This is a genomic window from Methylophaga sulfidovorans, assembly GCF_900114205.1.
Lineage (GTDB): Bacteria > Pseudomonadota > Gammaproteobacteria > Nitrosococcales > Methylophagaceae > Methylophaga > Methylophaga sulfidovorans.
Genome location: NZ_FOSH01000015.1, coordinates 1 through 57,671 on the forward strand (window position 1 = coordinate 1; position 57,671 = coordinate 57,671).

The 57,671-nt window shown below is 43.6% G+C and carries 53 protein-coding genes and 1 pseudogene; 32 read left to right on the forward strand and 22 right to left on the reverse strand.

Annotated elements, in window-relative coordinates:
* Positions 1-338, forward strand: a pseudogene (locus BM232_RS11785) (hypothetical protein); the annotation flags it as partial.
* Between the two features lie 38 nt (positions 339-376).
* Here the strand turns inward: BM232_RS11785 and BM232_RS11790 are convergent.
* The 5 genes from BM232_RS11790 to BM232_RS11810 form a co-directional block, all read right to left on the reverse strand.
* Positions 377-754 (reverse strand): DUF6632 domain-containing protein, encoded by a 378-nt coding sequence (locus BM232_RS11790; RefSeq protein ID WP_091714963.1) that lies wholly within the window; start codon positions 752-754, stop codon positions 377-379.
* An 84-nt stretch (positions 755-838) separates the two neighbouring features.
* Positions 839-1,459 (reverse strand): hypothetical protein, encoded by a 621-nt coding sequence (locus tag BM232_RS11795; RefSeq protein ID WP_091714965.1) that lies wholly within the window; start codon positions 1,457-1,459, stop codon positions 839-841.
* A gap of 467 nt (positions 1,460-1,926) precedes the next feature.
* Positions 1,927-3,099 carry an AI-2E family transporter gene (locus tag BM232_RS11800; RefSeq protein ID WP_091714967.1) on the reverse strand — a complete coding sequence of 391 codons (1,173 nt, stop codon included), beginning with the start codon at positions 3,097-3,099 and terminating at the stop codon, positions 1,927-1,929.
* Between the two features lie 626 nt (positions 3,100-3,725).
* On the reverse strand, positions 3,726-4,637 hold the full coding sequence (locus tag BM232_RS11805; protein WP_091714969.1) for an MBL fold metallo-hydrolase: 912 nt from the start codon (positions 4,635-4,637) through the stop codon (positions 3,726-3,728).
* A gap of 420 nt (positions 4,638-5,057) precedes the next feature.
* The gene (locus tag BM232_RS11810; protein ID WP_091714971.1) at positions 5,058-6,026 is read right to left on the reverse strand and encodes a bifunctional methionine sulfoxide reductase B/A protein; all 969 of its coding nucleotides are present in this window, start codon (positions 6,024-6,026) and stop codon (positions 5,058-5,060) included.
* A 271-nt stretch (positions 6,027-6,297) separates the two neighbouring features.
* On the opposite strand from BM232_RS11810, the gene BM232_RS11815 reads away from it, so the two are divergent.
* Positions 6,298-7,662: an ATP-binding protein gene (locus tag BM232_RS11815; protein ID WP_091714972.1), complete on the forward strand. Its 1,365-nt coding sequence runs from the start codon at positions 6,298-6,300 to the stop codon at positions 7,660-7,662.
* Positions 7,655-8,347: a response regulator transcription factor gene (locus tag BM232_RS11820; RefSeq protein ID WP_091714973.1), complete on the forward strand. Its 693-nt coding sequence runs from the start codon at positions 7,655-7,657 to the stop codon at positions 8,345-8,347. Before BM232_RS11815 ends, BM232_RS11820 begins: the two co-directional genes overlap by 8 nt.
* Positions 8,348-8,548: 201 nt before the next feature.
* Here BM232_RS11820 and BM232_RS11825 read toward each other — a convergent pair whose 3' ends face one another.
* Both BM232_RS11825 and BM232_RS11830 read right to left on the reverse strand, forming a co-directional pair.
* Positions 8,549-9,373 carry an alpha/beta fold hydrolase gene (locus tag BM232_RS11825; RefSeq protein WP_091714974.1) on the reverse strand — a complete coding sequence of 275 codons (825 nt, stop codon included), beginning with the start codon at positions 9,371-9,373 and terminating at the stop codon, positions 8,549-8,551.
* A gap of 164 nt (positions 9,374-9,537) precedes the next feature.
* Positions 9,538-11,019 (reverse strand): hypothetical protein, encoded by a 1,482-nt coding sequence (locus BM232_RS11830; RefSeq protein WP_245752934.1) that lies wholly within the window; start codon positions 11,017-11,019, stop codon positions 9,538-9,540.
* Between the two features lie 270 nt (positions 11,020-11,289).
* Between BM232_RS11830 and recC the strand changes: the two genes are divergently transcribed.
* The 5 genes from recC (at position 11,290) to BM232_RS11855 (ending at position 21,196) form a co-directional block, all read left to right on the forward strand.
* Entirely contained in the window at positions 11,290-14,517 is a 3,228-nt protein-coding gene (gene recC, locus BM232_RS11835; protein ID WP_091714975.1) for an exodeoxyribonuclease V subunit gamma, read from the forward strand.
* The gene (recB, locus tag BM232_RS11840; protein ID WP_091714977.1) at positions 14,514-17,999 is read left to right on the forward strand and encodes an exodeoxyribonuclease V subunit beta; all 3,486 of its coding nucleotides are present in this window, start codon (positions 14,514-14,516) and stop codon (positions 17,997-17,999) included. The genes recC and recB overlap by 4 nt, the downstream gene beginning before the upstream one ends.
* Positions 17,992-19,740 (forward strand): exodeoxyribonuclease V subunit alpha, encoded by a 1,749-nt coding sequence (recD, locus tag BM232_RS11845; protein ID WP_091714980.1) that lies wholly within the window; start codon positions 17,992-17,994, stop codon positions 19,738-19,740. Before recB ends, recD begins: the two co-directional genes overlap by 8 nt.
* 323 nt (positions 19,741-20,063) lie before the next feature.
* On the forward strand, positions 20,064-20,615 hold the full coding sequence (locus BM232_RS11850) for a hypothetical protein (RefSeq protein WP_091714983.1): 552 nt from the start codon (positions 20,064-20,066) through the stop codon (positions 20,613-20,615).
* Positions 20,616-20,653: 38 nt separating this feature from the next.
* Complete coding sequence (locus BM232_RS11855; RefSeq protein WP_091714985.1) at positions 20,654-21,196, forward strand: cytochrome b; 543 nt, start codon at positions 20,654-20,656, stop codon at positions 21,194-21,196.
* Between the two features lie 61 nt (positions 21,197-21,257).
* Here the strand turns inward: BM232_RS11855 and BM232_RS11860 are convergent, their stop codons facing one another.
* The 3 genes from BM232_RS11860 to BM232_RS11870 all read right to left on the reverse strand — a co-directional run bounded on the left by BM232_RS11860 (position 21,258) and on the right by BM232_RS11870 (position 23,774).
* Entirely contained in the window at positions 21,258-21,929 is a 672-nt protein-coding gene (locus tag BM232_RS11860; RefSeq protein ID WP_091714988.1) for an urease accessory protein UreH domain-containing protein, read from the reverse strand.
* Between the two features lie 64 nt (positions 21,930-21,993).
* Positions 21,994-22,626, reverse strand: coding sequence for an ANTAR domain-containing response regulator (locus BM232_RS11865; protein WP_091714991.1), 633 nt, complete (start codon positions 22,624-22,626; stop codon positions 21,994-21,996).
* On the reverse strand, positions 22,623-23,774 hold the full coding sequence (locus tag BM232_RS11870) for a transporter substrate-binding domain-containing protein (RefSeq protein WP_177207323.1): 1,152 nt from the start codon (positions 23,772-23,774) through the stop codon (positions 22,623-22,625). The genes BM232_RS11865 and BM232_RS11870 overlap by 4 nt, the downstream gene beginning before the upstream one ends.
* A gap of 515 nt (positions 23,775-24,289) precedes the next feature.
* On the opposite strand from BM232_RS11870, the gene BM232_RS11875 reads away from it, so the two are divergent.
* The 14 genes from BM232_RS11875 to BM232_RS11940 all read left to right on the forward strand — a co-directional run bounded on the left by BM232_RS11875 (position 24,290) and on the right by BM232_RS11940 (position 38,362).
* Positions 24,290-25,522, forward strand: coding sequence for a transporter substrate-binding domain-containing protein (locus BM232_RS11875; protein ID WP_091714996.1), 1,233 nt, complete (start codon positions 24,290-24,292; stop codon positions 25,520-25,522).
* Between the two features lie 62 nt (positions 25,523-25,584).
* The gene (urtB, locus tag BM232_RS11880; RefSeq protein ID WP_091714998.1) at positions 25,585-26,478 is read left to right on the forward strand and encodes an urea ABC transporter permease subunit UrtB; all 894 of its coding nucleotides are present in this window, start codon (positions 25,585-25,587) and stop codon (positions 26,476-26,478) included.
* The gene (urtC, locus tag BM232_RS11885) at positions 26,478-27,584 is read left to right on the forward strand and encodes an urea ABC transporter permease subunit UrtC (protein WP_245752937.1); all 1,107 of its coding nucleotides are present in this window, start codon (positions 26,478-26,480) and stop codon (positions 27,582-27,584) included. The genes urtB and urtC overlap by 1 nt, the downstream gene beginning before the upstream one ends.
* Positions 27,584-28,339, forward strand: coding sequence for an urea ABC transporter ATP-binding protein UrtD (urtD, locus tag BM232_RS11890; RefSeq protein WP_091715001.1), 756 nt, complete (start codon positions 27,584-27,586; stop codon positions 28,337-28,339). The genes urtC and urtD overlap by 1 nt, the downstream gene beginning before the upstream one ends.
* Positions 28,339-29,034: an urea ABC transporter ATP-binding subunit UrtE gene (urtE, locus tag BM232_RS11895; RefSeq protein WP_091715003.1), complete on the forward strand. Its 696-nt coding sequence runs from the start codon at positions 28,339-28,341 to the stop codon at positions 29,032-29,034. The genes urtD and urtE overlap by 1 nt, the downstream gene beginning before the upstream one ends.
* A gap of 21 nt (positions 29,035-29,055) precedes the next feature.
* Positions 29,056-29,502: an urease accessory protein UreE gene (gene ureE, locus BM232_RS11900; protein WP_091715005.1), complete on the forward strand. Its 447-nt coding sequence runs from the start codon at positions 29,056-29,058 to the stop codon at positions 29,500-29,502.
* Positions 29,499-30,206: an urease accessory protein UreF gene (locus BM232_RS11905; protein ID WP_143092289.1), complete on the forward strand. Its 708-nt coding sequence runs from the start codon at positions 29,499-29,501 to the stop codon at positions 30,204-30,206. Before ureE ends, BM232_RS11905 begins: the two co-directional genes overlap by 4 nt.
* Before the next feature lie 17 nt (positions 30,207-30,223).
* Positions 30,224-30,919: an urease subunit beta gene (locus tag BM232_RS11910; protein WP_091715009.1), complete on the forward strand. Its 696-nt coding sequence runs from the start codon at positions 30,224-30,226 to the stop codon at positions 30,917-30,919.
* Positions 30,920-30,921: 2 nt separating this feature from the next.
* Complete coding sequence (gene ureC, locus BM232_RS11915; RefSeq protein ID WP_091715011.1) at positions 30,922-32,634, forward strand: urease subunit alpha; 1,713 nt, start codon at positions 30,922-30,924, stop codon at positions 32,632-32,634.
* Positions 32,631-33,278: an urease accessory protein UreG gene (gene ureG / locus BM232_RS11920; RefSeq protein ID WP_091715013.1), complete on the forward strand. Its 648-nt coding sequence runs from the start codon at positions 32,631-32,633 to the stop codon at positions 33,276-33,278. The genes ureC and ureG overlap by 4 nt, the downstream gene beginning before the upstream one ends.
* A gap of 8 nt (positions 33,279-33,286) precedes the next feature.
* The gene (locus BM232_RS11925) at positions 33,287-34,201 is read left to right on the forward strand and encodes an urease accessory protein UreD (protein WP_091715016.1); all 915 of its coding nucleotides are present in this window, start codon (positions 33,287-33,289) and stop codon (positions 34,199-34,201) included.
* Positions 34,202-34,484: 283 nt separating this feature from the next.
* A complete protein-coding gene (locus BM232_RS11930) occupies positions 34,485-35,192 on the forward strand; it encodes a tetratricopeptide repeat protein (RefSeq protein WP_177207324.1) in 708 nt (235 codons plus the stop codon).
* 77 nt (positions 35,193-35,269) lie between these two features.
* Positions 35,270-37,978 (forward strand): cation-transporting P-type ATPase, encoded by a 2,709-nt coding sequence (locus BM232_RS11935; protein WP_425435549.1) that lies wholly within the window; start codon positions 35,270-35,272, stop codon positions 37,976-37,978.
* A gap of 45 nt (positions 37,979-38,023) precedes the next feature.
* A complete protein-coding gene (locus BM232_RS11940; RefSeq protein ID WP_091715023.1) occupies positions 38,024-38,362 on the forward strand; it encodes a hypothetical protein in 339 nt (112 codons plus the stop codon).
* Positions 38,363-38,776: 414 nt separating this feature from the next.
* Here the strand turns inward: BM232_RS11940 and BM232_RS11945 are convergent, their stop codons facing one another.
* On the reverse strand, positions 38,777-39,400 hold the full coding sequence (locus BM232_RS11945; protein WP_091715026.1) for an arylesterase: 624 nt from the start codon (positions 39,398-39,400) through the stop codon (positions 38,777-38,779).
* 23 nt (positions 39,401-39,423) lie between these two features.
* On the opposite strand from BM232_RS11945, the gene BM232_RS11950 reads away from it, so the two are divergent.
* Entirely contained in the window at positions 39,424-40,104 is a 681-nt protein-coding gene (locus BM232_RS11950) for an ABC transporter ATP-binding protein (protein ID WP_091715028.1), read from the forward strand.
* Positions 40,104-42,563, forward strand: coding sequence for an ABC transporter permease (locus tag BM232_RS11955; RefSeq protein WP_091715031.1), 2,460 nt, complete (start codon positions 40,104-40,106; stop codon positions 42,561-42,563). Before BM232_RS11950 ends, BM232_RS11955 begins: the two co-directional genes overlap by 1 nt.
* A gap of 246 nt (positions 42,564-42,809) precedes the next feature.
* Here BM232_RS11955 and BM232_RS11960 read toward each other — a convergent pair whose 3' ends face one another.
* From BM232_RS11960 to BM232_RS11985, 5 genes are all read right to left on the reverse strand, one after another.
* Positions 42,810-43,307, reverse strand: a complete 498-nt coding sequence (locus BM232_RS11960) for a GNAT family N-acetyltransferase (RefSeq protein ID WP_017053840.1) — start codon at positions 43,305-43,307, stop codon at positions 42,810-42,812.
* Complete coding sequence (locus BM232_RS11965; RefSeq protein WP_017420534.1) at positions 43,304-43,576, reverse strand: type II toxin-antitoxin system TacA family antitoxin; 273 nt, start codon at positions 43,574-43,576, stop codon at positions 43,304-43,306. The genes BM232_RS11960 and BM232_RS11965 overlap by 4 nt, the downstream gene beginning before the upstream one ends.
* Before the next feature lie 998 nt (positions 43,577-44,574).
* Positions 44,575-45,837, reverse strand: coding sequence for a diguanylate cyclase (locus BM232_RS11975; RefSeq protein ID WP_091715034.1), 1,263 nt, complete (start codon positions 45,835-45,837; stop codon positions 44,575-44,577).
* A 31-nt stretch (positions 45,838-45,868) separates the two neighbouring features.
* Positions 45,869-46,246 carry a transporter substrate-binding domain-containing protein gene (locus tag BM232_RS11980; RefSeq protein WP_177207325.1) on the reverse strand — a complete coding sequence of 126 codons (378 nt, stop codon included), beginning with the start codon at positions 46,244-46,246 and terminating at the stop codon, positions 45,869-45,871.
* A gap of 45 nt (positions 46,247-46,291) precedes the next feature.
* Positions 46,292-46,684, reverse strand: a complete 393-nt coding sequence (locus tag BM232_RS11985) for a type 2 periplasmic-binding domain-containing protein (RefSeq protein WP_091715039.1) — start codon at positions 46,682-46,684, stop codon at positions 46,292-46,294.
* Positions 46,685-46,886: 202 nt separating this feature from the next.
* Here BM232_RS11985 and BM232_RS11990 point away from each other — a divergent pair, with 202 nt between their 5' ends.
* Positions 46,887-47,576, forward strand: coding sequence for a VIT1/CCC1 transporter family protein (locus tag BM232_RS11990; RefSeq protein WP_091715042.1), 690 nt, complete (start codon positions 46,887-46,889; stop codon positions 47,574-47,576).
* A gap of 113 nt (positions 47,577-47,689) precedes the next feature.
* A complete protein-coding gene (locus tag BM232_RS11995) occupies positions 47,690-48,592 on the forward strand; it encodes a mechanosensitive ion channel family protein (protein ID WP_091715045.1) in 903 nt (300 codons plus the stop codon).
* Between the two features lie 118 nt (positions 48,593-48,710).
* On the opposite strand, the gene pdxR is transcribed toward BM232_RS11995, so the two are convergent.
* Positions 48,711-50,153: a MocR-like pyridoxine biosynthesis transcription factor PdxR gene (pdxR, locus tag BM232_RS12000; protein WP_218153343.1), complete on the reverse strand. Its 1,443-nt coding sequence runs from the start codon at positions 50,151-50,153 to the stop codon at positions 48,711-48,713.
* Positions 50,154-50,333: 180 nt separating this feature from the next.
* Between pdxR and BM232_RS12005 the strand changes: the two genes are divergently transcribed.
* The 4 genes from BM232_RS12005 to BM232_RS12020 all read left to right on the forward strand — a co-directional run bounded on the left by BM232_RS12005 (position 50,334) and on the right by BM232_RS12020 (position 52,719).
* Positions 50,334-50,801 carry a GNAT family N-acetyltransferase gene (locus BM232_RS12005; RefSeq protein ID WP_091715050.1) on the forward strand — a complete coding sequence of 156 codons (468 nt, stop codon included), beginning with the start codon at positions 50,334-50,336 and terminating at the stop codon, positions 50,799-50,801.
* A 223-nt stretch (positions 50,802-51,024) separates the two neighbouring features.
* Positions 51,025-51,648, forward strand: a complete 624-nt coding sequence (locus tag BM232_RS12010; RefSeq protein ID WP_091715053.1) for a MarC family protein — start codon at positions 51,025-51,027, stop codon at positions 51,646-51,648.
* Between the two features lie 9 nt (positions 51,649-51,657).
* Positions 51,658-52,053, forward strand: a complete 396-nt coding sequence (locus BM232_RS12015) for a VOC family protein (RefSeq protein ID WP_091715055.1) — start codon at positions 51,658-51,660, stop codon at positions 52,051-52,053.
* Between the two features lie 201 nt (positions 52,054-52,254).
* A complete protein-coding gene (locus BM232_RS12020) occupies positions 52,255-52,719 on the forward strand; it encodes a hypothetical protein (RefSeq protein WP_091715057.1) in 465 nt (154 codons plus the stop codon).
* Positions 52,720-52,730: 11 nt separating this feature from the next.
* Here BM232_RS12020 and BM232_RS12025 read toward each other — a convergent pair whose 3' ends face one another.
* Positions 52,731-53,384: a class I SAM-dependent methyltransferase gene (locus BM232_RS12025; RefSeq protein ID WP_091715059.1), complete on the reverse strand. Its 654-nt coding sequence runs from the start codon at positions 53,382-53,384 to the stop codon at positions 52,731-52,733.
* 249 nt (positions 53,385-53,633) lie between these two features.
* Complete coding sequence (locus BM232_RS12030) at positions 53,634-53,888, reverse strand: hypothetical protein (RefSeq protein ID WP_091715062.1); 255 nt, start codon at positions 53,886-53,888, stop codon at positions 53,634-53,636.
* A gap of 275 nt (positions 53,889-54,163) precedes the next feature.
* Between BM232_RS12030 and BM232_RS12035 the strand changes: the two genes are divergently transcribed.
* The gene (locus BM232_RS12035) at positions 54,164-54,532 is read left to right on the forward strand and encodes a YidH family protein (RefSeq protein ID WP_091715065.1); all 369 of its coding nucleotides are present in this window, start codon (positions 54,164-54,166) and stop codon (positions 54,530-54,532) included.
* Positions 54,532-55,029 (forward strand): hypothetical protein, encoded by a 498-nt coding sequence (locus BM232_RS12040; RefSeq protein WP_218153344.1) that lies wholly within the window; start codon positions 54,532-54,534, stop codon positions 55,027-55,029. Before BM232_RS12035 ends, BM232_RS12040 begins: the two co-directional genes overlap by 1 nt.
* 115 nt (positions 55,030-55,144) lie before the next feature.
* On the opposite strand, the gene BM232_RS12045 is transcribed toward BM232_RS12040, so the two are convergent.
* The 3 genes from BM232_RS12045 to BM232_RS15235 all read right to left on the reverse strand — a co-directional run bounded on the left by BM232_RS12045 (position 55,145) and on the right by BM232_RS15235 (position 57,410).
* Complete coding sequence (locus BM232_RS12045) at positions 55,145-55,609, reverse strand: pyridoxamine 5'-phosphate oxidase family protein (RefSeq protein WP_091715067.1); 465 nt, start codon at positions 55,607-55,609, stop codon at positions 55,145-55,147.
* Positions 55,610-55,711: 102 nt separating this feature from the next.
* Complete coding sequence (locus tag BM232_RS12050; protein WP_218153345.1) at positions 55,712-57,334, reverse strand: thiamine pyrophosphate-dependent enzyme; 1,623 nt, start codon at positions 57,332-57,334, stop codon at positions 55,712-55,714.
* On the reverse strand, positions 57,279-57,410 hold the full coding sequence (locus tag BM232_RS15235) for a thiamine pyrophosphate-binding protein (RefSeq protein ID WP_281248301.1): 132 nt from the start codon (positions 57,408-57,410) through the stop codon (positions 57,279-57,281). Before BM232_RS15235 ends, BM232_RS12050 begins: the two co-directional genes overlap by 56 nt.
* Positions 57,411-57,671: the final 261 nt, after the last annotated feature.

Here is a 57,671-nt window from a genome sequence, read left to right on the forward strand (position 1 = left end):
GCATGCAAATAGAAGAAGGTTTTAGAGATATGAAAAGCCACCGATTTGGACAGGGATTTGAATACAATAAAACGACACATAAAGAGAGATTATCTGTGTTAATCCTGCTGACAACGATTGCCCACTGGATACTGATGGTGATTGGATTAGCTGCCCGGCAAACACAGCATCATCGTCAATATCAAGCTAATAGTTTGAAAACGGATTCGGTTTTATCATTACCTTTTATTGGTTTTAGAGTCATTGCTGATAAATATGCGAAATTGAAGATAAGAGAATTTATGAAGTCTGTCAGGGCACTTCATTTATCAAGTGCTTACTTGTTTGAAACGCTATAATTTTTGTGGGGATCGTACAGGCTCTGACCCCATTGGTTCTACTCAACTTTGGGCATTAAATACCAGAGGACAAAAGCCACTAAGAACAACGCTGGAATATCTCCCAGCATATTCGCGTGTTCAGTTTCATCAACGATGGCTTGTAAAAGCATGATCCCAGCATGAACAATGCTCGACCAAACGGTAAACCAGATAAGACTGGCGTTTGCCATAGGATCTTTTGCTGCGCGAATCAAAAATATCCCTAGCGTCATGTAGATACCCATAATCATCTGCTCATATTCTGGCTGTGCCGGTGTCCAACCCCAGCCAGATGGCCAGATAAACATCATCATTGCAGGTACGCCGACTATGAAAATGACGCCAAATAAATAAAGAGCTATCTTTAGATACTTTAGTTTCTCTTCGTTCTGCATGTTCACTCTCCGCTTGATATTATTGACTGCTAACGCCTAAAGCAGCGGACCGAAAAGCCGCTAGGCTTTTTGTGTCCGCTGCCTTTACTTGTTAGCACTTTCGCTGCTCTTGATTAAGGAAAGCATGCTCTCTTTTACCTTTACTTTTGTGCTTCCTGTTGTTGTATTTAGCGAAAGATACAAATTTTCAAATTTACCATCCATGTGCTCACGAACATACTTAGCTAGATCTCGTTCAAAATGCGGCACATGCATGAGGTTTATTTGCTGGCCGTAAGATAATACTTTTGGCAGCGTTTCACTGTGCTGGTTGAAACGTGCAACCCAGATTGCGGTTTTAGCACCCTCACCAAACCATGATAAAGACAAGATGTTTGCGGGCTTATTGCCTTTGGATACAACAGTAAGACCGATACATGGCTCATTTTGATACCCCGGAATTAAATTCATATCTAGGCGGCAATCTAATATTTCTTTATCTTGGTTAATTTGTCGAAAGGCAAGCCAAAGAGAAAGCAAAACCGCCGAACATGTAGCAAAAGCACCCACCCAAGTGCCCAGTACTGACAATACGGGAATTATGTTTCTCTCATACTCATCTTGCGACACGGAGAACCCAACCTCAATTCCCCAAACAAAGGCCAGCAATAACCCCAAGCAAGAAACAAGGCCGATAAATAAGTATATGAATCCGTGCGTCTTCATTTGCTCCCTGTAGTGCTAACAGTGTCTTTTATGAAGCTGATGGCTTCATAATAAATATTAAAGAAGTCGCTCTATAATTCGTGTTTAGATTTCTCCAGTATCTGTTTATTAATAAAAACGCGATTAATTTTTTTGGAAAATAGAGCCAGAATGGTGAGCTTGGCTGGAAAAATAGAGCCAACTTTTTAGTCTTCATGAAACCTGCCATTTTTTCTGAATTAAATTTAACTCTGACTTATTTTGTGTTTTCTGGCAATAGCTTAAGTACAAATTCACTAGCGTTTGTTTGTGAAGCCAAAGAAAGGGAAGGGAGAGGCATTATTGTGGGGCATAAAAAAGGGCATCCAGTTCTATGCCCGATATTGTGAATTATCTCAAAAATCAATAGGCTCAGAGAGTTTGATTTTGTTTCTTTATTTCAAGTTTCTCTTTCCTGACACTATCTCTATTTATCCTCTAGTAACACATCAGGTTTCTGTCTCGGAATTTTCTGGATGAAAATTTTCACTACCGCGTGCCGAAAGAAAATTACCGAATGCCTGCAAGCTGGGGATATGTTCACAAAAGGTGCGAACAGCGACCAATAACGATACGGCTACCAGCATACCCACAATCGACCACAGCCAGGCCCATAATGCGACCGAGAGAAAAATCACTACGGGATTCATCTCTAACCGTCGCCCTACGAAATAGGGTGTGGCAAGTTGTCCTTCAACAACAGTTAGGATTAAATAAGCCAGGGCCGGCAACAGCGCAACACCGGTATGGTCAAAGGTAAGCAAACCCACTAAGGCTGTGATCGCAACTCCGACAATAGCGCCAAGATATGGCACAAAATTAAAGGCGAAAGCTAACACACCAAATAAGGTCGGATTTGGCATGCCCAGCAGCCACATTGATACACCAATCGCTACACCAAGTGCAGCGTTAATAAGGGTAATAGTGAACAAATAATTCGACAACTTGCGTTCGATGTCATAGCTGATTCTGATCGCGTTACGCTTGTCTTTGAAGGTCGGCATGATATGAACAAGTTTTTCGTAAAACATATCACCGGAGGCCAACAGAAAGAACAGCAACACTAGGGTGAACAACACTTGCGCCAGAAGTTCAGGCACCGAGGTGGCGAGTTTTACAAGTACTCCTGGTTCGCGAGTTGAGACCTTCTGGACTTTCTCTCCTTCATTTTCTACGGAGGTGATCTGCTCGATCTGTTTACCGGCATCTATGACTGCTTTTGCCGATTTGTTGGCACCGCGCAATTTCTGCTCTAATTTAAAGCCAATGGTGGGCGCTTCTTTAATCCAACTCTGTACGGGATCAGCGAGCGTACTCAAACCTAAACCTATTAGCATGATCAGTCCACTTACAATAATCATCGAGGAGATGGCAGATGGTAGCTTGCGCCGCTCAAGGAAACGCCGCACAGGACTAAACACCAGTGCTAATAACACGCCAAGCGCTACCGGCACGAGAAAATCGCGAGCGTGAGCAATAGTGGCCAGAATGAGCAGTAAAAATATACCCACTACCGCCCAGTGAGAACTCGACTTAAATATAGTTCTGGTAGGGGTGTCGTTTGGCAGCAACACGCGGCTGGCATCTGACTCAGTGTGGTTATTTTTTATCTTGTCTGACATGTAAGCTTTGCCTCTAATTAAAATCAATGGGGTGAGCAAAACTAACTAGGCCAGAAGGTTTGATATTTTGTCTAGATTTCATACAACTTTTTTTCTGTTCAATATTTATATTTTTACATGATATGTAGAATGCCAGACTTTTAAACTTATTTGGAAAAAAGAGACTCAACGATATTGTTTATTAAGTGCTTTGTTTTGTCTGAGTTGCATATCAAGCGACAGACCGCTTGAACTTTTAGTAGGCTGGGTTGAGGTACGAAACCCAACAGATAGTTTCTTGTTTTAACATCAAATGTTGTTGCGAGGCGTTCATTTAATTGGATTCATGACATCCCTGTCACTCACCCTACGGGCGCCTCTGGCGTCCAAATTCGTTGCAGACGAATTTGTGCATGCCCAAAATAAACGAACCAAACAAAAGGGCACCCGATATTGCCTTTGATCCAAAAATTAACCTTGTTTGATGGCGTGGTCGACAATTCCCTTCGGTCAGACACTCGACCACTTAACCCATCAACCAAAGCTAATTTTTAGCGGCAATAGACGGGGGAAGGGAAGCTTTTCAAATCCCCATTTGTACTGATAAGTTCAACTTAGTTGTAATGGTTTTTTAAGATACAAAAGTGTTAACGAAAATTAATTTGTTTACCCACCCCGATTTTCATCAAGTCATGCCCCATGCGCAGCTCACCTTGGTAATCAGCTTTTATCTGGTCAATGACTGTCTCATCTTCAACGCCAAACAATAAGACATGCGTCAAGACGGTTGCTCTTGGTTTACTTTCCTGTAAGAGTCGACTCATTTGTTGTGGTGTAGTGTGGTATTCCAACACTTTTTGTAACCGTGGGTTTCTTGTTAATAAGCCTTCGTCTGCTGCAGCTATCTCATGAATGAGTAAATCAGCACCCTTTGCATATTTGACGACATTATCTGCATAAGTTGTATCCCCTGAAATAACGATGCTTTCTTCGTCGTAGTCGATTCGATAGCCAAATGCAGGAACAACAGGGTAGTGATCAACTAAAAATGCTGTAATGGTAATACCATCTTCGTCATAGACGATTTGATCGTGGCTGATATCCTGACTTTGCAGATAAAAGCTTGCTGTATCTAAATGGGTATTTTTATGTCGATAGCTATAATCGGCTTGATACGCTTTTTGTAGATGTTGAGCAAAATCATTGGTTCCTGTTGGGCCAATTAAAGATATTGGTTTTGGTCGTTGCCAGATCCAGCTGGTTAACCATACATCACTGAATCCTGAAATATGATCCGAATGTAAGTGTGTGAAAAAAACATGGTCAATTTTATTAAGGGCTATACCGGCTTGTTGCAATCGTATTGTTGTGCCACGGCCTGCATCAAATAAGAAATAACGTCCTTTGACTTCAATTAAGGTGGCTGGGCCAAACCGTTCAGCGTCAGGGCGGGGCGTTCCCGTACCTAATAAGGTGACTTCCATATAGGCCAGGCTGGCTTGTGACCACAATAACAAACAGAGACTGATGAGGCGTACAAATAGAGGTAGTTGGGTCATATGATGTCTTTTTACGCTGTGAGAGGAGTTGATTATACTCAGTGCGAGTAGTGACTTTAAAATATAAAATAGCCTGCCGCAATTTATGCATACTGGCTATGACATCCTTTTAGAATGTACTCAAAATAGTCTGGAGCCATACTGATTTGATACGTATGGTGAATCAGCTTGTCATTCAATATCGTAACAGCCTCTTTCCCTATAGCTTTAATTAATTATTTTTGTGACAATTTCAAGAATTCGGTTCTATTTGAGGGCCAGTACTGCTGTTCAGCATTATCAAAATACGTTCCTGGTATTTTGGTTATTTAATAGCGATGAAAAAATAAACTTCATAAATGATAAACAGTGAAAGCGTGATAAGAAGGATAAAAAAAGGGCATTCAGATTGAATGCCCGAGATTCATTTTATCGCTAAAGCTACTTTTTCAACTTCCAATCCTTACGGATCCAATGACAGGTATAGCCATTAGGGTAATGCTGTAAATAGTCTTGATGTTCTGGTTCAGCTTCGTAAAAGGGGCCGGCTTTGGTGACTTCGGTGGTGATAGGGCCGGGTAGAATGCCACTGGCATTCAGTTCTTTTATTAACTCATCGGCTACTTTGGCTTGCTCACTATTTTCAACAAAAATGGCCGAGCGGTAACTGTCACCAATATCATTTCCCTGGCGGTTCTTAGTGGTCGAATCATGCACCATAAAGAAAAACTCAAGAATGTCACGGTAGCTGGTTTGTGAAGAATCAAATACGACTTCAATTGCTTCCGCATGTCCGGTATCACCTTGTTTCACGTCTTTATAAGTCACATCGGGAACATGGCCGCCAGTGTAGCCAACGCGGGTATTAATCACCCCAGGTTGATGACGGAACAGTTCTTCCATTCCCCAGAAGCAGCCACCGGCTAAGATGGCGGTTTCGATGGTGTCAGTTTCCGTCGATTCATCATTATCAAATAAAGGCAGAAAGTCACCATAACCTTCACTAGCTAACTGGTCCTTGGGAATAAAGCGTAAACTAGCCGAGTTAATACAGTAGCGCATACCACCATGTTCTTCGGGGCCGTCAGGGAATACATGCCCTAAGTGTGAATCACCATATTTTGAACGTACTTCAGTTCTCACCATGCCTAAGGTGCTGTCACTATGTTCAGTGATATTACTGGCATCTAATGGGCGGGTAAAACTAGGCCAGCCGGACATTGAATCGTATTTATCTAATGAGGTGAATAAAGGCTCACCGGAGACGACATCAACATAGATGCCCGGTTCTTTATTATCCCAATAGGCGTTATTAAAAGGGGGCTCGGTGCCACATTGCTGAGTGACATGATATTGCAGTTCATCAAGCTCAGAAATAGTCTCGTCTTTTTTCTGGTATATCTTCGTCATATTCGTCCCTCGATTATTTTGCACTGCTTCTATTGACACATAATTGACGTGAAAGTGGCATCAATCTTTAGATTAGACTCATAAAATATTTCTCTGAGTTGATATGCTGAAACGGACATTATGCTGAGAAGAGAAGTTATCATTAGATCGTTTTTTTTCACTTTATGGCAATGGTTTGTCATAATCTGTTTTTATTTTAATTATGCAGTAGCCTAATTGATGCAACCACTAGACATAATCCATTAATGTCATTTGTAAGAGTGAGTTACTTTTGTTACCAGATCTTCGAACGACAATTCTTATCCTGGCCATTACCGCCATCGTCTCAGCAATAATCTTATTTCTGTTTTATCGTCTACTCAAAGAGGTTGAAGGTTTGAAATATGCTGCCATGGGTGCAGGCTTTCAAGCTATTGCTTCAATCTTTTTAGTGATGAGGGACATTATCGATCACACCTTATCTATTATGGTGTCGAATATAGCTTACTTCCTCTCCATGCTTTTTTATTATCAAGCATCACGATTATTGGCTGATTTGAAACCAGCATGGCTTGTTCCTTCTGGTGTTGTGGCGATAGTCTCTGCATTATTGGTGTTCTACTTAGACGACCAATATCTCCCTGAACGCATTATTATTTCAGCTTCTTGTGTCGCTATCTTGGCCTTCATGACGAGTTATAGCTTATGGGGAAAAGCAAAAAACTTACCTGGCCGTTTCGGGGTTGCATTGAGTTTTTTTCTGATAGGAATAATTAGCCTGGGGCGGCTAATTTCGGCTATGTATGACCCCGTCCGTAATATCAATTTCTTAGACTTTAACCAGGGCTATATGATTTTTCTGACGGCTATCATTAGCACTATAATAACTACTGTCGGCTTTATCGTATTGACCTCGGAAAAATTACAGCATCAGTTACGGCAACAAATGAGCAAGCTCAGTAAAGCACGGGATATCGCTCATAAATCACTTCAGGAACAACAACATTTTATCTCAATGTTATCGCACGAATTCAAAGCCCCCATTGCTGCTATAAATGCTAACGCTGATGTCGTATTAATATTACAAAAGGAAAAAGCACCTTCAGTGGAAGACAGCTTACTACGCATCAAAGAGGTTTCCGGGCGGCTGACCACTTTAGTTGATCGATGTCTAAATGACGAATGGATAGCCCACGCTATTGAGCATAACCAATCGGATCTGGAACTTCTCTCTTTAACTCAAACCTTAAAAGACGTTAGCCACGAGTTTGGCGTCCACTTTCAGTCATCATTAACGACCGATGCAAAAGTCATGGGCGAAGCTATCTTTTTACCGGTTTTATTTTCTAACCTTATATCAAATGCCTGCAAACATGCTCGCCAAAAAGACTCCGTCACCGTAACCCTTCTTGCTGAGGCTGATGCTTATATTATTCATGTCAGTGATGATGGGCCCGGTATCGCAGAACAGCATCATCAATATTTATTCGATAAATATTACCGAGTCGATCATAACAAGGCGGATGGCGGCTCTGGCTTAGGATTGTATTTTGTTAAACGAATTTGTGACCGACATAATGGCCATATTATGCTGAACTGTGATGAGCTTACTGTGTTTACCGTGAAGTTGCCCAAACCCGAGGTGCTCAATGCCTAAACCTCGGATTTTACTTGTTGATGACGATGCTGATTTTCGTGTTGCAATAAAAGTGCTCCTGATGAATGAAGGGCTGCAGGTGGAAGAAGCTGCCTCAGCGCAAGAAATGGACACAGTCCTGAGCCATTTTAATGCCGATATAGTGTTACTTGATGTCAAACTACCTGACGACAGTGGACTCAATATCGTCAGTCGTTTAAAGCTCAACCGGCGTATTGATGTGGTAATGATCTCTGCGTTAGGGGCGGTTGAGCATCGCGTACTTGGCCTGAGTTCTGGTGCAGATTATTATTTGGCAAAACCCATCGATATTCGTGAATTATTGGCAGTGATCAATAATCGTTTTCGAGCATTAATGGCAGATAAGCCGGAGCAAAAGCATTCATGGCAGCTTGATATCGTGAATTGGTTATTGATAACCCCAGATGGTGAGCAGCACACGCTAAACAACAGTGAACTGAAGATTCTGACATTACTCGTTGAACACTCCATGCAGGGTAAGGCGACCACGCGTGAAGTACTTCACTATGCGTTAGGTAAGTCTAGTTATCCAACAGATAGTCGGAGTGTGGATTTACATATCTCACGTATACGCCAACGCTTCACCTCAAACGACTTTCAATTCCCTATTAAAACTATACGAAAAGTCGGCTATCAGCTAACTAAACAGATAACGATTTTATAACCAGACTATTATGGGTGTATCAGTTAACGTCAATGACTACACCGATATCACGGCCCAATATTATGTAGAAGGTCGTGAAGACTTTTTAAACCAAACAGCATCAGTGAAAATGCGTTGGTCTTTCTAGGCTAAAGCTCTATTGAAATAAAAAGCCCCAACTGGAAGCAGTTGGGGCTTTTTTTATGGCAGTTCGATTACGTCTTAAGGCGCGGAAATTTCCATCAATAACTCAGGCCAGTGCTCAGCCCAGCAGCAGTGATGAGTCATACCGGTAATCACTCTGACTCCGGGTTGCTTGGAGTTTGGAAAATGCTGTTGATATGACTTGGCAACCGCCTCAGGCATGATTTTATCCTCACTGCCGACAAAGTGAATTTGTGGTTTTTCTTGCAAGGCTTGCCACTGCTCAGCAGGATTTAATGAGCTTGTTAAGGGGGATATGTGATGCAGATTTGTCCAGGCAGTGGTATCAATATTACCTGCCACAGTAATTAGTTGATCAACATCAGCTCGTTCAGCAGCTAATAAAGTAGCAATGGCACCACCACCTGAATAACCAATCAGCCGTATTGAAGAAGCGTTAAATTGATTTTTCAGATCAGTGACAGCTTGGTTCATGGCCGTTAATACGTCAGATGAAAATCGGGCCGAGGTCCATAAGTCGCTGCCACAACGCTCAGACCAGACATACTGACAGGGGCGAGCCAGATAGACGGCATTTTTATCTTGTAAAGCAAGCTTAAGTACAAGTGGATCGATGGGGGTGGGATCGGAGGATATTTTTCGGCGACTTAACCAGGCTAAACCATCGCCTTCGATATAAATCGTTAAACGTTTTGATGGTTTGCTGTTTTTAGGAACAAAGCTTTGTAAGTTAAATGCTGATGTTTTGATAACCTGGCCTTGCCACTGCTGTTTATGAGCAAGTTGCTGTGCGGTATCGATTCGGCTTTGTGTGGTCGGTATGGATGAACATGCCTGAAGTAGCAACAAAAAAGTGAACAATAGAATATGACGATAATTCAAAACTGGCCTCTTCCTGACACTGAGATAGTGAGTGAGACACTAACATACCTAATTTAGGTGGTCGCTGCCTTAATAAGCATTTTTATGACCCCTAAAATAATTCAGGGTCAGTGCATGCACTGACCCTGAACTTTAAAGATTAAGGCTTCTACAGTCTAGATAAACTAAGCTGCTTTAGAACCCGTAAGACGTGAACGACCAGCCCACATGCCAATCAGGCCAAAAGCAAATAGTGGCAATGCCGCAGGTAAAGGCACGGCACTTGGGTTAGAGAACTGGCTAGCAAGGTACTCAGTAGAGAACATGCCATCACTACCAAAACCCCATGATGAGAAGTTTTTGAACTTGCCTGATAGTAATTCGCCACTATCCACGCCTAATGACAGGTAGACAAGCGCATCAGAAATTTCAAATGACAAAATATCTGACAATTCGAAATCATTGAAGAAAATGCTGTTGATGCCTTCACCACCATCAAAGATGCCTGAGCTTAGTTGACCAGTAGTAGTGAGTCCATCGACGATCACCATGTCGTCACCGCTACCAAACATCACATCACCGATAATGTCACTATTACCTGTCAGCGTCAGACTACTGTTGCCTTGATTGGGCGCAAAATGGATAGCTGTGCCAGAACGACCAACTAACGTACCACTGTTGGTGACGGTGACTTCTGAAGTACTGGCTTCATCTGAACCAATAGCATGAACGCCTTCGATATAACCTTCATTGACGATAGTCAGTGGACCAGCGACGCGGTCATCACCTTTGGTTGGTTCAAATACTGGATCGATATCTATGCCATTACCACCATTAAGTGGATCACTCTCGGTGCCGGTAGAAACGATGACGCCTGTAGCATGGTTATGCACTTTACCTTCATCAATATCGATGCCGTCATCTGTTCCCAAGATAACGCCATAGTTATCTGCGGTGCCGCTGGCAAATTGAACACCATCTTCATCATCACTCGCGCCTGAGTTTGTCCAGGTTTTTGTGCCTGCATCCCATGACAAGCCATTCAGAGCGATAGTGCCGTGATTTTCCAGTGTGAAGTCTTCACGTGCTTCAATCACTTCTTCATTTCCACGTAAGGTACCGTGGTTAATGACTGTTGTGTCTGGACCACGACTCTGAATAGCACGGCCTTTTTCACTTTCAATAAGACCGTAATTGGTGATATGTGCATTTTCCAGTTCAGCGTCATTATCTAATCTTACTGCTTGTTTTTCAGCAAAGATTTTTCCTGTTTCACGGTTAATTAACGTGAAGTTATTGGCATCATCCTGCAGACGAATGCCACGGCTACCACCAATAATTGTGCCAGAGTTATCAACGGTCAGATTGGCGCCTTTACCGCGAATAGCATCATCATCGCCACTTTCGATAAGACCAGCGTTGTTGAGAGATTGGTTTGAACCTTTCAGTTGCACAGGACGATCTTTTTCATCGACGATTTCTGCACCATTTTCAACAGTCACCGATAAATTATCACGGCTGTCATCAATGTTATTGCTGTCTGTCGAATTACAAAGAAGAGTCGGTGAGGCAGTTGTGCCACCAGAAATACAATCTGCTGCCATAACAGGTGCGTTGTACATCGCTGCTAGCATCGAAGCGAGTAGTAATTTATATGTGTTTTTCACGTTTCCTCCAAATCAGCTAATAGATATCGACGACTAGGCTAGTGATGGATTATGACAATGTTATGAATATTCAAAATAATGTGAGGCAGAACACAAACTGGAGAGATGGAAATGTGGTAACCAAAATCATCACGAAGTGTTTGCTGATATCTACTCTGGTTTTCACACGACATTTTTTGAAAATAAGACGATGATGCCGAGAATAAGAAAAGCAGTTTGTTTCAACTGCTACATCCCGTAATATGTGGCTTTTGACGTGAAGGAATCCACATGCTGAAGATTGTTTACAGTAATGACAGCAGACAACTTGCTGCCTGGCTTGCTGAACAGCTTCAGTCTGAACCGCTCAGCCCGTTTGAGCAGGAAAATATTATTGTGCAAAGTAACGAGCTGGCTCGCTGGCTGTCGTTATTTATTGCCAATGAGCAGGGCATTGCTGCCAATACGGAGTTTCCTTTTCCTTCAGCCTATATCTGGCGCTTGTTTCGACAAATCTGGCCCGATATTCCTTTACATTCTCCCTATGCCAAAGCGCCGATTAGCTGGCGTTTATTTGCTATGCTGCCTGAGTTAGCCAATGAGCCCGAGTTTGAGGCTATTGCCGCGTATTTGGGTGAGCAAACAGATGAGTTAAAACGTTTTCAGTTAGCTGAACGGCTGGCCGATACCTATGACCAATATCTGATGTATCGACCGGACTGGATAGCCGAGTGGGAGCAGGGAGAAAGCGCAAACTGGCAAGGGCATCTGTGGCAGAAAATAACAGCTGACGATGCTGAACCCATGCATCGGGCCAGATTGTTAAACCAGCTCAATCAGCTTTTACAAACAGCTACAGAAAAGCCAGCAGGTCTGCCAGAGCGACTCAGTATTTTTGGTATTTCTTCGCTGCCACCCGTTTATTTACAGACCTTTGCTCTGATGGCGAAGTTTGTAGATATCACACTGTTTTATTTATCACCCAGTCAGCATTATTGGGGTGATTTGATTGATGCTAAACAGCAACAACGTCAGCAGTTGGAATTGATGCTGGACGATCCCGAACCAGAATTGAATGCGGATGTGGGTCACCCTTTATTGGCAAGCTTAGGCAAACAAGGTCAGGAGTTTTTTCGCCAATGTCAGGACTTGCCTCATGAAGCTGAGACCTGTTTTGTTGAGCCCATACCAGACACCATGCTTGGCATGTTGAAAAGCGATATGTTTGAGCTGGAGGTCGGTGAGCAGCAAGTGGCGAGTGCTGACGATAACTCTATTCTGATTCAGGTCTGTCATAGCCCGATGCGGGAAATGGAAATTTTGCAGGATCAATTACTGGCTTTATTTGAACAGCACCCTGATTTATCACCCACCGATATTGTGGTGATGACGCCGGATATTGATGTGTATGCACCGTGGATTGAAGCTGTATTCGGAGCAGCTGATCCCGCCCATGCTATTCCTTTTAGTATTGCTGATAGCAGCGGCCAGCAGGAGAGTATTTTACTCAACGCCTGGTTTAGTATTCTGGCTTTGCCACAGTCACGGTTTGATGTGGAAAGTGTGCTGGCATTACTGGAATGCCCAGCCATCCAGCAACGTTTCCAGCTCGATGAAAATGCCTTGTTATGGCTGCGTGAATGGTGTCAGCAAACCCGAATTCGTTGGGGCCATGATGCCAAAGATAAAATGGCATTGGATTTACCCGCTAATGACGCCAATACCTGGCGTGCCGGATTAGACCGTTTGTTACTGGGCTATGCGATGCCTCTGACAGAGCAGGGCGAGCCATGGCGTTTGTTTGATGGCCAACTGGCGATGGATGGCATTAGTGGGGATAAAGCCAGAATTGTGGCATCAGTTTCGCAGTTTATTGCGACACTGGATAACTGGCGACAATGGTTAGCTCAGCCTCGCACACCACAGGATTGGCAACAGCAGCTTAATCTGTGTCTGGATAGCTTTTTTGATGCCGAGCATCTGGATGATCCATTGGCAGAACGCGAGCTGATCTCTATTCGTACCCAACTCGATCGCATGATTGAAAGTACTGAACTGGCCGAATTTGATGAGCCACTTGGCATCGACGTGATCTTAAGCTGGCAGCAATCACATCTGGAACCGTTGGATAACAGCCATCGTTTTATGGGCCATGGCGTTACCTTCTGCGGCATGGTGCCGATGCGTAGCATTCCCTTTGATGTGGTCTGCCTGATTGGAATGAACGATGATGTTTTCCCACGCCGCCAACCCAGTTTAGGTTTTGATTTACTGGCACACCATCATCGTGAAGGTGATCGTTCCCGGCGTGATGATGACCGATATCTGTTCCTTGAAGCTTTATTATCCGCTCAGCAAACACTTTATATCAGTTATATCGGTGCCAGCATTACGGATAATGCCGAGATTCCACCGTCTGTGTTAATTAGTGATTTATTGGATTATCTGGATGAGCGATTTATCGATGAGCAAGGCCAGTCGGTAATAAATCAGCTAGTGACTCATCATCCCTTACAGGCATTTAGCCGCCGTTATTTTGATCAGCAACATAAGAAACTGTTTAGTTTTAATGCCTTGCAATGTCCGGTTTCTCAGGTAATAACAGCACCTCAAGACTGGTTTGCAGAGCCGTTGCCAGAAGCGGATGACTCATGGCGTGATATCAGTCTGATACAACTTAATCAGTTTTTTATGCATCCGGCTAGATTCCTTTGCCGTGAACGACTGGGTGTCAGATTGGAACTGGATGAAGATGAACTCAGCAGCCGAGAACCGTTTGAATTAAATGGGCTGGAAGCGTGGCAGCTAAGGCAGTGGTTATTAGAAAACAAACTGAGTGACACGCCTGATCTGAATATGTCTGAGCTGGTGCAGGCGACGGGCATGTTACCGCAAGGTGAGTTTGGTGATGAATGGCTGCAACAGGAGAATCAGAAAGTCGAGGCGTTTCTTGATACCTTAACGCCATATTTAACTGAGCAGCGTCTTCCTGCTGTGCCATTTGAATTAGATATTGGCAAATTCACGCTGAGTGGTCAGCTCGATAAGCTGAGTGCCTCAGGATTATTGCGATACCGTTTATCACGTAAAAAAGGACGTGATCTGATCAACGGCTGGTTAGAGCATTTGATTCTCAATATTGTTAAACCCGAAGGCGTGACACTGGAAACACAACTGGTGTTTGAAGATGAAGAGATCACCTTCACCCCAGTCCTCGACGCTCAGTTTTTATTAGAACATTACCTGAACTTATATTGGCAAGGCTGTCAGCAACCGTTGCCTTTGTTTGATAAAACCAGTCTGGCTTATGCCAAACAAGCCTTGAGTGATAAACCAGAAAAAGCCCAGCAAGCTGCTGAACGAAGCTGGGCCCCAGCCGGTGAATTTGTGATGGCAGAGCAGGATGATGCCTATTATCAATGCTGTTTCCCTGCTAATCCTTTGGATGAACGCTTTGCTGACATTGCTTTGCAAGTGTACGAGCCTATTCAACAACACATTCAAGGAGGGCAATTATGAGCGCCCAATTTGATGTGAATACGGTTGAACTCAAAGGCATTAATCTGATTGAAGCCAGTGCTGGTACTGGCAAAACGTTTACGCTGGCAGAGCTTTATTGCCGACTGGTGGTAGAACAAAAACTGGAGGTCAGCCAGATTCTGGTAGTGACTTATACCCGTGCAGCGACCGAAGAGTTACGAGGACGTTTACGGGCACGACTGGTTGATGAACGTAAACAACTGAGCCAACAAGAGCAAGCAGATCCTCAGGCGATAAAACGTTTGCAACTGGCGATTCAAAGTTTTGATGAAGCAGCTATCTACACCATTCACGGATTTTGTCAGCGTGCCCTACAGGATTTTGCATTTGAGAGCGGCCATTTTTTTGATATGGAAATGGTGGCTGACGAACAAGAGCTTCGACAAGCGGTAGCCGATGACTTCTGGCGTCGCCATATCAGCTCAGCTGATAAAGCCTTTGCTCGATATTTATTACAAAAACGCCAAAACCCGGAAAGTTTATTGCAGTCGGTGAGCAGTGTGATCGGCAAGCCTTATCTTGAAGTCATCCCATTACCGGAGATGGCGGCTGAACCATTACAAAACTTATTTAATGAGCAGTTCGACCACGTTCAGTCGCTGTGGTGGCAACAGCGTGATGAAGCCATTGCTGTATTGCAGGACAAAAATTTACTTAACGGTAATAAATATCGTACTGCCAGTGTCAGCAGCTGGATAGCTGAAATGGATAGCCTAATGCAGGCTGGAAAACAGGCGGGCTTATTCGAGAAGTTTGCCAAGTTTGGTCAGGCTGAACTGAGTCAGGCATTAAAAAAAGGGCAGGAGTTACCTGAACTGAGTTTATGGCGGGCATGTGATGCTTTGCTTGATACGGATCAACAGTTGCAAACAGCCCGTTCTTTGCAGTTACAACAATTACGTCAGCAGTTGGCAGATTATCTGGCGAGTGAGCTACCTAAACGCAAGCAGCAATTAAAACTGCAGGCTTTTGATGATCTGCTGCTTAATCTGCAACAGGCGCTTCACGGACCGCAGGCAGATAAGCTGATGGCTAAAATTCGTGAACAGTTTCAAGCAGCATTGATTGATGAGTTTCAGGATACTGATCCGATTCAATACGATTGTTTTCACACGATTTTTGCAAATACCGAACAGCCCGTGTTTTTTGTCGGCGATCCTAAACAGGCGATTTACAGCTTTCGTGGCGCTGATATTTTCACTTATCTGCAGGCCAAGCATGCTGCTGCCAATGAGTTTAATCTGGATACTAACTGGCGATCTCATCCACGTTTAGTGCAGGCCGTTAATCATCTGTTCGAACGCGTACCACAGCCTTTTTTATATGAAGACATTCCGTTTCTACCGGTTAAGGCTGCACGTCCTGATGAGGCGTGTTTAACCATCACTGGACAAGCCATGTCGCCCTTATCGTGGGTATGGATGGCATCTGACAAGCCATTTAATGTCAGTAATATGATGCAAAATGCAGCAGATATTACTGCTGATCAGATAGCTGATTTATTGAATAAATCTGCTGCTGGTGAGGTCATACTGACCGATAAAGATGGCAGCCAGCGTCGCTTGAATGGTGGCGATATTGCGATCTTAGTCAGGAGTCACAAACAAGCTACAACGATTCAACAAGCTTTACGTGCTCGTGGTGTGAACAGTGTGCAACAGTCGCGTGACAGTGTGTTTGAAACCTCTCAGGCAGTGATGTTGGAGCGGGTCTTAATGGCGATTGCTCAACCAAGCAATGACAGCTTGATTGCCACGGCTTTAGCCACGCCACTATTTGCCAAAACGGCATTGGATATCTTTCAGTTACAACAAGACGAACAGCTTTGGTTACAACAAACCGATTTCTTTGTTTCTCTGCATGAGCAGTGGCAGCAATCTGGATTTATTGTGATGTTCCGAGCCTTAATTGCTGCACTGGACGTGCAGCGTCGCTGGTTAGCTTTGGCGGATGGCGAACGACAATTAACTAACTTATTGCATTTAGCCGAACTGATTCAGGCACATGCGACACGACGCAATAATACGATGGAAGCCATTTTGATGTGGTTAGCTTCACAGCGTCAGGCGGCGGATAAAAGTGGCGATGCAGCTCAGATTCGTCTGGAAAGTGATGAGCAACTGGTCAAAGTCATTACTATCCACACCAGTAAGGGGCTGGAATACCCGATTGTGTTTTGTCCCTTCCTTTGGCATCAGAGCCAGTTCAATCAGTCACCTACTGTGATGACCTTTCACCGTGAAGACGATAATCAAGCTTGTGTGGCATTTGGTGAACCTGGTTTTTCTGAAGCTCAGCCGATTGTGGCTGAAGAGCAGCAAGCCGAGGATTTACGTTTACTTTATGTGGCATTGACCCGTGCTCGTGAGCGCTGTGTGATTGTATGGGCACCGGTGAAAAATGTGCAACAGAGTGCGTTGTTTCAGCTACTTCATCCCGAGTTAGAGAGTGTTGATGCGGGTCAGATGCAGCAAGATTTGCAAGATATGGTCAACGCACAAAATGTGAATATGAATAAGGTGAACTGGGATCTGGAAGCAGCGCCTATCGTCAAACAAGCTGAAACGATAGCAGAGACATTACAGGCCCGACAGTTTCAGGGGCTGATTCAGACACCATGGCATATCGGCAGCTTTACTGGCCTCAGTCATGGCCAGCATATGGAGTTACCAGACCATGACGCACCCTTGCTCCTAGTGGAAACGCCTAACAGTGAACCACGCCAGGATCGTTTTGGTTTTCCAAAAGGCGCTAATGCGGGTACCTGTTTACATAGCTTGTTTGAGCACTGGGATTTCCAGCAGCAGAATGAAGAACTCAACGTGCTGGTGGATAAAACGCTAAGCCAATTTGGCATTGACACAGAATGGTCTGCCACCGTGTCATCCTGGTTAGAAGCCGTTGTCACCACGTCATTAGATAAGCAAAGCGGATTGACCTTACGTGATATTCAGCCACAGCAGCGTTTAGATGAAATGGCATTTTTCTTTCCAGTGACGCATTTGACAACAAAACGTTTAAAAGACACCTTACTGCCCTTTGTGGGTGACTACCCGATTCTCAATCCTATCGTGAAATCATTACATTTCGCTGATTTGAGTGGCTTTATGAAGGGCTTTATCGACCTGGTGTTTGAGCAGGATGGTCGCTTTTATATTGCCGACTATAAATCCAATTGGTTAGGGACTCGGGCAGAAAATTATCAACAAGCACCGCTGGATGAGGCAATGGTGGCACATAGTTACCCCTTGCAATATCTGATTTACAGCCTGGCTTTGCATCGTTATTTAAAAACACGATTGTCTGACTATAACCCTGAACAGCATTTTGGTGGGGTCTATTACTTATTCATTCGTGGCATGCATCCAGATTGGGGGCAAGCAGGCGTGTATTTTGAGCGGCCATCTTCAGCATTACTAGAGGCACTTGATCTGTGCATGTCTGAGGTAGGCGATGTCTGATTTGCTGAAGTTATTACACCAGCACGGTTTAAGCGAATTAGCCTGCCAGTTTGCTGCTTATATTGATCGTAAAGAGCAGGGTATGCGCCCGGTGGTGAGTATCACGGCAGCATTATTATCAGAAGCAATTGCTGAAGGTCATGTTTGCCTGAATTTGCAGCAATTACCGACATTTTGTCAGCCACTGAAATCGGTATTACCAGAAAGTGTGGATGACTGGATGGAAATTTTGTCATTAGCCAAAACAGTCGGGCAACCCGGCGATTACACCCCGCTGATTCTGACAGAGCAGGGTTTGCTTTATCTTTATCGCTATTACCGTGATGAGCAGGATGTCGGCAGTCTGATTCAACAACGATTACAGCCTGTGAATGATATTGATCTTGAACAGCTCAATGAAGATTTAGGCCGCTGGACTAGTGTGATTGAAGGTCCAGACTGGCAAAAAGTCGCTGTAGCAGTGGCATTAAGCAGACAGTTCGCCGTGATTTCCGGTGGTCCTGGCACGGGTAAAACCACGATAGTATTAAGCATGCTGAATAGTTTGCAGCAGCAATCTCCCGAGCTGCATATTGGTTTGGCTGCACCGACAGGTAAAGCGGCTGCCAGATTGCAGCAATCCATTAGTACGCAACATGCTTATGAGGTCAAAACTCTGCACCGTTTATTGGGTATTACCGAACACAACGATCAGGGCCGTTACCATGCTGAACGACCGCTGCCGTTAGATGTGTTAATTATCGATGAAGCCTCAATGATTGATATCAGTTTGATGGCGAAATTAATGCGTGCTTTATCGCCGTCAGCCAGACTGATTTTATTAGGTGACAGTCAGCAATTAGCCTCAGTCGAGTCGGGTGCTGTTCTGGCGAATTTAAGTGAAGACAAACAGGGCCAGTTCACCGCTGAATTTAGTGAGCAGTTTCCTGATCTAGAGATTCCAGTCACCGAAAAATCAGCGTCATCCACATTGCTTAATAGCTTTGTACGTCTGCAACACAGTTACCGTTTTGATAAAGACAGCAGCATTGGGCAATTAGCTAAACAGGTAAATGATGGTGATGTGTTAGCGTCACTGGCTTTATTGAATCCAGAAGCCAATGATATCTGGTATGACACTGATGAAAGCCAGCAACAATCACGATTTATAAGAGGTTACCAAGCCTTTATCGACGCGGTTGAGTCTAAACAAACTCCGCAAACGGTGGTAGCAGCGTTTGATGCATTCAGAATTTTGGCCGCCTTAAAACAAGGGCCACAATCGGTGTTATCGGTTAATCGCCTGCTGATGCGTTTATTAGCACAACGCGGCTGGCGAACCAGCTTACCGTTTTATGCTGGCAGACCGATCATGATCACCCAAAACGATTATCGGCAACGACTGTTTAATGGCGATACCGGCATTATTTTGTATGACGATAGCGGCCAGCTCCGCGCCTGTTTTTGTTTTGATGAGGAAGTGCGTTGGGTGCCGATTAACCGGCTTCCCGCTCATGAAACCGCATTTGCCATGACGGTGCATAAAAGCCAGGGCTCAGAGTTTGATAGCGTCAGTATTTTATTACCGGATGAAATCAGTCCTATTCTTAACCGTGAACTGCTGTACACCGCGATTACCCGTGCCAAACAACAGGTGTTTATTCTGAGTAAAGAAGGCACGCTGCGTCATACCATTCAAACTCGCCATCAGCGCGAGAGTGGGTTGAAGATACAGATGCTTAATGATGAGAAGTATCACTAATGGTCAAGTATAAGCCACCACATCCTGATGAATTTATTAAGTCTATCTATATGGTGCTCTACGCTGTAAGTTGTTGACGTTGGCTACACGCCTAGGTCTTGGAGTATCAACTTTAAACTGCCATTATTTCAGTTCTTGAGCTTGTCTTATTTTTCCCTTGAACCTTTGGGATATCTTCCTGTCACTAAACTGATGGCGCGGTTTTATTGACTTTGCCACCATCTAATCTATTGAAACAAAAGCCGAAAAGGTAAAACGATTCGGCTTTATTTCAATTTAAGAGAGAAGAATCCTATTCACAATAACAAGAGGAAAAGTGTTGCATGTCTAATGAAAACAATAAGACTTCACTGCCGCACTGGGCAAGTATCCTCGGTGTTGTCGCGATTATGCTGGGCGTTTTTCTGACGGCTGTGCAGGGGAATGAGGCGATGAAACAGGCCGTGGTGACCAGTAATATGCCGGCAGATGGTGTGATGCCTGCGGCTGATTGCCCTGAGGAAGAGCTGGAAGAAGAGGGCATCACGGTAGCTGAATGCGAATACCTAATCGAACATGTCAAAGGGATGGCTTTAGCTGCACCTGACTGGTTCCCGAATGTGCAAATGACATTGGCTGGTATTGGTGCAGTGTTGGCATTTATTTCTGTAATCATTGGCGGTGCTTTGGTGAATTACACGCCATGGGCATCAAAAGCGGCTGTTGTCGTATTTAGTGGGCTGGCAGCGATTGATTTATTGCAGTTTGCTGCTGTGGTGAATACAGGTCCGACGCTACGTGAAGTGTATCTGGGCGGTATTTTGCTCTGGTTCATCCTGCATTTGATGTTAGTCGTGGGCGCATTAGCTGGCAGACACAGCGAAGCCAGTGCCTAATCTCCTACAATTGCAACGAAATATAAACGGAAGCTGTTATGCAAAGACAAGGTTTTAGTAGAACGGCGGTAATCCTGCATTGGTTGCTGGCTGTTTCAATTTTCTTTTTATTTATCTCTAGCTGGTGGATGATGGGCTTACCTTTGCCATCACCCGAATTACAATTCAGGGCATTTCCTTTCCAGCTACATAAAAACATAGGCATCACCCTGGTGATAATCATTCTGATGCTGCTCTATGTACGTCTTAGACATCGGCCTGCACCGCCAGACTCAACGGATATGGCACCCTGGATGCACTGGTTAGCCATCGCGGCTCATGTCGCTGTTTATGGTTTGGTGTTAGCTGTGTGTATTACTGGCTATCTGTCATCAGCACATACCCGTTGGGATACCGTGTTCTGGTGGACACTTGAGTTCCCTCGGATTGCTGCACCTAATGAAGAAATGAATGAGTTTTGGGGTGAGCTACATATGTGGACAGCATGGGCGCTGCTCGGCATTATTGCCGTACATGTCAGTGGTGCCATTTATCATGCCTTCCGTAATGACGGCATTGTGAGACGTATGATGCGTTGGTAGAAGTAATAAGGTATTTTAATAAATGAAATGGGGCCTTACTGGCCCCATTTTATTGTGACTTTTAGAAAGTCCCTTTTAGCCAGACAAAGCCGAGTAAAGCTGTTGCCAGTCCTAAAATCCCTTTGGCATAACGGAACAGCGTTTCACTGCGGTCATACAAAAGTGATTGAGCAAATCCTAATAGTAAACCAAAGCACAACATGCTCAGTAATACCCCGATTGAAAACAGGACGACATATAAAATGCCAAGACTGGAAGACTTGGCGATCAGTGCTGGCAAAACGGCCAATAATGGGCCACTACCGGCAACGCCATGCACAATGCCAACCGATACCGGTAAGTGAGAGCGATGAGGTTTAGAAACTTCAACGATATGAGTGTGCTTGGTGCCATCGGCATGCTGATGAGTTGTTATCTTCAATCCAGCGTTCGGATGAATAAAACGATAAGCCAAAAATAAACCAACAGAGAGTAATAACACGCCAATAAATCGTTCTGCCCAGAGACTGGCTTGTTCACTCAGATGCCAGTCAAAGGCGATAAATAAAATCGCCAGTAACATCACTGTTGCTCCATGGCCTAACGCCCAGCGTCCACAAAAGAAGGCTATTTGGCGAGGAGAGGATCGCTTCGCTGAAAGGCTGGTCACAGCCATAATATGATCCGCATCAAAGGCATGTAACATGCCTAAACTGAGGCCGGTAAACATAAGTGTTAGAGTAGAAATATCCATTAATTTTTACCTATGATGTTTGACTAAAATCAAACTGAAATAAGAGAAGCCTGTTAATAGCTGTTTATGTTTTTTCATCTGAAAATGACCGTTTTGCAATAATTTCTTTTGCTAACTCACCTACCGGCATACGTTGTTCCATAGCCTGTTTTCGCAATAATTTATAGGCCGCTTCAAGGCTAATATTTTGTTTTTCACTGATAAAATGCTTAGCGTTTTCTATATGCTGACTGGCATTGAGCTTGGATTCCAGATTACGTATTGTCTTTAACATAGACCGCGTTTGTTTAAACTCTTGCAAACTCAGTAGTAAATTACTGAGTACACCCAAAGGGTGAAATGGAAGACCAATAATCGCTTGCGCATTCAAACTTAATGAATATTGCAAAACCAATGGATTTTCGTAGTCCACCACCAACACTAAAGCGGCCGGCGGGTTGCTGATATCCCAGTGAAAGTCATAATCATTCTCGATGATAGGGGTAAGACCCAGCATCACCACCTGATAATTGGATGAAAAGTCCTCAGGTGGTGGCCATTCTGTTTTTAGTGGAAAGCCAATGCGTCGAATCTGTTGTTCGATTTTTTTACGATTTTCACCTTCAGGCATGATCAGCAAAATTTCATGCTGACGTAAGTTTTTAACTAAGGTGGAGAGTTCCAGAGGCTGTTGAACAGCGCTTAAGCGCTTACTCATAACGACTCTCCACTGGCTGTTTCCAGATGGCTTGTCGAATATGAGACTAAGTAGGGATCAGGTTTCAGCGCCGTGTCGGAAGTCACTAATATATCGAATTGACCTTGTTCATTAACCCGACCTATTCGTGACCATAAAAAACAATGGTTATTATCAGGATCAACTCTTACCGGACCCTGCGGTGCAGAATGTCGAATATCGGCTATTTTTTCCATCACCTTATCAGCATGGAATGACTCAGCCAGTTTGACGGCTTTGATAGCCAGATGAACCTGGAAATACGCCGCTTCCCAGCACATTGTGGTTACTTCATCCTGACCATAGGTGGCCTTATATTCTTTGACGATCTCCTGGTTTATCGGGGTTTCAACTGACTGGAAATAAGGCGCTGCGGTGTAGTGTCCAAAACCTGCCTTAATACCCATCGCCTGAATTTCTGTTTCGGTCGTCGTCAGGCTGGCAATAGGAATAGGTTTATCGGCATTTAATTCCAGCATGGCTTGATAGAAATACTCAATGCTTTTGCCGACAAAGTTAGAGAAGACAAACTCAGGATGTTGTGAACTGACGTGTTTAGCTACCTCATAGACAGCTTCTTTGTTGGCTTCTAATGGCAGGAACATTTCTGATATGACGTCACCATCTGATGTTTCGATGAGTTCACGCATGATGCGGTTAATCTCACGAGGCCAGATATAATCAGAGCCAACCATACAGACGCGTTTGCCGACGTTTTGAAGCATATATCGGGCAAGCTGAACACAGCCCTGATTTGGTGCTGCACCGGTATAAACGACATTCGGTGCATACTCAAATCCCTCATATTGCGTTGGGTAAAAAAGTAAGACATCGTAACGTCCGATAACAGGTAGCATGGCTTTACGACTAGCGGATGTATAACCACCAAAGATGAGTTTGACGTTATCTTCAACGATTAACTTTTGTGCGAGTGGGCCATAATTTTCTGGAACAGATTGAGGATCAACACAAATAGGATGGAGTTGCTGACCATTGATGCCACCCTGACGATTGATCCTATCAATTGCCAGCAGGGTTGCCCTGAGCATGGTCTGTTCTGGATTAGCTGTGACACCTGTCTGAGAAAAAATGACACCAACAGGGATTTCAGCGGGATACGTATTAGACATTAAAAACCTCATGTAATACCAGGCATAGAGCCATAAATGTTATTTATTCTGCGTTTTTGCAGAAGCTATACCCTGAAGTCGGGTAGATAAACAATAATTGATAATGAGTTTCTAAATGTCTATATTCAGTGGACCATACCGTTTTGTTGTTGTCAATTAGCTTATGGGTATAAAAAAAACGGTTTTTAATGACACACAAAAATGGTGCGATGTTTATGTGATTTGCACCAAAGTTAAACAAAGTTCATTCAAAAATAAAAAGCGATTTTTGTAAGTTGTTGTTTATTTTGTGATATTTGTCTTTGGCATAAATTGTGCGTAAACCCTAAGTGAGGATTGATAGTTATTCTGCATGAGATAACTGCCCGCAAAAGCGCGTTCAGTTATATATTCATCATCCAGAATCTCCAAAAGCGGAGTGTGATTATCTGTCTCTAAATGTCATGTTATTTTTCGAGCGAAAGGGCTCCCTAATTTATTAGGGGGCCCTTTTTGCGTTTTAAGGGGAAGCATTAATGAAATTACTAAAAAATCTTAAGGCAACTATTGCGGTTGTTGCCTTCAGTATCCCGTTTATCGGGCAAGCGAGTGCGGCTGATGAAATTAAAGTGGGCGTACTTTTTTCACTAACAGGTGGCTTGTCTATTGTAGAAAAGTCTCTGTCTGATGCCACTTTAATGGCAATTGATGAAATCAATGCTAATGGTGGTGTTGACGGTAAGATGATCAAACCCATCGTAGAAGATGGTGCGAGTGATCCTAAAACATTTAATGAAAAAGCAAGCAAACTGGTGATTCGTGATCGTGTCGTCACCGTCTTTGGTGGTTACACTTCAGCTAGTCGTAAAGCGATGCTACCTGTTATCGAAAAACGTAAAAATCTATTGTTTTATCCTACTTTTTACGAAGGATATGAGTGCTCAAAAAATGTCATTTATACCGGCTCTGTTCCTAACCAGCAGTTGAATAATTACATTCCTTATTTGGTTAATAAATTAGGTAAGAAAAAGTTCTTCATTGTTGGCTCTAACTACTTATTTCCAAAAGAAATGGCAAAAGTGGCTAAAAAGTTAATTGAAGCTAATGGTGCTGAATGGGTGGCAGATGAATACCTGGAACTAGGTCATTCTGAATGGGGCTCAATGGTCAAAAAAATCAAAGACAGCGGTGCTGATGTTGTGCTGTCTAATGTGGTAGGTGACTCAGTCATTTCTTTCTATCGTGAATATTTCAATCAGGGTATTTCACAAAAAGATATTCCTATTGCTTCAACAGTGACCTCTGAAATCGAGGTGGCGGCATTAGGCGGTAAATACGCTGCCGGTAGTTATACCTCATTCCCTTATTTCCAAGCTATTGATACCAAAGAAAATCACGACTTCATCAAACGTTATCGTGCTTATGTTAACGATCCGAATGCTGTCACACACGTCACCATGGTTGCAGCATATGAGAGTGTTTACGAGTGGGCTAAAGCAGTAGAAAAATCGGGTAAAACCAAACCACTAGACATCATGGAAGCGGCAAAAGGGGTATCTATAGATGGACCTATGGGCGTGATGACAGTAAGTCCTGAAAACCTTCATAACTCGATGACGCCTCGTATTGCTCAATGGCAAGAAGATGGTCAGGGCAAAATTGTCGATGAATACGATGTTCCAGTACAGCCGTTGCCATATTCCGCCTATGGTGAAACAGCTAACAATCTATTCTGCACTGCGTCCGGTTTGGACAGTTCTAAATTGTAATTATCTAATCCTTACGGCCTGTCACCTCAGGGTGAACAGGCCGGTAAGAGGAGAATTTTAATATGTTAGATACTGTATTCATTGGGCTAAGTATTGGGTCTATTTTGCTTTTAGTCGCCTTAGGCTTATCCATCGTGTACGGCTCGATGGGGGTCATTAATATGGCTCATGGCGAATTAGTCATGATGGGTGCCTATACCACAGTTATAGCTCAAACCTATTTAGGATTTAATCTGTTTGCAGCTATTCCTCTGGCCTTTATCGTCTGTGCTGGTTTGGGTTTACTCATCGAAAGGTTGGTTATTCGGCGCTTATATAACCGGCTGTTTGATACTTTGCTGGCGACATGGGGTGTAGCTATTTTACTGCAGCAAGCTATTCGTCTTGAATTTGGTTTGTCTTTTTTCGGCATCCATATTGAGGGTCTCGGACCTGGACTGCAGTCTGTGACTTTGCCAGAGATCATGACAGAGTCATTTACTGTAGGTGAGTTTGTGATTCAGCCATATAGAACATTCATCATTTTAGTGTCTGCACTGCTGGCAGTACTGACCTGGTTTCTTATGTATCGCACACGAATTGGGCAGCAAGTAAGAGCAATCATGCGTAATCCTGATATGGCAGCGGCCTGTGGCATCGATGTCAAAAAAGTGAACGCCTTAACCTTTGCTTATGGCGCAGGTTTGGCAGGTGTCGCTGGTGTCATGATGTCTGGATTTAAAACGGTTATGCCAGATATGGGTAGCTCGCTGGTTGTTGATGGTTTTTTAGTGGTCGTGGTCGGCGGCGTTGGTAGTTTAGTTGGTTCGATTGTCGCCTCTGGCATTCTTGGTCAGTTAAATGGCGTTGTTGCCTTCTTTAGTAACGATATTATTGCTCGGGCAGTTGTTTTTGCTGCTGTTATCGCCATCATTATCTGGCGTCCCCGTGGCTTATTTAACTACAAGGGGCGTTAATGATGAAATTGACATATTCACACCTGAAAGTAGTGGTTTACGTCGTATTTATCGCGATTATCTTGTCTTTACCTTTATTTTTAGATGAGTTCTGGCTAAACCGGACGGCAAAATATTTAATTTACGGCATGTTAGGTGTCGCCATTTCTTTGAGTTGGGGCTATGCCGGCATTCTGAATTTAGGTCAGGGCCTGTTTTTTGGCGCTGGTGCTTACATGCTGGGCATGAGTCTGAAATTAGCTAGTCCTACCAGCCTTGAACAAGGTGGGCAGACGCCGATTCCTGACTTTATGATGTGGAATGCAGAGCCTAATGCAGTGGTTGATCTTTGCTGCATCAATCATGTCTCATTCTTATGGATGCCATTTCAATCACAAAGCTTTGGCATCTTTATGGCCATTGCCTTACCAGTGCTTATTGCCTGGCTAATAGGCACAATCATTTTCCGTAAAGGCATTGCTGGTGTTTTCATTTCGATCATTACATTAGCGATGGTGTTATTGGCTCGCCTGTTGGTCGTTGATGCACAGTCTTTTACTGGCGGTTTTAACGGCTTAACGGATCTGGCCTGGTTTAAGATAAATGGCTATGAGTTTGATCCCTATACGGTCAGTACTTATTACCTGGTTGCCATATCTCTGGTGATTGTCTTACTTATCACTCGAGTGTTAATTAACAGTCGGGCAGGCCTGATATTACAAGCCATTCGCGATGATCAGAATCGGGCTAAATACCTGGGTTTTGATGCTGCATCGTATCAGACCTTTTTCTTCTGTGTGTCAGCAGCTATCTCTGGATTTGCCGGCATGTTGTATGTCATTACAGCAGAGTTTGCCTCGCCGACATTTATGGATTTGTCGTTCAGTATTGCCATTGTCATTTGGGCAGCAGTGGGTGGTCGTGCCTCTATTTTAGGTGCCTGTATCGGTGCCATTTCTATCTCGATGTTAGGTGCCTCAGTGAGTGAAAACGAACTGTTTGTAGAATCGTGGCAAGCCATTCTGGGCTTATTTTTTGTCTTGGTTGTTTTGTATATGCCTAAAGGCCTGGCCGGTATTGCCCATGGTATTTGTAGAAAACTGACTGTAAATCGGGGAGAAGGCTGATGAAAGCTAAAAATCGTGATCTTTATATCGATGGTTTAGGGGTTAACTTCAGTGGTTTTCAGGCAGTAAATAATTTCAGCATGGTCGTAAAACACGGTGAAATGCGTGTGCTTTTAGGCGCTAATGGTGCGGGTAAAACGACTTTGATGGATATGATTTGCGGTAAAACCCAGTCAACGGCGGGCAGAATTTTTCTTGGTGATAAGGAGATCACCAATAAACCGCCACATTTAATTGCCCGGATGGGGATAGGACGTAAATTTCAGATCCCCAGTGTTTTTAAAGAGCTTTCTGTGTTACAGAACCTTTCCGTGGCAGCGATGCAGGAAAGTACGGTACTTGCCAACCTAGGCTCAATGAAACGACGAGTCGATCATGAGCGTATGAAAGAGGTGATGTCGATGACTAATCTCGAAAACAAGGCACATGAGCTGGCCGAAAATCTATCTCATGGTGAAACACCGTGGCTTGAACTTGCCATGCTGATTATTCGTAAACCTCAAGTGATTTTGCTTGATGAGCCTACAGCAGGTATGACAGCCGATGAAACGCTAAAAACCTCTCGGATTATGAATAATCTGAAAGGCCAACATACGATTATTGCTGTTGAGCATGATATGGCCTTCGTTCGTGAAATTGCCGACAAAATTACCGTTATGCATCAAGGTGAGTTTCTGGCAGAAGGCCACATCAGCGATATAGAAAATAACCAGGCAGTCAAAGATGCCTACCTGGGAAGTGGGGGCATTCACTAATGTTAACGTTGCAATCAGTAAACAGTTTTTATGGTGGCAGTCATATTCTGCACGATATTGATTTCAGTCTGGAAACGGGCAAGATTTTATCGGTATTAGGACGTAATGGTGTAGGCAAAAGTACCTTGCTGAAAACATTGATGGGCTTGACCAGTTCCATGACTGGAAAGCTGACACTCAATGAGGTTGAGCTAGGAGAGCAGACAACCTTTTATCGGGCACGATCAGGTATGGGGTATGTACCTCAAGGTCGTGAAATCATCCCTGACTTTTCGGTGAAGGAAAACATTTTGATGGGACGTTTTGCCGATCAATCCAGTAAGGCAGAGATTCCGGATATTGTGCCAGAGCTATTCCCTTATTTAATGGATAACCTGGATAGAGCAGGTGGACTGTTATCTGGTGGTCAACAGCAGCAGTTAGCTATTGCCAGAGCCATTGCTACTAATCCTCAGGTGTTATTACTGGATGAGCCGACCGAGGGCATTCAACCCAATATCGTTGAGCAAATAGAAGATTGCATTCTCAGACTAAATAAGGAGCTGAACTTAACCATTATTCTTGTCGAACAAAATATTCGTTTTGCGAAGAGGGCTTCTGATGAGTTTCTTATCCTTGATAACGGACGCCTTGTCTGTCAGGGAAGCGGTAATGAACTAACCGATGACCTGGCTAATCAATATTTGACCATCTAAGACGATTGTGAGGATAAATATATGCTTGTGTTAAATGACATTATCGGCAGTGTGAACGACGAAGACATTGCTGAGAAACTTCATCATCACGGACATCATGACCGTATTGAATTCATTCGAATGAATGTGGCTGATACCGCACGTAGTCGGCAAAAAGTGACCACGGATAAAGGCACTGAATATGGTATCGCCCTATCCCGTGATAAGCGCTTATATAACGGCGCTGTATTGCTCATGGATGACCAGCGGGCTGTGGTGATACGGGTTAATGAAGAAGAGTGGCTTCGATTGTCACCTGTCAGTACCGATGCCGCGTTAGAGCTGGGTTATAACGCAGGTAATCTGCACTGGCGTATTCGGTTTGATGGCCCTGATCTGCTGGTCGCTCTGGAAGGACCTGCACAACGTTATATCGACAGGCTTAGCGGGCTGATTGATGCCAAGCGTGTGACTGTCATTCAACCTTGACTACAACATCACCACCAGAAATGAGCTCTTCAGCATTAGCCATGTTGAGCATGATGCAGTATGGAGATAGCCAATTTCCAAGTGGCAGCTTTGCTTTTTCAAACGGTCTTGAAACCTTATTCAACGACAATAAAATCAAAGGTCCAAAGCAAATATATGACTTGATTGCAGTGCAGCTTAAGGGACGTTGGAACAGTTTGGATCGTGTCGCCTTATGCCATGTGTATCGACAAGCAGAGAATCTGGACGCTATCAACGCGATTGATAATGAAGTTGAAGCCCTAACCCTTTCTGCTGGTTTAAGAAGTGGCTCGAAACGGAATGGGGCAGCATTATTAGGTATCCATGCACGTTTAGGCACAACGATGAGTATGGAATATCGTCAACGTGTCATGGAAAAAAAAGCGCCGGGTCATATTCCTGTGGTCCAGGGTTTAGTGTTTCATCATTGTGGGTTAACTGAGCTGCAGGCACAGATAGCAAGTGCTCATGGCTTATGCAATGACATGCTGGGTGCCTGTATGCGACTGGGTAAATTAGGTCATATTCATGCTCAGTTGATACGACAAAAATTGTCTTCTGTTATTGCCACACTTCTCGAACAGCCTGTTTCAGATGAACAACTTATGCATAGCTATGTGCCATTAACTGAAATTGCTGCAATGCGTCATGAAATCAGTGACCAACGGCTATTTGCCAATTAACTATTTAAGGAGAAATTATGTATTTAACTCCATCAGAACTTGAACGTTTAACCATCTACACAGCAGCAAAACTCGCACAAGAGCGTAGAGATAGAGGGTTAAAACTGAATTATCCCGAGGCCACAGCATTAATCGTTAATGAAGTGCTTGAAGGTGCCCGTGATGGTCGTACTGTGGCAGAGCTGATTAGTTTTGGCAGCACGATTCTGAGTACCGATGATGTGCTCCCAGGGGTCAGTGACATGATGCATATGTTGCAAGTGGAAGGTGTTTTTCCAGATGGTTCTAAATTAGTCACCATACATGATCCTATCCGTTCAGGAGAGCAAGTGGTCCCTGACTATCCCGTTCCGGGCGAACTCTTCCCAGCAGAAGGTGAAATTGAACTGAATGCCAACCGTGAAAAACGTACTATCCGAGTAGCAAATACCGGTGACAGACCGGTACAGATTGGCAGTCATTACCACTTTTTTGAGGCTAATAAAGCCTTGGAATTCGATCGCGAAGCCACATTTGGAATGCGTTTGGATATTCCTGCCGGCACAGCCGTACGGTTTGAGCCGGGTCAGGAAAAAGAATGCATTTTATGTGAGTTCGGTGGCGAAAAAGCACTGTATGGCCTCAACGGACTGACCAATGGTTTAGCTGATGATGAAGCAGTGAAACAAGCTGCATTGAACAAAGCCAAGCAAGAAAATTATTTAGGAGCATAACGATGGCAATAATGAGTCGTAAAGAATATGCAGAAATGTATGGGCCAACTACCGGTGATGGTATTCGCCTTGGTGATACCAATTTAATCGCTGAAGTGGAGTACGATTTCACCGTGTATGGTGATGAGTGTCTTCATGGCGGTGGCAAAACACTGCGTGATGGCATGGGTATGACCTCAGGGCTGGGAAGTGAAGATGGCACATTAGATATGCTGTTATGTAATGCCCTGGTAATCGATCCTGTTATTGGCATTGTCAAAGGCGATGTCGGTATTAAAGATGGCAAGATAGTGGGCATTGGTAAAGCCGGTAATCCAGCCACTATGGATGGGGTGGATCACAACTTATTAGTAGGACAATCAACCACAGTAAGAGATGCCGAAGGGCTGATTGCCACACCGGGCGGTATTGATGTGCACGTCCATTTTGATAGTGCTCAGTTATGTGACCATGCCATTGCTGCAGGCATTACTACCTTATTCGGTGGTTCGTTGGGACCTATCACCGTCGGTATTGATTGTGGTGGGGTATTTAACGTAGGAAAAATGTTACAGGCAGCAGAGGACTTCCCCGTTAATTTTGGTTTTCTGGGAAGAGGTAACTCATGTAAACCTGAGTCTTTATATGAGCAGATTGAAGGTGGCTGTGTTGGTCTGAAAATCCATGAAGACTGGGGCGCCATGCCTGCTGTGATTGATACCTGTCTTAATGTCGCTGATGAACTGGACTTTCAGGTTCAAATCCACACTGATACGCTGAATGAAAGTGGCTTTTTAGAAAATACCTTAGCGTCTATCAAAGGCCGAACCATCCATATGTATCACACTGAAGGCGCTGGCGGAGGTCATGCACCGGATATTATTTCTGTTGCAGGCGAGGCCAATTGTTTGCCTTCATCAACTAACCCAACAAATCCATTTACTCACAATACATTTGATGAGCATCTAGATATGACCATGGTCTGTCATCATCTTAGCCCGGCTATTCCAGAGGATGTCGCCTTTGCCGAAAGTCGGATTCGGGCTCAAACCATTGCTGCTGAAGATATTCTGCATGACATTGGCGCTATATCTATGCTCGGGTCAGATAGTCAGGGAATGGGACGCATTAATGAAGTGATTACCAGAACCTGGCAATTAGCCAGCAAAATGAAAGATCAACGCGGCAGGCTGGAGACAGAAAAATCACGTATCGGCGATAACGAACGCATCAAACGTTATATCGCTAAATATACGATTAATGCAGCGAAAAGTTTTGGGGTGGCTGAACATATTGGCTCATTGGAACCAGGCAAAATGGCTGATGTTGTTCTCTGGCGACCAGCCATGTTTGGGGTTAAACCTGAAATCATCGTGAAAGGCGGCTTTATTGCTTATGGTGCAATGGGTGACAGTGCGGCGTCCTTAATGACCTGTGAGCCAATCATAATGCGTCCTCAATGGGGGGCTTTTGGCGTAGCCAAACAAAAACTGAGTGCAAATTTTGTGAATCCGCTGGCCATTGAAAAAGGTTTGGCTGAGAAGCTGGAGTTGAAAAAAATGTTGCTCCCAGCCACAGGTACACGAAACCTGACCAAAAAAGACATGTTGCATAACGATGCTTGTCCTGAGATGCATGTCGATCCGCAGACCTTCGATGTTTATATCGATGGTGAACTCGCTTATTGCGAACCTTCTACCGAGCTTCCATTAACACAGAGGTATATTCTGCGATGAACACATCTTTTGATCTAAATTCATTAGCCGGACCAGCCAGAGTTGGCATTGGTGGTCCGGTTGGTTCTGGTAAAACAGCGTTAATTGAAAAGCTTATTCCGGCATTTCAGCAACGGCAGATTGAGATTGGCATTATTACCAATGATCTGGTGACCAAAGAAGATGCTGAGAGGTTGAGAAAAAGTGGTTTGATTGATCCTGAGCGAGTCATGGCTGTTGAAGCCGGGGCTTGTCCTCACACGGTTATTCGTGAAGATCCGACCTTGAATATAGAAGCCGCAGAACAGATGACCATTAACTTTCCTGATATCGAATTAATTCTGATTGAAAGTGGTGGAGACAATTTGGCTTCTACTTTCTCTTTAGATCTGGTTGATCAATGGATGTTTGTGATCGATGTTGCTGGTGGCGATGATATACCGCGTAAAAAAGGGCCTGGCGTTTTACAAAGTGATCTTTTGATGATTAATAAAAAGGATCTGGCGCCCTATGTTGGTGTCGATTTTGACGCTATGTATTCTGAAGCAAAAAATGTTCGTGAAAACAGGCCCGTTGTCGCTATAAACAGCCGCTCAGGAGAAGGTGTTGAGCAAGTGGTTGATTATATCGTTTCCAATTTATTGTTTAATAAAGCAATGTCATAGGTAGAAATATGCGAAACGCAGATTTTTCATCTTTAAACAGTCCTCCTGTCACGCCGATTGGTCTTAATACTATGCAGTCGCGTAAGGCACGTGCAGAACTCAGGTTTACAAAGAATCCGTCGGGTAAAACTTTTATTTCTCACCAACGTGCAGAGCATCCCTTTCATATCACCCGGCCTTATCATTACGAACAAGATCCGGAAGGCATGGTCACACTGTATCTGCAGTCATCCTCTGGCGGCATTTATCGTGGTGATGATTTAAGTATGGATGTGTTTCTGGAAGAACAGGCACAACTTCATCTGACAACACAAGCCAGTACGATTGTGCATAACACACGGGGCATTAAAGCGAGGCAGTCTGTTGATCTGGTGTTAGGAAAGGGCAGTTATTGCGAGTACATTCCCGGTCCCACTGTGTTATTCAGTGGCGCTGCTTTTTGCTCCAATATTCAGATTAAATTAGGAGAAGGATCGAAAATTCTCTTTACCGATAGTTTTATGTGGCATGACCCCAGTTACAAACTCGTCACAGAACAGGGGGAACATGCTTTTGCTGGTTATGATGGCAATATAAAAGTTGTCGATCAGCATATGAATCTATTAGTTCTGGAGCGGTTTCGACTGGAAGGAAAAGACGTACTCCAGCATAACTGCGCTATTCACGATTCTTTTCGTGCACAAGGTTCGCTTTTTATCATTGACCAGTCACCGTCATTAAATTGTGTACTTGGAGCGATAAGGGAAGGCTTATCTCACTTTAACGATATATATGCTGGTGCATCAGAATTACCTAATAACAGCGGCATCATTATTCGTTTTTTGGCGAAAGATGGTATAGCTCTGCAGAAAGCATTGAATATGAGTTGGTCGATTTCGCGAGAGCAGTTAACTGGGACCACTCCCCGGTTAAGACGGAAGTAGGATAAATTTCTATTTGCATCTATTTAGCACTACTTATGGCTTCAGGGCATTTCTAAAACTGATGTGATTTCTTACTGATCGCTATCTTGATTGTTGGTGTCGCCCTGAAGCTATTTCTTTTTCTTATTAATGAAATAGAAAAGCAAATTCGACGTTTTGTGATGAATTCATAAGTGATCTGTTGTTTAGCTTTGTTAAAGTTTATTGAATTTAACTTAAGGGCATAAATCAGCCCTTTTTATGTTTTATGCCGAGTGATGCAAATGACAAAAGGACGTCTTATATGAAACAGGGAGATGTAATCTACGGCCAGGTTGAAGAAGGCCAATGGTCTGTAATTAAGCTGTTAGATATTGATACCAATGATGATGGTGGCACTTTCCATTGCTTGTTTTATGAATTGCTCGATCATCAACCCACGCTAGACGACAGGCCATCATTTAAAGTGATGGCATGGCATGCACCGATTAATTGTGAGGAGATCAGAAAAAAATGGACCGTCCTTTGTTCTGAAGATGTTCAGCCTGACGAACTAGAAGGTTTTCATGAATATTTGAAACACACAGATTTCCCTCGTTATTTATCAATTACCGGTCAAAATGCCGAAGACGTTGTGAAACAAGCCAATGCGTATTATCAACAAGGATTAACACTGACTGATCAAGGGAAAACTGATGAAGCAATACAATGCTATACCAAGGCTATTGCTATCTTTCCATTGTTTTATGAAGCGGTTGATAACAGGGCATATGTTTATATGGACAAAGGGGATGATGAAAATGCATTGGCTGGATTTCAGCAGTCATTACAAATAAACCCTCATGGTATGCACGCCCTTTTTTCTTATGGCGAATGTTTGTTAAAACTAAAGCGCTATGAAGAAGCTGAACATGTATTTCAGACTTTTTTGAATAAATTTTCTGAGCATAAATCTGCTGCACAACGTTTCTTAAAGCAGGCACAAACATACACAGGTAATAAGACAGCATAGTGCCATTTTCAGGTAAGAAAAATACGGGGTATAGTCTTATTACGGATAGATGGATGATGATGTGAGGCTCTATGAAGGTGAGTTCATCAAAAAGTAGCGTTACAGCATGGCATACCTTGAGTGTCGATTCTTCATTTGAAACATTAAATACTTCATCAGCAGGACTGGATTCGCAGGAGGCGGGTGAGAGGCTTCTTCATTACGGCAAAAACAGTCTGCCAACAGCAAGAAAACGCAGTGCTGTCATCCGATTTCTCAGTCATTTTCATAATATTCTTATCTATGTATTGCTGGGGTCTGCAGTTGTTACTGCCGCTCTTGCCCATTGGATTGATACCGGTGTCATCCTTGCCGTTGTTATGGCTAATGCCATTATCGGTTTTATTCAGGAGGGTAAAGCCGAATCAGCCATGGGGGCGATCCAACAAATGCTGGCACCGGTTGCCCATGTTATTCGTGGTGCTGAACGAGTCAGTATTGAGGGTGAAGAGCTGGTTCCGGGTGATATTGTCTTGATTGAAGCAGGCGATAAAGTCCCTGCGGACTTACGCTTATTTGATGCCCATGGCTTATCTATACAAGAGTCAATTCTGACAGGTGAATCTGTAGCGGTAGAAAAACTGACCAGTTCAGTTGATGAGCAAGCCGCGCTGGGTGACCGAAGCTGTATGGCCTTTTCTGGAACATTGGTGGCGTCTGGACAGGGGAAAGGCATCGTTGTTGCTACTGGTGGAAACACTGAGATTGGTCGTATCAGTAGTTTGCTTTCAGAGGTGGAAACGTTAACAACGCCACTTATCAGGCAGATGAATGTGTTTGCTAAATGGTTAACGCTGATTATTCTGGTACTCGCCTCACTACTGCTGGTTTTTGGTTATCTCTTTACTCCGCATGATCTTGCTGTGATGTTTATGTCTGTCGTGGGGTTGTCTGTAGCAGCTATCCCGGAAGGTCTCCCTGCGGTACTGACAATTACTCTGGCAATTGGCGTTCAAGCTATGGCCAGACGCCGCGCGATAGTCCGTCGCTTACCCGCGATTGAAACATTAGGTTCGGTGTCTGTGATTTGTTCTGATAAAACCGGCACATTAACTCGCAATGAAATGATGGTGGCCTCAGTTGTCACTTATCAGCATGCGTTTACCTTAGAGGGCGAGGGATACAATCCTGAAGGTGATTTGAAGCTAAATGAACGCAGTATTTCACCAACAGAGCATAGTGTATTAGAAGAAATGGCTCGTGCGGCCGCGCTATGTAATGACGCTTCGCTAGTAGAAAAGTCGGGTGTCTGGCATAGCGAAGGTGATCCTATGGAAGGCGCTTTACTGTCCTTTGCTGGAAAAATGAATCTCGATGTCAGGTTGGAACAATCTGTATGGAAACGGAGTGATGCGATCCCGTTTGATGCCCGCCACCGTTTTATGGCAACGTTAAGTCATGATCATCAACATCATGCCTGTATTTTTGTTAAAGGTGCGCCGGAGCGCCTATTAGAAATGTGTGGCAGTCAGCGCAGCACTGATGGCAAAGTCGAACCATTAGATATGGCCTATTGGCAGCAACAAATGCTGACTATTGCAGCAAAAGGCCAGCGTTTGTTGGCGTTTGCCGTTAAACCCGTTAACACTGACTATACTGTTTTGGAGCAGGATGATCTCAACGAGTCTCTGATAATGGTAGGACTGGTCGGCATGATTGATCCTCCTCGAACGGAAGCCATAAGCGCTGTGGCTGAATGTCACCAGGCTGGTATTCGAGTGAAAATGATTACTGGGGATCATGCCGAAACCGCTGCTGCAATAGGTAAACAAATTGGCCTGAAAAATCCGAATAAAGTGCTGACAGGTTTAGATATTGATGGCATGGATGAGCAACAGTTAAAAGCCCAAGTGCTTGAATGCGATATTTTTGCCCGTACCAGTCCTGAACATAAATTAAGGCTTGTTACAGCTATACAGGCACATGATTTGACTGTAGCCATGACTGGAGATGGTGTGAATGATGCCCCTGCACTTAAACGTGCTGATGCTGGTATTGCCATGGGACTTAAAGGTTCTGAAGCAGCAAAAGAAGCGGCTGAACTGGTACTGGCTGATGATAACTTTGCCACGATTGTCTCAGCTGTCCGCGAAGGGCGAACTGTCTATGATAATTTGAAAAAGATTATCAGCTGGACTTTACCGACCAATGCTGGTGAAGCCATGACGATCATTGTCGCTTTGCTGTTTGGTATGACATTGCCTATTACACCGGTTCAGATTCTCTGGGTTAATCTGATAACAGCAGTGACTTTGGGTATTGCTCTGGCTTTTGAACCAACAGAAGAAAATACCATGCGTCGGCCTCCACGATCGCGAAATGAATCGTTATTAAGTGCTGAGTTGTTGTGGCATATTGTTTTGGTCTCTTTGCTTTTCCTGGCTGGTGTCTACGGTATTTACGACTATGCTATTAGTCAGGGATATTCGGTTGAACTTGCCCGTACACTGGCCGTCAATACGCTGGTTGTAATGGAAATTTTCCACTTATTTTTTATTCGGAATATTCACGGTACATCGATTACCTGGAAAGCTATCTGTGGCACAAAAGTTATTTGGCGAGTGGTTTTTGTGATTAGTTGTGCCCAGTTTGCCATTACCTATCATCCGTGGCTTCAGGCTATTTTTGGCACTGAAAGTATTGCTTTCTGGGATGGTATTCTTGTGGTTGGTATCGGAGTGATGCTATTTGTTGCGATTGAAGTGGAAAAACAACTGCGGCTTTTTGTCGGGCGGGTCAGAGCATAAAAAATTTACCTTGATCATTCATTAAAATGGACGTTGAGATGATAAATGTTTGAACGATGGAAGAAGAAAACCGAGCTTAGAAATGAGCGTGATAAGAACAGCCTTCGATTTCTCGGTGCAGAAATTCAGCCTAATGGCGATCTGGTTTTTATCGGACAAGATATTGGTCCTGTGGTTGAAAGGACTTTTGGCTCCTCAGAGTATGAATGGCAGTGGACGATAAAGGCCGAGAACATTCCGAGTTTTCAAAAAGCACTGGGTGAGGAGGGGCATATCATCAAATTGCTTGAAACGCATTTTAGCGATGAAAAAGCAGCTGGTTTGTTGCCGTTTCTGGAAGAGCACAATATCCCTTTTGAATCCTGGTACCGATATGGCGATTAGCCTTTATTCATAAACCTAATCACATGATTTAGTCGCTGTGGTGTTTTAGGGCTGACATAAAGAGGATGAGCGAATAAATAAACTATCACTTCTTAGTGATTGCGCCCATACTGACTATCTATGTACCGACATTGATTGGCGTTGATGTTTCTACCTAGAACATGCCCTCAAATTTGCTAATAAGTAGTCGAGGTTAATGCATTCAATTAACAGGTGAATATCATGAGTAAAGGTCAAGATAGTAAAAAGAATCAGAAAAAAGCACCGCTATTAACAGCGAAAGAAAAGAAAGCAGCAAAAAAGGCCAAGCAAGAAGATAAGAACGTTTTTGGCCATTAATAAAAAAGGCTACTCATAAACATTTGAGTAGCCTTTTTTCTGCCATCACTTATAACCGTGTGGGTTAGAACTGTCCTATTTAGCCTCATCCAATAGTGGCAGCAATGCCGGCTTAATATTCTGTAATACAACAGGCTGACCTTCTTTATTTGGGTGCAAACCATCGGCTTGCATCAGCGCCTTATCGAGTGCGACACCTTTCAGCATAAAAGGCACATAAGCCAATTGATATTGCTCTGCCAACTCTTTGTATAAATTAAAAAACATCTCTGTATAACGTTTACCGTAATTCTGTGGAATCTGATTGCCCACCAACAGCACTTTGGCGTCAGCTTTACGTGCTTGTTCAACCATGGATTCAAGATTCTGTTTGGTTTGAGTTAGTGGATAGCCACGTAAGGCATCATTGGCGCCCAGTTCCAGGATGACCCAGCTGGGTTTATGTTCTGACAACAGTTGTTTAAAGCGGGCTAAACCGCCCTGCGTTGTTTCCCCACTGACGCTGGCATTCACAACGGTAATTTCCGGATGGGACTTTGATAGTTGATTTTCCAGTAAACTAACCCAACCTAATTCTGGTCGTAGGTTATGGGCAGCGCTCAGGCTGTCTCCCATAACTAGCAATGTCGATGCTGATACAGCGTTGCTCATCAATAAACTGATGAGTAACACAAACCAATATTGTCTTTTTAGAAACATACAAACCTTCAAGAGTGGAAAACATGGCAGTTACAACTGCAATCAAAGTAACAAATTTAACCCATACGGTATCGGCAAATACAGGTGATTTGACCATATTAAAAGGAATTAGTTTAGATATTCAGGAAGGTGAGTCAGTCGCCATTGTGGGGGCATCAGGTTCAGGCAAGTCGACCTTGCTGGGCTTACTGGCAGGCTTGGATGTGAATACGTCTGGCGAGATTTATCTTTACGACCATGCTTTCTCAGCCATGGATGAAGAGCAACGTGCCTTACTTCGCGGGCAATATGTCGGCTTTATCTTTCAGTCGTTTCACTTGTTACCGAGTTTGCAGGCAGTTGAAAATGTGATGTTACCAGCCGAATTAAAAGGCGATAAAGACGCTCGTCAAAAAGCAGAAGCCTTATTGGAAAAAGTCGGGCTCTCGCATCGTTTAACGCACTATCCAAACCAGTTATCCGGTGGTGAGCAGCAACGTGTTGCCATTGCCAGAGCTTTTGCCTCCAGTCCGAAAATTCTGTTTGCTGATGAACCTACCGGCAATCTGGATGAGGGTAATGGTCGCATTATTATCGAACAGCTTTTTGAGATGAATAAAGAGCAGGGCACCACACTGGTGATGGTGACACATGACAATCATCTGGCAGAAAAATGTGACCGTCAACTTGTGATGTCTGCGGGTCAGCTGGTGGAAAAAAACTAATGCAATTTGCCTTACGATTACTGCTGCGTGATATCCGTAGTGGCGACATTCTAACGCTGATTTTTGCGTTGATTATTTCTGTCAGCACAGTCACTGCGATTAGTTTATTTATCGACCGTTTACAGTTGTCATTTGAAAGCGAGTCAGCCAACTTAATGGCGGCAGATCGCTTGATTAGCTCTGATGATGCGATACCTGACAACTGGCAAACAAAAGCGGATGAGTTGGGGCTTAAACAGGCGCAACGCACCTCATTCCGAACCATGATATTTGCCGGTGATAATTTACAGCTAAGTCAGGTCAGTGCGGTAACAGCACTTTATCCTCTCAAAGGTGTTTATCTCGTTGACGATACCTTGTTCGGTACCGGGCATGAATATACTCAGCCACCACAGCCGGGGAAAATATGGCTTTCCTCACGCCTTGCTAGTTTATTAGGCGTCAAGATTGGTGACCAAGTTGAGGTGGGTGAGACAAGCTTAACCGTCAGTCACTTTCTGGTTCGAGATCCCAATGCCAGTAGTTCAGCGTTTGCTATATCACCTCGTGCGGTGATTAATATGGCTGATCTGGCGGCAACACAAGTCATTATTCCTGGCAGTCGGGTGCGTTATAGCCTGTTACTAGCCGGTGATAAGGACTTATTAGATCAGTATGAATCATGGGTAACGCCACAGCTGAATGATGGTCAACGCTGGCGGACGCCGACACAAAAAGGCGAGCGTATTGGCGACACTATTGGTAAAGCACAATCCTTTTTATTATTAGCTGGAACACTTGCGGTTATCCTGTCTGGGATTGCCATGGCTTTAGCCTCTTCACGTTTTGTAAAACGCCACTTGATGCAGGTTGCTGTATTAAAAACATTAGGCGCCACACCGAAAAAGTTAGTGCAGGTGTTCCTTATTCAGTTTATTGCCCTGTTTGTGATAGGCGCTGGCATTGGTCTGGCTGCTGGTTGGGGATTACAACTGATTATTTCATCCATGCTGGCGGGACTGATGTCGACCGCTTTGCCTGAGCCTTCATTAAGTCGCTTATGGCTGGGAGTGGCGACAGGGCTGGTTTCCATGCTGGCATTTTGTTTTCCATTGATGCAGCGTCTGATAAAAGTGTCACCGATGTCAGTGTTGCAGCCCGGTTTTAAAGTAGAACAAAACACAGTCATTATTTATGGCATCGGTTTTGTCGGTATGTTTGGTTTGATGTGCCTGTATACAGGCGGCTTAATTCTACCGAGCATTATGATGTTAGCCATTGTTGGTATTGGTCTTTTAGTCGCCTTACTCGGGTATGGCGTATTTAGCTTCGGTCGTTCACTCACCTCCGGCGCTACCAGTGGCTGGCAGATAGGCTTTGCTGCTTTATATCGTCGATTGTTTCCCAACTTATTTCAGTTATTAGTGTTTACGCTGATTATCATGCTGGGGCTGATATTAGTTGGCGTGAAATCGAACCTGATTTCAGACTGGCAACAGCAGTTGCCGGCAGATGCACCTAACCACTATTTGTTCAATGTTCAGGCCGATCAGATTGACCAAATCGATAAGGTCACAGACTCGCTGAATATCAAACGCTCTGACTGGTTCCCAATGGTTCGCGGGCGAGTTATCAACATCAATGGCACATCGGTACAGACTCTTTACCCTGAAGATAAACCCGAGCCCGAATTGTTTTCACGTGAATTGAATCTGACCTGGTCTGATGAAATAGGCAAAGGCAGCAAGCTGCTTGAGGGTGACTTTAATGCTAATGGACTCTCTATCGAGCAACGAGTGATGCAAGAAGCGAATTTGAAAATGGGCGACAAACTCACCATTAATATTGGTGGTAATGACATTACCTTACCTATCACTTCAGTACGAGAGGTTGACTGGGGTTCAATGCAGCCCAATTTCTATCTGATTTTGCCCAAACAGGCTTTAGCAGATTACCCTGCTAACTTTGTCAGTAGTGTCTTTATCAGCCAGCAAAATGCACAACCGTTTTATAAGGCCATGTCTCAATTTCCTACAGTCTCGATGTTAAATGTCGGTGATTTATTAAAACAAGTGCAAACGGTAATCGGGCAGTTATCACAGGCGATTCAGCTGGTGTTGTTGTGCATATTAAGTGCTGGAGCGTTGGTATTACTAGCAAGTGTTCGCTCAACACTAGAAGAGCGACTGGAAGAGGGGGCTTTATTGCGCGTGCTGGGTGCTAAAAAATCCCTGGTACAACAAGCCTTATTTGTCGAGTTCGGTGCACTGGGATTATTTTCTGGGCTTATTGCTGCCGCTGGAGCCGAAGCCTGCCTGTATGGTTTACAGGTATTTGTCTTTAAAGCAGAAGCAAGTTGGCATCCTTTGTTGTGGAGTTTAGGACCGCTAATTGGTGTAGTCGTTATTTCAGCAATCGGTTTATTTGCCAGCAGAAAAGTATCCAGCGTGCCACCGATGCATTTATTACGGGAAGTGTAATTAAGACCTAAACTAACAAGTTTATGTACATAAACCAGTATATGAAGATACTAAAGGGCTGGCACTATTTTTCGTCAACAGTTCAAGACTTTGGCCTTATAATTCCATGAATAAGAAATTACTTCCATTAATAATCAATATGTTAAAGTCATTAAAAATGAATTATAAGGCGGCCTGTTTAATACTTATTATGAGGCCGGTGGCCTCATAAAACATACTGTTAGTTTGCTAAAGGCTAGCGGTTAACTAGCCTAAGCTTGCTCTCACATCTGCAATGGTGATGAAGAGTTTGTTTTCAGCGTCTTGAAATGCTTGAAAACCATAGCGTTCATAGAAATGTTTTGCTCCGTCTTTGGCATCAACGATAACAACTGGAAATGCCACGCTATCACTAGCGGCTAATAGCTTTCTGAGTGCGTCGATAAGCAGCCACTCACCAAAGCCTTTCCCTTTGTATCGGTCATCAACAGCAAGACGGGCAATCAAACCACCAGAGGTGGATGATTGGTGCTTTTTTTGTAACTTATCTGGCAATGCCTTTAAGTCAATTGGTGTCATTGTTAGCGTGTAAAAGCCGATGACATGTGAGTTGTCGCTATCATCTTCCAAAACAAACGTTCTGGTGTTGTCCTTCTTTGCTTGCTGACTCGCCATTACTTTTAAGTAATTATTGAGAGCTTCGATGCCACAGTTGAATCGGTTTCTATCGTGTTTAGCTTTATCTAGAAGTACCGTATTCATCATTGAGTTTTGCTCTCGTATCGATCAGCAGCAGCTTTTAGTTTTGAGTTCTGTGTCGCAGGACGGTCTAAAGCTTCCATCAGCAGCATCGCATCAGCTTGGCTCAGTTTTAAAGCCTGTTCACGTTCGATGACTTGTTTAGCTTTTTCGATTGCAGCGCTTAGAACAAACGAGTTGATGCTAGACATGCCGGCGATCGCGGCAGCCTTAGTAAGTAAGTCTTGTGTATCGACATCAACTCTAGCGGTGATGCGGGGCAAAGTAGTAGCCATAATGTTATCTCCTGTTGTGTCAAAATGTCACATGTGTATTATGGTCTTAAAATGTGCAATAAGCAATCTCTGTGTCACTTTGGCACGCAAACTAACAAACAATTTAAGAGTGATTCGGCACGCTTGGCATTTTTACTATGCGTTAATTTTAGTGATTAAGGTGGTATGTGGTGGCATCGGTATTGCGTGCCTCACACCTTAATTGGGCGTTACACGGCACATGCGTAGATTAGCATTCTGATCAACACGAATAATTAAACATAAAAGGGTGCGGTAAACTGCAAATGCCTTGGACTAAAGAACATATTCAGTGGCTTCACGATACTGGTGAAGTAATCTCTATTTCAACAGGTAGACCTATAGTAGACCTATAGGGTCAGACTCGATTGGTATGATTAATGTCGAGAATTAAGTTATTTAAACTCAAGCTCTTCTCATTATTCAATGATTGAACAAGGGCTCGTTTACCTTGTTTTGTTATTCTCGACCATCCTCAGCATGTGATTATTTGAGGCAATAATCGAGAGCCTATTTTTCTATGAAAAATAAGCCGTTTTCACCGTCAAAGAACAGCTATTGTTCGAAAGCCTGAACTAGATGCCAGAAGAACTCTGGCATGACGCTGAATTTTGCGGATATTTACTATTCAAAACAGATGACCTAGTCATTCCAGCGCAGACTGGAATCTAGTCTGAGCCATGAAAAATAAGTCGTTTTAACCGTCAAAGAGACAGCTATTGTTCGAAAGCTTGAACTGGAGGCCAGAAGAACTCTGGCATGACGCTGAATTTTGCGAATATTTACTACTCAAAACAGATGAACTCGTCATTCCAGGATATTTGGGGTCAGGTTAAAAACTATTAAGAGTAGCCTTGCGACACCATGGCCTGTTCATCATTGCTGCGTTGTCTCTACAATCTTTGAATACGCCGTCACGCGATTGCGTCCGTTATGCTTAGAGTAATACAGCGCTTCGTCTGCTTGAGCCAATATTGAGTCTACCGTTGGCGTTGCTGGGTCGCCCCAACCACGCCTAAACTCGCTGTAAACTGAACGATAGCTTGCTCATGTTGCAGTGTGATTTGACTGATTAATATGCGCAGCGTTTCGGCAATTGTGATGGCGCTTTCTTCGTCAGTATTCGGTAGAAAAACGGCAAATTCTTCGCCACCTAAGCGGCCTAAGATATCGTTATGACGTAGGTTACTTGTAAGGGTATCGGCGAATGCTATGAGCGCTTGATCTCCAAGGGCATGACTATAGTTATCATTCAGTTTTTTGAAGAAGTCGATATCAATCATAATCAAACTTAGGGATGCGCTGTGTTGTAGGGTTTGATTGATTAACTTCTGGCCATACTTAAAAAATGCACGGCGATTATAGAGGTGAGTCAGCGGATCTTTATACGCTAAGAGTTCTGCTTTTTCTTTGGCCAGTTCGAGGTCGTGCGTCCGAGGTTTAATTTTTTCATCTAGCTCCTGGTTGAGTTCTAGTAGTTCGAGCTGGTACTTATTCACACTCTCAATCATCTGGTTGTAACTGTCTTTTAAGATGATCAATTCGTTTTTATCTGTCCAATTAATGGCTAGGTCAATCGGTTTAGGGGATTGAGTGTCTTGTTGGTGTATCTTGTAGGTGAACTCTTTTAGAGGCTTGCCAAGGTATTTATTAATAAAGAAATAAATAATAAACCACAGCATAAAGGTTTTGATAATGGAGTTGACCAAAATAAGAATGAAGCCATATTTCAATCGTTCGAAAACCAGTTGGTCATTTGAGTAGAGAGTAACCGTACCTAAGGGAATATTCTGGTCAAATGCAGGACCTTGGTAATAGATCGGAAACTCGTGTTTGAAAAGGGCGTTTGAGCCTAGCCCCGTGAGTGCTTGTTCCGTCGGTTGACCCTTTGAGTTGTAATACTCAACCTGATTTTGCTCGTTGAACACAGCACCGATTTTAAAGTCCATTTTGTCATCCAGTGACTGTACTTTGATACCGACCAGAATGGGCAGGTTGTACATACCTTGTAGAATGGATTGCAGCAATTCTTGGTTATAGGTCCAAACCGAATCGGAGATTCCCTTGCCGAACGTAGCGGGCAAGGTTTGAATCTCGTTATAAAATTCTTTTTTGGTGTTGTCGTACTCTTTGTAAAGCTGTACTACTGTCACCAGTACCGCTACCAAAAAATACACACCAAAGATCACAAGTAGCAGGTGAAGGGCCATAGAGCGACGGTAGTGGTTTAACAAGGATTGCATGCGAAAGCCCTTCGCTGTTTAGGGACAACGTTTACTGGACTTGCCAATCTTGAATGCCATAACGTTCTAATAGTTTTGCCAAACGTCCGTCTTTACGCATTTTCAGCGTTTCTTCTGACATTATTTTGGCGTATTCAGCGGATTTAGGATTTTTAGGTGAAAAACTGCTGTAAACATCGATCACTACATCGGTGGTGCCTGATACCTTCAGCTGGTCGGCTTTACCTATTTGCTGGGCTTTGTATTCCAATACGCTTTTGTCTTCTATCACAGCGGTTAGGCGCCCATTGACCAACATTTCAAGTAATCTTTCTAGAGGCTTCTCCCCAGTAATCGCAAGCACGTTGTCTGGTTTTTGATTGAAATAATCCATTACTGTTGGGTCAACGTAGTCATATCCTTTGATCATGCCAATCATCTTGGCCTGTTCAAGGGACTCTTTGCCTGTGTAGCGTCAGTTTGAGTCTTTATGGCTAAAGAAGGTGCTGTTGCTTTTGCCTAGAGCAAAGTCTGGAAACACAAAGTCGGGCGCGTCTTGACGAATGCAAGCCATTGTACCGTCAAGCTTGCCTTCTCTGACCAATTGCAAACCACGAGAGTAAGACACTTCCACAAACTCTACCGTATGTCCTCTGGCTCCTAAGGTTTCAACCAGCAACTCACCTAAGTAACCTACTTTGCCTTGATTTTGACTGGCGATACAGTCGTAAGGGCACCATTCATCGGTTGCGATTCTGAGCGTATCTGAAAAAACGGAACTGGAAAAAAGTGTGAGAAAACATCCTACTAAGAAACTAAAGGTCAGAGATCTTTTAGCTTGGCTTGTTTGTTGATTTTGTCGCAGCATATTTGACTCCAGCACCATTAGTGCCAAATAGAATATTATATTCATTGCAATAGTATCGTTTCATCGTAAGTCTTTCAGTAACAATTGAAAGAATCAATAGGACTCAATAGGGGCTGAGTGTTTGATTTAACTTCATCAAGGAATCCGTCAGTGGCTTACCCCTTGATTCCCCTTTTACTCACCTTTTTATTTGGAGCTTCGCGTGAGGCATTCTGAAAGACACAGAATAGAACGGATCGGTTGGCTTCGTGCCGCTGTTCTTGGAGCAAACGACGGGATTGTATCTACAGCGAGCCTGATTCTGGGGGTGGCAGCAGCAGGTGCGGACTCCAAGGCTTTGTTGGTCGCCGGTGTTGCTGGTCTCGTCGCAGGTGCTATGTCGATGGCAGCGGGTGAGTATGTGTCAGTCAGCTCTCAAGCTGACATGGAAGAAGCCGACCTTGCTAAAGAGAGAGCTGAGCTGGCTGATGCGCCTGAACAAGAGCATGCAGAGCTTGCTGAGATTTACGTCAGGCGCGGGTTAGATAGGGGGCTTGCAGACACAGTAGCAAGTCAACTGATGGAGCAGGATGCACTAGGTGCTCATGCACGTGATGAACTTGGCATTTCAGAAGTCTCTACGGCCCGCCCAATTCAGGCTGCGTTTGCTTCTGCAGGCTCATTCTCGGTAGGTGCAGCCCTTCCTTTATGTGTTGTCCTGTTATTTCCAGAGTCGTTGCTTATGTGGGGCGTCCCCGGCAGTTCATTGGTATTCCTTGCCTTACTAGGCTCAATAGCAGCGAAAGCTGGCGGCGCTCCTGTTCTTAAAGGAGCCTCTCGGGTTACGCTCTTGGGGGCCCTGGCAATGGCTTTGACGGCTGGGGTCGGTCGGCTCTTTGGAGTAGCTGTATGATTAGCTGGTGGTGTATTCTCTCGCCTAAAAGGCACTGCACTCGGACAATTCCGCTGCACTTCAAAATTGCTGCATAGCGCGGCGGTTATGTGCCAGTAATCAGGATTTTCTAGATGACATCAGTATTTGACCACGTACCTTCTGACTTCCGGCTTTTGTCGGTAATCTTAACCATTATAGGCATTACGGTCCTGGTGAACTGGACTGTAATTAAGGTAATCAATCGACTCGAATCGTCGAAGTTGACAACGGGGTCTATTGATAAAACCGCGCTTAACTTCATAAAACGTTTAATATCTGTCGTGATCTATGGTGCTGGCATTGGCGCATGTTTGACGCACATTCCCGAACTTAAGATTGTTGGTCATTCACTGCTGACCGGAGCAGGTATTCTGACCCTTGTCAGTGGTCTGGCTTCACAGCAAGTACTTGGGAATATTGTCAGCGGTTTTATGATTTTGTTTTTCCGTCCGTTTCGGGTCGGTGACCGAATCACTATTTCTGGTAATTACTCCGGGACAGTTGAAGACATCACTCTGCGAGAAACCATCGTCCGCGATTTTGAGAACAATCGAATCATCATCCCGAATTCACAGATCAGCAGTGAGGTGGTGATCAATGCTAACCACACAGACAATAAAATCTGCAAGCTAATCGAGGTAGGTGTTGGCTATTCATCTGACTTGGAGCAGGCGATGGCAATTATGCAAGATGAAATTGGTAAGCATCCGCTGCTTATTGACCAACGCACAGAAGCGCAAATACGAGATAACGTCCCGCTTGTTGTGGTGCGTGTAACCGATCTCGGTGATTCTTCCATTACGCTCAGAGCGTGGGCTTGGGCCGATAGTCCTGCAAACGGTTATGTGCTGCAATGCGACAGCTACCTCAATTTAAAACGACGATTCGATGCGGTCGGCATTGATATTCCCTTCCCACAGCGTACTATTTCGTTTGCCGATGGAGCACGAGTCAGCGTGGCTACTACAGACTCGAATGAAGGGAGTGCTAGCTGAGCGGAGTATTGAAAATCAGGAGAATAGCCAACTTGATTTTATTATGGCGAATAATGCATTACGACTTAACGTAGCATGATGAGTTCTAATAACACTCCCACTCATTCGTCGCTATAAGTTAACCCGTATTAGCTATAAATATCTTTCTTAGTTTTAGTATAGCCAGTTCCATTTCACGATCGGTATAGGCGGCAAAGCCAAGTAGAAACCCGGTTTTTTGGGGAGTCGTGATGTACAGGCTAGATAAGCTTGTTAGAGCAATATCCTGTTGTTTAGCTTGGGTAATAATCAGCTTCTCATCAAGTTCGCATGTCAATACACATGGCATTTGCATGCCACCTAATGGTGGAATGGGTTCTAAAAAATCCTTAAGATGAGAACGCACCAGTTTTTCCAATATTATTAAGCGCTTAGCATACAGTTGTCGCATCTGCCGAATATAGGCACCAAAATGACCATTCTCCATAAAACGTGCCAGAGTCAGTTGTGGCATTGTTGCTGTATGTCCATCCTGCAACGTGCGTGCTGTGGTCATGGGAGCAACAAGTTGTGCTGGCAAAATCATATAGCCTATACGCACACTCGGAAATAAAGACTTGGTGAAAGTGCCAATGTAAATGGTGCGTTGGTAAGGATCTAAACCTTGCACGCAGGTAGTGGGTTTCCCTGCATAATGAAACTCACTGTCATAATCATCTTCAATGATCCACGCTTGATTCTGTTCTGCCCATTCAATCAGTTCTAAACGACGCTCAAGCGATAAGGTTGCCCCTGAAGGGTATTGATGTGAGGGTGTCAAAGACACGGCTTTTGCTGGTGTGGCGTGCTGCTTTAATAGATCAACGCGTATACCGTGCTGATCGACTGGAATAGGCACGGGAATAAGTCCTGCTGCTTCAAAGGCTTTACGAGCACCTTGGTACATAGGATTTTCAGTAAAAATATGGCTGCCAGCATCTAATAGATTAAGTGCACATAAGGCGAGGGCTTGCTGCGAGCTGGTTAAAATTAATATACGTTCTGGTGTTGCATGAGCGCCACGTTCTAAATTTGCATAGTTGGCAATGGCGCTACGCAGTTCTTTTGTACCTTGCGGATCACTGTGTTGTAGTGCTTTAAATTGGTAATCCCGAATCACTTGCCGTTCCAGGCGTGCCCACAAAGCTAATGGAAATAGACGTGTTTCAGGAATGCCTGGAGCAAAAGGCTGAGGCGTTAATGCTTCTCGAACGCCATCATTATTGAGCATACTTTGACCACGTTTACTCAATTGAATCGTTAGCTGCTTCGTAGACTGTGAGCTGACTTTTCGTTTCGTTTTTCGCAGTTGTGGCACCTCTGCTACAAAACTACCGCTGCCGACCTGGCGCTCAATATAGCCTTCTGCGTGCAATAAGCTATATGCATTTTCGACCGTATCCCGTGAGACATTCAATGATTGAGCTAGCGCACGAGAAGCAGGCAGGGGAGTGTTCGCGGGTAATGCACCATCTAATATCAGCTGACGTAATGCTCGCTGAATACGTAAATACAGGGGGTACTTTTCGTAATCAGGATGCATCAGCGCTGCTTTTACGGACTCAAGCTGTGAGTGCTTAAACAAATGGTCTGCCTCTCATGAAGTAAATGGATGGTTACATCATGCCAAGCTCATTATATAAAACAACTCTTTCTAAGCAGAATCTGCTGAATGAATGAGTATTTGAGCGTTTATATAAACTGAAATTTAGGAGTATTTAAAATGAACGAAAGTCCTTTGCTTGTATCTGTTGAGGCTGTACAGGTTAATGATTTTGAGCAGTGGCTACCATTTTGGCTAAAGTACCAAGAGTTTTATAAGGTTTCTATTCCAGAAGAAACGACACAAGTGACATGGAATCGTTTTTTTAATGACAAGGAAAAGATTTATTGTGCAGTGGCAAGATCTTCTGAGTCTCCTGATACTATTTTAGGCTTTGTGCATTATTTGTATCATGCTTCCACTTGGGCGATTAATGAGTTTTGCTATTTGGAAGATCTGTATGTCACGCCTAGTGCAAGAGGATTACAGGTAGGAAAGCAATTAATTGAATTTGTGCAGGAACAGGCAAGAAAGCAGCAATGTGCACGTTTATATTGGCATACACAGGAAATAAATCTGCCAGGGCAAAGATTGTATGACTGGGTAGCAGAAAAACCAGGCGTTATTGAATATAGAATGCCGTTGTAATTTTCTACACCTTGGTCGAATGAGATAAATAAGCTTCAGAGTAAATAAAAAAGAAATGCAGCCTGCGGCTAAATTAAGTTGAAGTCGTAGGCTGTATTTCAGCTGTGCTATCGTAAGTGCCATATTCGTTCAGCAGAATGCCAATTGTAGAATCATGACTTCAACTGACCGCTGACGTATCGGCTGATTACAGCGTTAACTGAATAAAAGGAAAAGTAAGTAGATGAGCGATTTATACACGCAAGTGATTACAGTTTTTGTAGGCTTTTTTGCGATTATGAATCCCATTGCTAATACAGCCGCATTCGCTGGTCTGGTTGGTGACAAAAGCAAAGCAGAGCAAAGAAAAGTGGCGACGAAGGCACTTCTTGTGACTTTTTTTATCATCCTGTTTTTTTCTTTTCTCGGAAAAGCTATTTTTCACTTGTTTGGCATTACCATTGATGCTTTGAGGATAACGGGCGGCATTCTTGTCTTTATTGTGGGTTACCACATGCTTAATGGCCATGGCTCCAAGCTGCATTCTGCAGAGGGTGATGATGACGATGACTCTGATATGGCAGTATCGCCTTTAGCTGTGCCACTTTTGGCCGGTCCTGGCACTATTGCAACAGCCATGAATTATTCTGCCTCCGGCGGCATGATGGGCATAATCACCACCGTATCTGTATTTGCCGTTTTGTGTGTTATCACTTTTATCTGCTTTATTTTTAGTTCAAGTATTTTGTCAGTGATAGGTAAAAGTGGCCTGAGTATCGTCACTCGCTTAATGGGGTTAATTCTTGCTGTTATAGGTACGCAAATGATCATCATTGGACTGATCCCCATTGTCAGTAAAATAAGTTAAGGAACAACGATGTTTGATCATCTAAGCACATATTCTGTGGATTACCCGGCGACAAAATCATTCTATGAAGCGGTATTTGCACCTTTAGGTTATTCAGTTCAAGTGGAGTTTGTTGCCGACTGGAATCCCGATTTTCCCACTCAGCGAATGTGTGCTTTTGGTGTAGGCGGTAAACCAACATACTGGATTATTGAAACCAAAGAAAAGTACACGCCCAGGCATATTGCGTTCTCTGCCGCTTCTCGTAGCTTAGTCGATCAGTTTTATCAGCAAGCTATGGCAAATGGTGGCAAAGACAATGGCGAGCCTGGTCTACGACCTATGTATCACGTGAATTATTACGGTGCGTTTGTGATTGATCCCGATGGCAATAATGTTGAAGCGGTATGCCATTCACCGGAGTAACCGCCATTTAAGCACTAGTCTTGGCAAGCCCAAGCTGCTATTAATAGAGGTAAATCGATAGAGTGCTTTTTGACTTTGGAATGCTCAAAGGAATTAGGCCTATTATCGTCAAGAATTTTTCATCAGATAGAGATACACTTATACACATTGGTCGAGTACAAAAAGTCAGTGTTTTGTACGTAATATAGTGGAGGTGTATAAATGCTCAACGAGCAAGCTAGGGCTGTAATTCCTCATCAATTATTAGTATTGAACCTACTGGTGTTTAATCTGTTGCTTCCGATAGGTTCTCTATTGATGAGCATGGAAAGATTATTGTTACCTATTGCTATCACCTGTTCTTTATCCGTCTTTTTGTATATTTGGTATCGGTCGAAACACGTGCACCAAACGCCACTTATCAATGCTCATTGGCATATTGTCTGGAAACGTTGTCGTATTGTGTTAATTGCTTATGGCGTTTCAATTTCTATTGAATTAATGAGTAGTCTGATGGCATCGTTTCAAAAAGATCCGGAATGGCGTTCCATTATGATGATTGCCTTTACCCGTATTGCGATTGTGCCGATATTATTGGTCGTCACGCCATTACTGATTTCGTCAACGATTGCGATGTCTAAGGTTCGAAGTGGGAAATTGAACGTATCGGGTATTACACCACAATGAAACGATAACGCTTAACGTGAGAATCGTAAGATAGAACCTTTATATTTCTCACTAAGATAGTCTGTGTGTTCAGGCTTTATATAACTACTGGTAAAACCGAAGGCGATCATTTCCCGATCTAATTTATTTTTTCTACCCCTGTCCGGATCGACCAGAATAACGTTACAGTGCTGGTTCGCATGGTTATTAATAAAGTTTGCCAGCAACTGGACATGTTCATCTTCGTAGAGCAGATCGCTACCGATAATTAAATCAAATTTGCCCAAATCGCTCTCATCATTTGCCCAGTCAACTTGTTCAAAGGCAATATTTTTTCCACTATTGAGGTCGGTATTTCGATCAAGAAAATGATTCACTTCCGGGTGGTAATCAGTTGCCGTGATATCGGCCATACGTTCATTGAGTAACAGGCTGGATAATGCCATGCCGCAGCCAATTTCGAGGATACGTTTATTTTTGATGTCGTAATCCAGCATATGGTTGGCGAGTACGATACTGGACGGCCAAACTACACCAAATAGTGGCCATGTGGCTGAAGATATCCCCATATCATCTGCTTCACCTTCTGGATCACTGAATTGTTGCTTATCACGCAGAGTACAAAGGTGAATATCCATATCACCGACTTCAATTGTCTGGTAACGAACACGAACGGGCTTGGGCATCATTTATCCTGAAAAGCAATGGGAGCTTAGTCAGTTATATGGGATAAATGACAAAACGGGAGTAACTCAGAATATAGCAATTATGGATAACTGCAAGTTTCTTATTTTAATTCAGTGATCTAGCTATTGTTTTTGGTGTATTTAAGATGAGTTTTTATTCACCAACCACTGAGTTGAAATCTAAATGGTGAAGATAAAACAGGCCCTATGACGGTTTTCAGAATCGTACATAGGGCCAGGTTTCACGTGTTAATGTTGAGATTCAATAATGTGGGATTCTGCATATTCCAGAGCCAGGTCGTAATCGAATTTACCACCCGCTTCGATCAGTGCATCTAATTGAGATTTAGCATGATCCTTGTTGACATGATCTGAGTCTATTATTGCCAGATAGGCGTATGTGCCCGCGACTTCTTCTGGCGAACCACTGCTTGTTCCACCATTATCGATGAGCTGAACAATATCTTGAATTGACCGAGCTTCCTTAATTTCAGTTGAAATCATTTCAACCTCCTATTTAATTGGCTGGTCTTTCAGTGAAACGCGATAGCCTATTTGAGTCAAGGGGGATACTGTTTGTTTTACTTATTTTTACAGCAGATAATGTGTGTCAAAATCTGTTTTAATCATAGCCATAACTCAGGATTAATACATTGCAACTGTAGCCTGAGCAGCAAGTATGAAAAAACGCCATTTTCCCACTCGCTAATGTTGATAAATGCCATTAGACGATATGGTTTAATCTCAGTCTGAACCCTTAAGTGAAAGAGCAATTTGATATGTCTTATTTAGATGACCCAAGAGTGTTATTTGCAGCGGAGCGTACATTATTAGCCTGGAACCGAACCAGTCTGGCGATGATTGCGTTTGGTTTTGTTGTTGAACGAGCAGGCTTATTGATAGCCGTCTTGCAAGACCATAAAGCCCCTCACTCGACGTCGCCAACCTTTATGTTAGGTCTTGCCTTTATTCTTCTTGGTGCAGTATGTGCGCTTATCTCGTCTTATCAGTATGGTGTGGTACTCAAACAGCTGAGCGAAGCCGAAATTCCCGCAGGTTACAAGGCACGCTGGGGTGTGTTAGCTAATCTGATAGTGGCTGTTCTGAGTTTGGCTCTGGCTTTGTCCTTATTTAATGTGGCGAGCTGATGAGGCATTTCAAACTTTACAGTCAATGTAAAGTCATCAGCTTTTTATCACTGCTGATGTTCTCAGGCAGCCTTTATGCAGAGAATTTATGTGGTAGTGAGGAAACGGTTTCCTTTAGTTGTAATATCAAGTCTAAATCGGTCTCAGTGTGTACGACTAAACAGAACACATTAGTTTATCGCTATGGCAAACCGGATAAGATTGAGCTAGAACTTCACGCACCAGTGCAATTTAGTTCAACAGGCTATAGTGGCGGAGGCGAAGGGCGTTTACGATTTTCAAACGGACGTTATGACTATATCGTCTATTCCGGCATCAGCAATGGTGATTGGATTGATGAGGAAAAGGGCACCAGAGAGAAAATTGAATTTGCCGGTATTTATGTGCTGAAAGCTAAGACTCTTTTAGCCAACCTCAAGTGCACCGCTTATTCAGATAAAAGTTACATTCATGATTTACCTGAACATGAAAGCGAGCCTTTTATTTATTTTGACTAAAGCTGGTCCGAGTGAAGAGCTGTTTACAGAAATGACGATTTAGATCAAAAAAGCCCTGCTCATATTTTGTGAGCAGGGCTTTTTATTAGCTATGAGTATCGAGGTAATAGGACGATTACAGTCCGAGTTTTTTATGTTCGCCCATCATTTCCGGTTCGACTTTGCCATCGGTGAATAGTTTGAATAAACCTTTAACACTTGGGTCTGAAATCCACACTTCGGCATCATCCAGCTCAAAACGCATCATTAATAATGCTGGGTCTTCACGACCTTTCTCATACCATGATGCTGCCATCTTAGACCAATATTTATCAATCACCGCCTCGTCTGTTTCAGGCTTTAATGTACCGCGAATCGAGACAAACATTTTATGATCTTTACTGATAAAGCTGGCTTTGGCTGCACCGCCTTTAGCGATACGATTGGTTTTGGTAGTGTAAAACCAGAACTCACTATCAGCATTTTCATCTAACTGTGCTGTCATAGGCTCATTGTGATGGAGCGTGCCATCCAGACTCACCATCAGAAATGGGCTATCACTTATTGCTTCCCACATGGTTTTGCGTATGTCTTTACTCATCTATTATCTCCTTGACGTTGTAAATTTAAATTTGAATTCACCATAACAAAGTACGTGTCTTTGCTATGTGAAATGTCTATTTCTATTCTTGTCATTGGATGTTTAACGTAAAAAGTTATCTCTCAATAATGAAACTACTTCATTAGTACGTCCATTCAGTACAGCTTTAATACCAAATAATGCTGTTGAGGCGACTTGGCCTGCTTCAATTTTAGGTGGCATGACCAGCTCCATTCGGCTCACTTTGACATCCAAAATAGCGGGCTTATCGCTGGCCAGCCACTTGTGCATTGCACCTTCTAATTCACTGATGTGTTCAACACGCCATCCATCCATGCCAACGGTATGAGCAAGAGCAGCAAAGTCCGGATTTTTTAAGCCTGTGAAGGCATCAAGCAAGCCTTCAACACGTTGTTCCATCTCAACAAATCCAAGTGATTCATTGTTGTAGATTAAGAGTTTGACGGGAATGTTTTCTTGTACCAGGGTTAATAAGTCACCCATCAGCATGGTCATGCCGCCATCACCACACATCGCTATGACTTGTCGGCCAGGATAGGCTTTGGCGATACCTAAAGCTTGTGGATAGGCGTTAGCCATGGTGCCGAGCAGAAGGCTGGTCAGGAAACGTCTGTCTCCTCTGGCACTCAGATGTCTGAGCAACCAAACCATGGGTGAACCACCATCAGCAGTAAAGATGGCATTATCATCAGCCAGCTCATTGAGTTTATGCGTCACGGACTGTGGATGAATGAGGGTCTCGTCTGATTTTGCCTCCTCATTGTAATCCTCTTTATCTTTCTTCCATTGAGCCAGGGCCTTATCCAGATGTTTGGTTGAGGATTTTTCTTCAACTAGTGGCAGTAATTGTGTGAGTGTATTTTTCACATCACCCACCAGACCTAAATCAATAGGACTGCGTCTGCCAAGATGAGTAGGGTCAATATCCAGCTGCACGATTTTTGCTTTTTCAGGATAGAACTGAGAATAAGCAAAGTCAGTACCGAGGCAGAGTAATAAATCACATTCCAGTACTGCCTCCATGCCAGCACGGTTACCTAAAATCCCTGTCATGCCAACTTGATAAGCGTTATCAGGTTCAATAAATTCTTTTGAGCGAGAGCTATGCACAATAGGCGCTTTTAAGCGTTTCGCCAGATCGATAAGTTCAGTTTTGGCACCTTTAGCCTCGATACCTGCATAGAGCGTGATGCGATCTGATGTGTTAATCAGGTCAAGCAGTTGATTCATCTCATCAGGATTGGGATGACTAACTGGAGAGGCCGTGTGAACTTGCCATGACATATTGTCGTCCACTTTTTCCTTAAACATATCTCCATTCACTTCAATGACGGCAACACCATTCTTTGATAAAGCGGCCTGAGCAGCCAATGCAGTAATACGTCTGGCTTGATCCGGGTGAGATATGCGTTCACAAAAAACCGAGCATTGATCGTAGATTTTTGTCTGATCCACTTCCTGAGGGAAGTTCAGACCTTGTTGGTGTCGATCAACATTAGAAGCTATTAACACCACTGGTGAGCCATTACGATGGCTTTCAAAAATACCATTAACAAAATGCAGACTGCCTGGACCACAAGTGCCAGCACAGAGAGACAGTTCACCTGTCATATAGGATTCACCACCTGCAGCTAGCCCACCCACTTCCTCATGATTCGATATCAGAATGATTAATGGTATTTGTGAAATGATTGATGGTGTCACCAACAATGCCGTAACACCGTTTCGCACCGGCTTCAGACAAGGTATCAACAATGACTTGGGAAACGGTTTTTTGCATGGAAATCATCCTTTTTGATTGGTAAGTAGCTATTCAAGTATTGATAACGTACAGTTCTATGACAAGTTGTATAGTGAATTAATTTGTAAACTTTTGTAAAAGTCTGAGTAAGCCAATATTTGGAATAAGATAAGACTAATCTGAGTAATATTTATAGATTATTGATATTTATATAAAAATATATCAATAAGATCCTTTAATGATAGATCTTCACATAGAACAGACAGTGTCTTCAATATAGTTAGGGAACGAACTATTTGA

What these genes read in the sequence shown, in the direction of transcription:
- recC (WP_091714975.1), top strand. Translation starts at nt 11,290, where the DNA reads ATGCTGAAGATTGTTTACAGTAATGACAGCAGACAACTTGCTGCCTGG.
- BM232_RS11940 (WP_091715023.1), top strand. Translation starts at nt 38,024, where the DNA reads ATGTTTGAACGATGGAAGAAGAAAACCGAGCTTAGAAATGAGCGTGAT.
- urtB (WP_091714998.1), top strand. Translation starts at nt 25,585, where the DNA reads ATGTTAGATACTGTATTCATTGGGCTAAGTATTGGGTCTATTTTGCTT.
- BM232_RS11945 (WP_091715026.1), bottom strand. Translation starts at nt 39,400, where the DNA reads ATGTTTCTAAAAAGACAATATTGGTTTGTGTTACTCATCAGTTTATTG.
- recD (WP_091714980.1), top strand. Translation starts at nt 17,992, where the DNA reads ATGTCTGATTTGCTGAAGTTATTACACCAGCACGGTTTAAGCGAATTA.
- BM232_RS11850 (WP_091714983.1), top strand. Translation starts at nt 20,064, where the DNA reads ATGTCTAATGAAAACAATAAGACTTCACTGCCGCACTGGGCAAGTATC.
- BM232_RS11995 (WP_091715045.1), top strand. Translation starts at nt 47,690, where the DNA reads ATGACATCAGTATTTGACCACGTACCTTCTGACTTCCGGCTTTTGTCG.
- urtC (WP_245752937.1), top strand. Translation starts at nt 26,478, where the DNA reads ATGATGAAATTGACATATTCACACCTGAAAGTAGTGGTTTACGTCGTA.
- BM232_RS12015 (WP_091715055.1), top strand. Translation starts at nt 51,658, where the DNA reads ATGTTTGATCATCTAAGCACATATTCTGTGGATTACCCGGCGACAAAA.
- ureC (WP_091715011.1), top strand. Translation starts at nt 30,922, where the DNA reads ATGGCAATAATGAGTCGTAAAGAATATGCAGAAATGTATGGGCCAACT.
- BM232_RS11855 (WP_091714985.1), top strand. Translation starts at nt 20,654, where the DNA reads ATGCAAAGACAAGGTTTTAGTAGAACGGCGGTAATCCTGCATTGGTTG.
- BM232_RS12025 (WP_091715059.1), bottom strand. Translation starts at nt 53,384, where the DNA reads ATGCCCAAGCCCGTTCGTGTTCGTTACCAGACAATTGAAGTCGGTGAT.
- BM232_RS12030 (WP_091715062.1), bottom strand. Translation starts at nt 53,888, where the DNA reads ATGATTTCAACTGAAATTAAGGAAGCTCGGTCAATTCAAGATATTGTT.
- BM232_RS12020 (WP_091715057.1), top strand. Translation starts at nt 52,255, where the DNA reads ATGCTCAACGAGCAAGCTAGGGCTGTAATTCCTCATCAATTATTAGTA.
- BM232_RS11810 (WP_091714971.1), bottom strand. Translation starts at nt 6,026, where the DNA reads ATGACGAAGATATACCAGAAAAAAGACGAGACTATTTCTGAGCTTGAT.
- BM232_RS11955 (WP_091715031.1), top strand. Translation starts at nt 40,104, where the DNA reads ATGCAATTTGCCTTACGATTACTGCTGCGTGATATCCGTAGTGGCGAC.
- BM232_RS11925 (WP_091715016.1), top strand. Translation starts at nt 33,287, where the DNA reads ATGCGAAACGCAGATTTTTCATCTTTAAACAGTCCTCCTGTCACGCCG.
- BM232_RS11805 (WP_091714969.1), bottom strand. Translation starts at nt 4,637, where the DNA reads ATGACCCAACTACCTCTATTTGTACGCCTCATCAGTCTCTGTTTGTTA.
- BM232_RS11910 (WP_091715009.1), top strand. Translation starts at nt 30,224, where the DNA reads ATGTATTTAACTCCATCAGAACTTGAACGTTTAACCATCTACACAGCA.
- BM232_RS11795 (WP_091714965.1), bottom strand. Translation starts at nt 1,459, where the DNA reads ATGAAGACGCACGGATTCATATACTTATTTATCGGCCTTGTTTCTTGC.
- BM232_RS12045 (WP_091715067.1), bottom strand. Translation starts at nt 55,609, where the DNA reads ATGAGTAAAGACATACGCAAAACCATGTGGGAAGCAATAAGTGATAGC.
- BM232_RS12005 (WP_091715050.1), top strand. Translation starts at nt 50,334, where the DNA reads ATGAACGAAAGTCCTTTGCTTGTATCTGTTGAGGCTGTACAGGTTAAT.
- recB (WP_091714977.1), top strand. Translation starts at nt 14,514, where the DNA reads ATGAGCGCCCAATTTGATGTGAATACGGTTGAACTCAAAGGCATTAAT.
- BM232_RS15235 (WP_281248301.1), bottom strand. Translation starts at nt 57,410, where the DNA reads ATGCAAAAAACCGTTTCCCAAGTCATTGTTGATACCTTGTCTGAAGCC.
- pdxR (WP_218153343.1), bottom strand. Translation starts at nt 50,153, where the DNA reads ATGCATCCTGATTACGAAAAGTACCCCCTGTATTTACGTATTCAGCGA.
- ureE (WP_091715005.1), top strand. Translation starts at nt 29,056, where the DNA reads ATGCTTGTGTTAAATGACATTATCGGCAGTGTGAACGACGAAGACATT.
- BM232_RS11930 (WP_177207324.1), top strand. Translation starts at nt 34,485, where the DNA reads ATGAAACAGGGAGATGTAATCTACGGCCAGGTTGAAGAAGGCCAATGG.
- BM232_RS11985 (WP_091715039.1), bottom strand. Translation starts at nt 46,684, where the DNA reads ATGCTGCGACAAAATCAACAAACAAGCCAAGCTAAAAGATCTCTGACC.
- BM232_RS12035 (WP_091715065.1), top strand. Translation starts at nt 54,164, where the DNA reads ATGTCTTATTTAGATGACCCAAGAGTGTTATTTGCAGCGGAGCGTACA.
- BM232_RS12010 (WP_091715053.1), top strand. Translation starts at nt 51,025, where the DNA reads ATGAGCGATTTATACACGCAAGTGATTACAGTTTTTGTAGGCTTTTTT.
- ureG (WP_091715013.1), top strand. Translation starts at nt 32,631, where the DNA reads ATGAACACATCTTTTGATCTAAATTCATTAGCCGGACCAGCCAGAGTT.
- BM232_RS11860 (WP_091714988.1), bottom strand. Translation starts at nt 21,929, where the DNA reads ATGGATATTTCTACTCTAACACTTATGTTTACCGGCCTCAGTTTAGGC.
- BM232_RS11865 (WP_091714991.1), bottom strand. Translation starts at nt 22,626, where the DNA reads ATGAGTAAGCGCTTAAGCGCTGTTCAACAGCCTCTGGAACTCTCCACC.
- BM232_RS11965 (WP_017420534.1), bottom strand. Translation starts at nt 43,576, where the DNA reads ATGGCTACTACTTTGCCCCGCATCACCGCTAGAGTTGATGTCGATACA.
- BM232_RS11870 (WP_177207323.1), bottom strand. Translation starts at nt 23,774, where the DNA reads ATGTCTAATACGTATCCCGCTGAAATCCCTGTTGGTGTCATTTTTTCT.
- BM232_RS11980 (WP_177207325.1), bottom strand. Translation starts at nt 46,246, where the DNA reads ATGATCAAAGGATATGACTACGTTGACCCAACAGTAATGGATTATTTC.
- BM232_RS11875 (WP_091714996.1), top strand. Translation starts at nt 24,290, where the DNA reads ATGAAATTACTAAAAAATCTTAAGGCAACTATTGCGGTTGTTGCCTTC.
- BM232_RS11800 (WP_091714967.1), bottom strand. Translation starts at nt 3,099, where the DNA reads ATGTCAGACAAGATAAAAAATAACCACACTGAGTCAGATGCCAGCCGC.
- BM232_RS11790 (WP_091714963.1), bottom strand. Translation starts at nt 754, where the DNA reads ATGCAGAACGAAGAGAAACTAAAGTATCTAAAGATAGCTCTTTATTTA.
- BM232_RS11975 (WP_091715034.1), bottom strand. Translation starts at nt 45,837, where the DNA reads ATGCAATCCTTGTTAAACCACTACCGTCGCTCTATGGCCCTTCACCTG.
- BM232_RS12040 (WP_218153344.1), top strand. Translation starts at nt 54,532, where the DNA reads ATGAGGCATTTCAAACTTTACAGTCAATGTAAAGTCATCAGCTTTTTA.
- BM232_RS11950 (WP_091715028.1), top strand. Translation starts at nt 39,424, where the DNA reads ATGGCAGTTACAACTGCAATCAAAGTAACAAATTTAACCCATACGGTA.
- urtE (WP_091715003.1), top strand. Translation starts at nt 28,339, where the DNA reads ATGTTAACGTTGCAATCAGTAAACAGTTTTTATGGTGGCAGTCATATT.
- urtD (WP_091715001.1), top strand. Translation starts at nt 27,584, where the DNA reads ATGAAAGCTAAAAATCGTGATCTTTATATCGATGGTTTAGGGGTTAAC.
- BM232_RS11820 (WP_091714973.1), top strand. Translation starts at nt 7,655, where the DNA reads ATGCCTAAACCTCGGATTTTACTTGTTGATGACGATGCTGATTTTCGT.
- BM232_RS11960 (WP_017053840.1), bottom strand. Translation starts at nt 43,307, where the DNA reads ATGATGAATACGGTACTTCTAGATAAAGCTAAACACGATAGAAACCGA.